The organism is Pseudoalteromonas sp. BDTF-M6 (assembly GCF_018334135.1).
GTDB lineage: Bacteria > Pseudomonadota > Gammaproteobacteria > Enterobacterales > Alteromonadaceae > Pseudoalteromonas.
Genome location: NZ_JAGXTQ010000002.1, coordinates 346,028 through 401,790, shown reverse-complemented (window position 1 = coordinate 401,790; position 55,763 = coordinate 346,028). Strand labels below are relative to the sequence as shown.

Here is a 55,763-nt window from a genome sequence, read left to right as displayed (position 1 = left end):
GGTCTTTAGCAAAACGGTCGTTGGCAGAATTTACCTGGCTGTTTTGCGATGAATTAGTGCCTAGCTTGTTACGTAAATCCTGGATGGTATTGGAATTTGGTAAAGTTACTTTTTTACCTGACGAATGCTGCTCCATGATTTTATCCAAAGGCAGATACATCATGTTGTTGCCGCCTTCAACGTCAACCAAGACTTTAGAGCTGTTGCCTAGCACCTGCTCCATGGCATCAATATACAAACGCTGGCGTGTTACCTGCTTAGCGCTTTGATACTCAGGTAACAGCTTTTCAAAACGCGCTACCTCACCCTGAGCTTCCAGGGTTACACGCTCACGATAGGCTTCTGCTTCCTGGGTCATACGCGTAACGCGACCACGGGCACGAGGTTCAATCTCACGGGCATAAGCTTCCGCTTCACGAATAAAACGCTCTTCGTCTTCCTGCGCGGCAATGGCGTCATCGAAAGCATCTTTTACTTCCGCTGGCGGACGTGAATCCTTAAAGTTCACATCGGTAACCACTAAACCTAGGTTGTAAGGCTCGATAATACCGTTCAGCTCTTCCCAGGTGCTTTGACGCACCAGCTCACGCCCTGTGGTCAAGACCTGATCCATCTCCGCATGGCCGACTACATAACGCAGCGCACTATCCAACGCTTGCTGTAGGCTGTGATCGGCATCGGTAACACTGTACTTGTAAAGATACGGGTCAACGACGCGATACTGCACTTCGAATTCAACGCTTACCACGTTCTCGTCTTCGGTCAGCATAAAGCCAGACGCCGACAGCGAACGTACCGCTTCAATATCAACGGGGATCACGTTTTCGATAAAGGTTGCTTTCCAACGCAGGCCCGGCTCGGCGATACGGGCGAACTTACCAAATTGTAAGACCACGCCACGTTCCGCTTCTTTTACCGTGTAAAAGCCGCTCAAGGCCCAAATAATCAGTGCAATGATCACCACAATAAAGATGCCGGCGCCACCGACGCCACCACCTCGGTTACCGCCCTTGTTGCCGCCAAACAGACCGCCAAACTTATCGGAATACTTTTTCAGTACCTCGTCTAAATCCGGTGGGCCTTGGTCGCGACCACCTTTATTGTCCCAAGGGTCTTTGCCGTTGCCATTGTTACCCGGCTCGTTCCAGGCCATAGCTCTACTCCATAGTTGTCAATATTCGTTACTCGGGGTAATGCTAGCTCAGCATTACCTGCGTTGTCACATGCTGTAGCCGAGTTCGACCACGCATATGACACAAGAAAATCTTTACTGGTGCTACTTTAGCGTATTTTCCAATGCTAAGTAAGGTAGCTATCGATTTGTTCGCCGATTTCCTTTTTCAGCTTATTCCAATCGCTCATGGGTACATTCACCTGCAACAACCAATTGCCATGCTCATCATAGTCTTCTTTATTGATGCTATTGAGGTTGTACAGAGCCCCACGCAAACGTCCCTGGCTCGGCGGTACGCACAGCAGGGTATTGAGCATTTGCTTGGCCAGCAATTCACTGATCGCCTGTTTCAGCAGGTCAACCCCCTGACCTTGCTGCGCCGATAGCCAAACCCGTCGCGGTTTGCCTTCATCGTCTCTGTCGATACGCGGCTCAACATCTTCGAGTTGGTCAATTTTGTTGTACACCAACAGCTGAGGAATTTCGCTAGCGCCGATCTCCTCAAGCACTTCCTGCACCTGCTCAATGTTTTCCTTACGCCGCGAGTCGGCGGCATCGATCACATGCAGTTGCAGATCCGCTTCACGAGTCTCGGTCAGGGTCGCCTTAAAGGCCGCCACCAGGTCATGGGGAAGATGACGAATAAAGCCCACGGTATCGGCAAGGATCACGCTACCGATATCCGGCACTTCCAGCTTACGCAAAGTGGGGTCCAGAGTCGCGAACAGCTGATCCGCGGCATACACATCCGACTCGGTAAGGCGGTTGAACAGGGTCGATTTACCGGCGTTGGTATAACCAACCAGAGAAACACTTGGAATTTCATTGCGATTTCGCGCCCGACGCCCTTGTTCACGCTGTTTCGCTACTTTATCTAGACGTTTAAGGATGTTTTTAATACGCGCACGCAGCAATCGGCGGTCGGTCTCAAGCTGGGTTTCACCCGGGCCACGTAGACCTATACCACCCTTTTGTCGCTCCAAGTGCGTCCAGCCTCGGATCAAACGGGTAGAAATATGACGCAACTGCGCCAGCTCAACCTGGAGTTTACCTTCATGGGTTCTCGCCCGCTGGGCGAAAATATCTAAAATCAACGCGGTTCTATCGAGCACGCGGCATTTGCACACTCTCTCTAGATTGCGCTCTTGTGATGGGCTTAATTCGTGATTGAATATAATGACATCTGCGTTGTGGGATTGGACAATCTCAGCGATTTCTTCTGCTTTCCCCGTGCCGACGAATAGCTTGGGGTGTGGCGCCTGACGGCTGCCTTGCACAACCATCAGACTACTAACACCTGCAGAAGACACCAGCATTTCCAACTCTTGAAGGTCTTCTCTATCACCTTCATGGGGAAACTCTATGTGTACTAAGACTGCCTGTTCGCCGGCTTCATAACGGTCAAACAAGCACACTGCTCCTACTGATTAAAAGTTCCCTTCTTCTGACTCAGGCGCGTCTGTTCCTTGCGCACCGTGGAAATTCACTGAACGGGCCGGCACGACGGTCGAAATCGCGTGCTTATACACCATTTGGTTTACTGTGTTTTCAAGCAAGATCACAAATTGGTCAAATGACTGAATTTTACCTTGCAGTTTGATGCCGTTAACTAAAAAGATAGAAACAGGAACACGCTCACGACGTAACGCATTCAAAAATGGGTCTTGTAACGATTGGCCTTTTGCCATTGTTATTTTCCTTAGTTTTTAGGTGTTATTATGTAACTATATCTGGAACATACTTAAAAGAAAAATCGTCCCAATAATATTAGCTTAGCGAACTTACTATACGTTGCAAGTTTTCTCTATCCCCACTTTCAAGCCAGGTGAGGTCCGGCCAACCGCGCAACCAGGTTAGCTGACGTTTTGCTAACTGGCGGGTTGCCGCAATGCCGCGAAAGACCATCTCATCATAGTCAATTTCACCGGCGATGTAATCCCACATTTGTCTATAGCCGACACAACGTATCGAGGGCAAATCGGGGTGCAAATCATCCCTTTTATATAAGGACAAAACTTCATTTTCAAACCCCTGCTCCAGCATTATTTTGAATCTTTTCTCAATGCGCTGGTGCAGTACCTTGCGATCACTTGGCGCAATGGCGAACTGATAAACTGGAAAATCAAGAGCTTGTGCCTTAGTTTGCTGCAGCTCCGTCATCGTCTTGCCACTGATACGATAAACCTCTAAGGCGCGGTTAATGCGCTGCGAATCGTTGGCATTGATCTTGGCGGCGGCCTGCGGGTCTATTTCCAGCAACTGCTGGTGCAAAGCCGGCCAGCCTTGCTCTTTGGCCTCTTTGTCCAACTCGGCCCGCACCGCTTCATCCGCCTCGGGTAAGGGCGATAAGCCTTCAAGCAAGCCTTTGAAATACATCATGGTCCCACCCACCAATAGAGGCACCTTGCCTTGAGCGTGTAACTCCTTGATATGGGCCAGGGCATCGCTGCGAAAATCCGCCATGGAGTAACTGTCAGCCGGGTCGATGATATCGATCAGCCGATGAGGTGCCTTTGCCAGCTCTGCGGCTGTGGGCTTGGCCGTACCTATGTCCATACCCTTGTATACCAAGGCCGAGTCGACGCTGATCACTTCGGTATCAAAGTGCTGGCAAAGCTCGATGGCAAGATCGGTTTTTCCCGAGGCCGTCGGCCCCATTAAAAATATAACTGGCAGTGTACTCACAGGACTTTAAACGCTTATTTGATTGAGGTGCTCGGATACGTCTATTTTAACGGCTTTTTGCCTCAAGTGCTGCATTATCTCTGGGCATTTTTGCAACTCCAACTGCCAAGAAAGAAAATCCTGGCCATCAAAATAAATCGCCGGTACCTGGGTCGCCAGCCATTCTAACCAGGGCTGCTCACCATCTTCTTCACTTAGCGGCGCTGCTAACAGGCGCTCGACCACCTCTTTGGCATCCAAGCTGTACAAGCAACTGGGTAAACGTTTAACCATTACATGCTGCTTTGCCAGCTCCAGATCAAACCCCAGCACCGCCAACCAGGAGTGACTTTGCTCTAACTGGGCAAATTCATCGTTATTGATGGCCACCCGCACCGGCAATAACAACGCCCGTCCGGGTAACTGGGCATCTGCTTGCAGTTGTTGTTGCCAGGCCGGTTGTAACACACTGCGCCAATGCCCGAGGTACAGCTCGCCTTCCAGGCTAAGGGCGCAGCGCCCTTGATTTAAAGGCAGAAGCTCAACAGCTTGGCCTGTTAGCGACATACCCTCTGACGGCGCGGCCTGCTGGGCGGCTTGGGTAAAGTTGTGCGCCTGCACCTCACTAATGCCTTGGTAGAAGCGATTAGCCTGTTCAATTTGCGCCGCTTTGGGCGCGGAACGGGTATAGCTGCTATTCGCTGCGGCGCTGCCGGCAGAGCCGTTAGACGATGCCGCCCCCCTAGACTGACCGTCCAGGCTCGGCTGCATCAGTTGGGGCTGCAAATGGGACTTTGGATAATCGCCATATTCCATGGGTGTATGGGAGGCTTGTGTCTGAGCTGGCGTTTCTCGTTCGCCAAACAGGCTTTGCTCGGTGGCGATTAACTGCTGCACCGCCTGCAAAATAAAGTCGTGTACCAAGCGCGCCTGATGAAAACGCACCTCGTGTTTGGCCGGGTGCACATTAACATCCACTTGACGAGGATCTATATCCAAATACAGGACAAACGCTGGTACATGGGTGGCGCCCACATGCTCTTCAAAGGCCTGACGAATTGCATGTAAGATCAACTTATCGCGCATCATGCGGCCATTCACATAGGTGTATTGCGGCTCGGTTTGAGTTTCCTGCGGCATGATCCAGCCGTGCAAATACAACCCCTGTTCGCCACTTTGCAGGTGCATGCCCTGCTCGGCAAAGCCCTTACCGGCCACCTGCGCAATGCGCTTAACCGCCTGCTCTTCGCTGACCGGGCGATACTGACGCACCACCTTGCCATTGTGCGTTAAGGTCAGGGCAATATCGAGGCGGCTGAGGGCGATGCGCTTAAGCAACTCATCGATATGGCTAAACTCGGTCTTTTCGGTGCGTAGAAACTTGCGTCGTGCTGGCGTATTAAAAAATAGATCCTTTACTTCTATGCTGGTGCCATCCGGGTGCGCCGTTGGCTGCACCTGCACCGCCATATCCCGGCCCTCGGCAAAGGCCTGCCAGGCCTCGGCTTGCGCCGCTGGCTTGGACTTCAGCGTAAGCCGAGACACCGAACTGATGGACGCCAAGGCTTCGCCGCGAAAGCCCAGCGAACAAATATTTTCCAGATCATCGAGACTTTTTAGCTTACTGGTGGCATGGCGCGACAACGCCAGGGTCAATTCGTCCTTGGCTATGCCAGCACCGTTATCGCTAATTCGAATGAGCTTATGGCCGCCACGCTCAATATCGACCCGAATACGAGTTGCCCCGGCATCCAGGCTGTTTTCTACCAACTCTTTAACCACCGAGGCGGGACGCTCAACAACCTCACCGGCGGCGATTTGGTTAGCCAAACGCGCCGGTAATATCTCTATGCTCATAAGCTCTCTTAGGTGCTGGGGATGGTCAGTACCTGGCCGATATAGACCCGATCTGATTTAAGTTTGTTAGCCTGTTTCAGGGCATTGACCGAAACGCCATAGCGACTGGCGACCACACTTAACGACTCACCGCGAGAAATCTTATGACGGGTTGGACTCTGCGCCTTAATGGTAGCGAACAGGGAATCATCCGGTGGGTTCTGTTGATAATACCTGCGGATCGACTTAAACACCGCTTGCGCCAGTTTCTCCTGATGCCCCGCAGAAAGTAACAGTCGCTCTTCGTGGGGGTTGGAGATAAAGCCAGTTTCCACCAGGATTGACGGAATATCCGGAGACTTCAATACCCCCAGGCTTGCCGCCTGCGGGTAGCGTTTATGCATTTTGGCTACCTTGCTGAGCTCTTTAACCGCCTCCTCGGCAACCTTAAAGCCGGTCTTCATGGAGTGGTCCATGGACATATCAAGCAGCGTCTGCGCAAGGTATTTCTCGCTGGCGGTATCGCGAATGACATCCGCTGCACCACCGAGTAATTCCGAGTGTTTTTCCCTGTCCTCAATCCATTTACCAATTTCAGAGTTGGCGCGGCGTAGTGACAACACCCACACCGAGGCCCCTCTAGGCTGCGGGCTGGTAAAGGCATCGGCATGAATAGACACAAGAAAGTCGGCCTTACGCTCACGCGCCTTGGCGCTGCGCAAGTTCACCTTGATAAAGTAATCGCCACTGCGCACTAAATGGGCCTTCATACCACGCTCGGCATTGATCAGGCGTTCCAAGCGCTTAGCGATTTTCAAGGTGATGTCTTTTTCATAGGTGCCACTGGGGCCTATGGAGCCAGGGTCTTCTCCACCATGACCGGCATCAATGGCGATCACTATGTCACGATTCGTTTCAAGGAGACGGTTTTTTGGGGTTTTCTCGATGCTTTGGCCGTCGCTTTTATCGTATAAATCGATCACTAAACGGTCTTTATAGGGGCCGGTCGGCGCCAGCGCAAAGAGCACGGGTTTTGTTGGTTTAAGCAGCTCAAACACCACCCGGGTAGAACCGGCTTTTTTGGGCTTGCTGGCACGGATCACATCAACAAGCTGGTGTTTTTTTTCTATCTTTGGAAAATCATTATGTCGGGCGGTGTTATTGATATCCACCACCAGCCGGCGCGGATTACTCAGCATAAAAAAGCTGTAATCCGGCTTCTCGGCCATATCGAATACGATGCGGGTACTATCCGGCGACGGCCAAACCCGCACGCCTTCAATTTTATTTTGAGCCGAAACGGCCGCAGCCCACAACAGTAGTATGCAACTTAAGGTAATCTTGCTCGCGGTTGTAATTGTTTTAAGCATTGCCTTTTAACTTCGTTACTATGTCAGCGCCTCGCTCGGTATCGGCAAGGACGCTGATCTCACGCGCTTCACCGTTATATTCTAAGGTGATTTTTAAATCGGCGCGGGGGATCACCCCGGCCCCCTTACTGGGCCACTCTAGAATACATACGGCACTGTCATCAAAATAATCCCTGATACCCATAAATTCCAGCTCTTCGGGATCAGCTAATCGATATAAATCAAAATGATATATATTGACCTCGGGGAGCTCATAAGGTTCCACCAAGGTATAGGTGGGACTCTTAACCTTGCCTTTATGGCCCAGCCCTTGCACTAAGCCCCGACTTAGGGTGGTTTTACCGGCCCCCAGATCGCCATAGAGATAAATCACCACACCACCTGCCACTAATTTGGCGAGGCTGTTGCCAAAGGCCACGGTGGCCGCTTCATCGGCTAAATACTGGTGATATACATGACTCATCTATTGCTTATCCTACTAATGCTCTTAAAACTGGGAATAAATCGCTGGCTAATAGCCCCTTGCCGCCTTGCGCCGCCGCCTGCTCGGCAGCGAAACCATGCAAGTAGGCACCAAGGCAAGTGGCATCCTGGGCACTGAGTCCCTGGGCTAACAAAGCAGCAATAATACCAGATAATACATCACCCATCCCAGCGCTTGCTAGTACCTCGCTGCCACTGCTGTTGATCCACAGCCTTTGCTCACAACCGATCAAGGTACCCGGCCCTTTTAACAATACGCTTGCTTGATGACGTTTTGCCACTTCTCTCAGGGCAGCAAAGCGATTGGCTTCGACCTCACTCACGCTAATATTGAGCAGCCTGGCCGCCTCTTTTGGATGCGGCGTCAGCACCGCCGCCCTGAGCTCCTGAGGATTTTTTGCCAGCAAGTTTAGGGCATCGGCATCAAGTATCTTAACTTTATCCCTGCCCTGCTCTAAGACCTGGCGGAGCATCTCCTGAGCCCATTGGCATTGACCCAGTCCTGGCCCCACCACCAGCACCGAGGCCTTATCGATAAGCGGCGTTAACTGCTCGCGGCTCTCGACCCCATGCACCATCAACTCATAGCGCCCCTGTAAGACCGCCATTACGTTCTCGGGATGGGTGGCCACACTGACCAGACCGGCGCCACAGCGCAGTGCGGCTTCACTGGCCAAACGCGCGGCTCCGGCCATGCCTAAGCCACCACCTATCACCAACACATGGCCGGCATTGTTCTTATGGGCGCAGGGCAGGCGCTGCGGGCGCTTTCTCATCATCTCATCATGGACGAGACGGCGCGCCTTGGGCATACAGATATGGGCAAACGCCTGATCCACCCCCAGGGGTGCGAACCAGAGAAGGCCACATTGCGTTTTAGCACGCCCGGTAAGCATGCCCTGTTTTAAACCGATGAAGGTCAGGGTGTGGTGCGCGGCAAACGCCCCCTGATAAACTTCACCAGTTTTAGCATTAACACCACTGGGCACATCGATGGCAACGCGCACTGCAGGCAGTTCATTGAGGTGAGTAAAGGTGTCTTGCAGCTGCTGACTTAAGGGGCGGTCCAAGCCAATACCGAACACAGCATCTATGATCAGTTCGAACTGATGCAGATTGGGTTTGGCCACACACTCGCCACCGCCGCGCTGATAGCGCTGCATCATTTCTTTGGCATCGCTACCCAAATGGGCCAAAGACAGCAGAGGCCACACCTGCACCGAATAACCGGCACGCCTTAACTGCTCGGCGACAACAAAGCCGTCACCACCATTATTGCCACTGCCAACCACCACCAGCACCCGCTGGTTGTTGGCATAATGCGCCTGCACCCAAGCCGCTACCGCACCACCGGCGGTTTCCATCAGCTCGGTCATGCTTATGCCGCAGTGCTTGGCTGCTTGCGCCTCGTTTTCTCTTAACTGTTGGGGGCTGTAAGCCTGCTGTGGTAAATTAGTACTGTAGCTAAGATCCATGGTTGTTTACTTTTGCCTCAAGACACTATCAATTATCCTGAACTAGCCCAACAAATTAAGCAATGGGCAAGCGAACTGGGTTTTGCCGATGCCGCAATCTGTGATATCGATTTGCGCCAGCATGAAGCCCAATTGCAACGTTGGCTCGACTTGGGGTATCACGGCGAAATGAACTTTATGGCCGAGCATGGCACCAAGCGCTCTCGCCCGGACGAACTGGTGCCGGGCACGCAGCGGGTGATCTCCCTAAAAATGCACTATCTGCCCCCCGATGCAGGCTTCGCAAAAACCTTAAAGGACCCAAACCTGGCCTATATCAGTCGCTATGCCCTGGGCCGCGATTACCACAAGCTTATGCGCAACCGCATTAAGAAGCTAGGTCAGCGCATTAGCGAACGGGTAGAGAACCTTGGCTTTCGTCCTTTTGTCGACTCAGCTCCGGTTCTGGAGCGTCAGCTGGCCGCCAAGGCCGGTCTTGGCTTTACCGGCAAACACAGCCTAATTATCGATAAGCAGGCCGGTTCCTGGTTTTTCCTCGGGGAGCTGTTTGTCGATATCCCCCTACCGGTAGACGACCCGGCCGAACGCCTGGCCAGCCAGGGCGAGTGTGGCAACTGCGTGGCCTGTATGACCATGTGTCCAACCGGCGCCATCGTTGAACCCTTTGTGGTCGATGCCCGCAAATGTATCTCCTACCTGACCATAGAGCTTAAAGGTGCCATTCCCGAGCAATACCGCCAGGCCATGGGCAACCGTATTTATGGCTGTGATGATTGCCAGCTGATCTGCCCCTGGAACCGCTATGGCCAAATTACCGCCGAGCAAGACTTTCATGCCCGGGCACAACTGCGCGACCAAAGCCTGCTTGCCCTCTTTAGCTGGGATGAAGCAACCTTCTTAAAGAACACCGAGGGCAGCCCTATCCGCCGCATTGGCCATCAGCGCTGGCTTCGTAATATTGCCGTAGCCTTGGGTAATGCCCCTTACGATAAAACCATAGTGCAGGCTCTTGAGGCGCGACTGAGCGAGGCAGATGAGCTGGTTAGCGAGCATATTCATTGGGCATTGGCACAACAGCAAAACAAAGCACAGACCATAAAGGTCAAGGTTATTAGCACCGAGAAGAAGACCCAGCGCCTTATTCGAGCCGTGGAAAAAGGCTTGGTTCGGGACGCGTAGTTCGGGACGCGTAGATAGAGGCGCTTTGCGTCATCCCCTAACTAAGGCCGCCGAGCTGATCACATAACTGGGATAACCGTTTATCGGTCACTGCCACTAGGGCACACAACTGCTCGCGGAGATTGGCGTGGCGTTGCGGCGCCTGCTCCGGCATGGTCAAAATAAGCAGACTGACTTTGTCATAATTAACCAATAAATGCTGAGAAAACTCCTGCAAGCGACCCCGCCCTTTCAACATATCAAATAGTTCGATAACTATGGGAGAGCAGGTCCCCGCATGGGCCAGGTGCAACACCGTTCCGCCCAAACGTAATTCGACATTACTTTGCAATCCCAACTCCTGCACGGCATCGATCAGGGCCGCACCTAATTGCGCCGGCTCACCAAACTGGTCGATATGCACAGCGTAATTAAGCGCCGAATTCGTTTCACCGTCCTTTGACACCCCTTGCCCCGCCATCTCTACACTCTCTTGCTTAAGCTTGTGTAACTATAGTCAATAAAAGTAAAGCAGCAGCTATGAGGAGTCAGTTTATCCGACCCCCGAATAAGGCAGTGCCTAAGCAGCTAGCAAAATAGTATTAGCACCAAATCCAGGTGGACAATTAACAGCAGAAAGTACCAAACACTAAATTGGGAATCGGTCAAAGAGAATTGGGGATCTATGTCTGAAAAATCTTTAGGAGGAAAATTGGAGCGGCACACGAGGTTCGAACTCGTGACCTCAACCTTGGCAAGGTTGCGCTCTACCAGCTGAGCTAGTGCCGCTTCATAGGTCGCTCTTTGTTTTATCGCTGGTCGCAACCTGAGGTTGCGGCTTTGCAATTTAGCAGCTGAGCTAGTGCCGCTTCATAAATGCTCTGAGTTAAGATTCAAACGTTGAGCTACACGAGTGAAAATTTGGAGCGGCACACGAGGTTCGAACTCGTGACCTCAACCTTGGCAAGGTTGCGCTCTACCAGCTGAGCTAGTGCCGCTTCATAGGTCGCTCTTTGTTTTATCGCTGGTCGCAACCTGAGGATGCGGCTTTGCAATTTAGCAGCTGAGCTAGTGCTGCTTCATAAATGCTCTGAATTAAGATTCAAACGTTGAGCTAAACGAATGAAAATTTGGAGCGGCACACGAGGTTCGAACTCGTGACCTCAACCTTGGCAAGGTTGCGCTCTACCAGCTGAGCTAGTGCCGCTTCATAACGCTTAAATAAAAAACAATGCCGTTCGTCTTAAGCGGGGCAGGATTCTACAATATTGCCCCTTGTTTGCAAGCCCTTTTTAAGGATTTTTTTAAATTTTGAAGATTTCTGTACGATAAACCTGCAATTCCATGATCGAGTCCTTAATATCGTCCAAAGCCAGGTGTGATCCCTGCTTGGTTACCTTATCAAGAACCTCGGGCTGCCAGCGTCGTGCTAATTCTTTAATGGTACTGACATCGATATTGCGATAGTGGAAGTAGTTATCGAGCTCGGGCATATAACGCACTAGAAAACGGCGATCCTGACCGATGGAGTTACCACACAAGGGTGAAGCCCCCTTGGGTACCCACTGCTCTAAAAATGCCAGGGTTTCAGCCATGGCTTCTTGCTCCGTTATCTCACTGGCTTTGCACCGTGCCGTTAATCCCGACTTACCGTGTTGGTTAGTACACCACTCATCCATACCATCGAGCAATTCATCACTTTGTTTAATGGCGATCACCGGGCCCTGAGCAAGAATATTGAGCTCGCTGTCGGTAATTATGGTCGCTATTTCTAGAATTCGGTCATGCTCCGGGTCTAACCCTGTCATTTCCAAATCTAACCACACTAAATTTTTATCGTTCACGGCCATCTCAACCCAACCCTGCTTTACTTTCGGTTTAACGCAATAAGATATATCATATTAGCTTAACTCATAGACCTAAAGCTTTTTTAAAAAGGTTTAGACCAGCTAAGTACAGAGACCGCGTGGCAAAAAAGAAAAAACTGTCCAAAGGCCAAGCTCGACGCATTCGGGCGAATCATCAAAAGCGCTTACAACGCGCCAAAGAAAGCTCAGCCGACACCCAAACAACCGAATTCGATAACGATAACCTAGGCGCTCAAGAGCCAGGGGTTGTAGTCAGTCGCTTTGGCCAGCATGCCGACATAGAAACGCCCGACGGCGAAGTGCTGCGCTGTAATATTCGCCGCACCGTAACCAGTTTGGTCTGTGGCGATGAGGTGCTGTTTCGTCGCGCCAACGTTAGCGATGGCGATATTGCCGGCGTGGTTGAGCTGGTTGAAGAGCGTCGCTCTCAGCTTACCCGCCCGGACTTTTATGATGGCGTTAAAGTTGTGGCGGCCAACATCGACCAGATCATGATGGTGTCGGCGGTGGTGCCCGAGTTCAGCACACAAATTATCGATCGTTATATCGTCGCCTGTGAAGACATGGGCATTGCCCCGGTATTGCTGTTAAACAAGGTCGACATGCTTGATGATGAAGACCGCGACATGTTTATGGAAATACTCGCCGAGTATCATGAGCTAGGCTACGACATTCACCTGGTAAGCAGTCACAGTGGCGAAGGCATGGATAATCTCAAGGCTGAGCTGGTCGATAAAAACAGTATTTTCGTGGGCCAAAGTGGCGTCGGTAAATCAAGCCTGGTAAACGCCCTGCTTCCAGATGCCGAGATCCTCACCCAGGAAGTGTCCTCAAACAGTGGCCTGGGGCAACACACCACCACGGTCTCACGCCTGCACCACCTGCCAAGCGGCGGTAATCTGATCGACTCGCCGGGAATTCGGGAATTCGGTTTGTGGCATTTAGAGCCAGAGCGTGTGGCCTGGTGCTTTAAAGAGTTTCGTCAGTATTTAGGCGGCTGCAAGTTCAGAGACTGCAAGCACCTGGACGACCCGGGTTGTTTAATACGCGAAGCCGTTGATAATGGCGATATCACCGAGTTTCGCTTCGAAAACTACCACCGTATTATCGAGTCCATGGCGGATGGCCGCGCTGGAGCCCGTAATCCAAGAGTGTAAAGCGGGCGCATAAGGCCGTGCTATCATGCCCAATCAAGGCGCTGCCCGATTAGTAGGCTATGGTTTTTACTCCTTGATTTAGCTAACATTCGTAAAAATATTTTGAGAATTACACAGTGAACTTAGATAAAGTAAAAATTGCTTTTCAATATGCATTGCCAAAACACGGCGTTTCCCGCCTGGTTGGTAAGCTTGCCGCCGCGAAAGCCGGCAAACTAACGACCGCACTTATCAAGTTGTTTATTAAACAATACAAAATTGATATGAGCGAAGCATTGCATGAAGCCCCCGAGCATTACCAAACCTTTAATGAGTTTTTCACTCGTCCACTCAAGCCAGGTATTCGCCCATTAGCCGAGGATGCGAACATTATCGCCCACCCGGTCGATGGCGCCATTAGCCAATTAGGTGAGATTCTCGACGGTCAATTAGTGCAGGCCAAGGGTCATTACTACAGCCTTGAAGCTCTGTTAGGCGGTAAGGCCGAGGATGCCCAGCCATTCTTAGGCGGTAAATTTGCCACCATCTACCTGGCTCCCAAAGATTACCACCGTATCCATATGCCCGTCGATGGCACCCTTAAACGCATGATCTACGTGCCTGGCGATCTATTTTCGGTTAACCCGTTAACGGCGCAAAACGTGCCTAACCTGTTCGCTCGCAACGAGCGTGTGGTAGCCATCTTCGACACCGAAATAGGTCCGCTTGCCATGGTCTTGGTCGGCGCCACCATAGTAGCCAGTATCGAAACCATTTGGGCCGGCACGGTAACGCCACCAGCGGGTAAAGACGTATTCAGTTGGGACTATCCCAGCACCGGCGACCGTGCAGTGCACCTGAAAAAGGGTGACGAAATGGGCCGCTTTAAGCTGGGCTCTACCGTGGTCCTGGCTTGGGGTGCCAACCAGGCCGACTTCCTTAGCACTCAAGTGCCCGAGGCTGTCACTCGCATGGGCACACCTTTTGCGAAATTAGTCGACTAAGCTCTTACCCAGGATGGTCAGGTTATAATGCTGACCATCCATAGTGGCCACCTTAGGCAACTCCCCCCAATGGCTAAACCCGGCCTGTTTAAATAAACGAATACTCGGTATGTTATGGCTGAATATAAAGGCCAGCAGATTAGTCACGCCCAAGCGTTTCGCCTGCTGCTCGGCAAATGCCAGGCTCTGTTTTCCTAAGCCGCGACCACGCACCGATTCACACAAATATATGGCGACCTCCACGGTTTGCTCGTAGGCGGGGCGACCATAGAAGGACTTAAAACTGACCCAGCCGACCACCCGCTCCCCGTCTTTGCACACGTAGATGGGGCGCTTATCGTTATGGGATAAAAACCACTCTTGGCGCGACTCCACAGTTACCAACTCCGTGTCGGCAGTGACCATACGACTGGGGATGGTTTGATTATAAATGGCGACTATACTGGGTAAGTCTTCAATCTGAGCGGGTACAAACATAATTCAGCCACAAGTCCGGGTGATCTAATGTGCCGATACTAACCTATAAATTAAAACTAACAATATTCCGAGAGCGAACATGTTTAAATTATTTCTTGCCACCCTGCTGTCTTTGGGCTCAGGCCTGGCGTATGCCAATGACAACCAAGAGTGTGGCGACTTTACCGATATCGACGTGCGCAAACTGCGCTCCGAGCAAAGTATCAACCTGTGCCAATTTAAGGACTCGCCCTTGCTGATAGTGAACACCGCCAGCAACTGCGGCTTTACGCCTCAATTTAAAGAGCTCGAGCAGCTACATCAGAAGTATAAGGAGCAGGGCCTGGTCATTCTCGGCTTCCCATCCGACGATTTCTTTCAGGAAGAAGATGAGGAAAAAGACACCGCCAAGGTGTGCTTTATCAACTATGGGGTCACCTTTACCATGATGGCGCCGGTGTCGGTGCGCGGCTCCGATGCTCACCCTGTTTTTCAGTTTCTGAATGAGCAAACCAGTTCACCGAATTGGAATTTTTACAAATACCTGGTGAGTAAGGACAGGCAACAGGTGCAACGCTTTAACAGCCGCACTAAGCCGCTGTCGAGCGAACTAACCGCAGCAATTGAGCAGGCGCTAGAATGACAAAGGCCAAACTTTAGCTACAATTACGGTGGCCAACTTAAGGTTGGCAGGCTAGTCTTGTCTCTTTGATTATAAAGAATATATGGAGTGTAAACATGGCATTGGCAAGTGCGCGTCACATACTGGTAGACAACGAGGCCCTGTGTCTCGATCTGAAGGAGCAAATTGAGCAAGGCGCTGACTTTGCGGAACTGGCAAAACGACATTCGATGTGCCCAAGTTCGCAAGACGGCGGTGCGCTCGGTGAGTTTGGACCCGGTATGATGGTGCCCGAGTTTGATAAAGTCGTATTTTCTGCGCCCCTTAATGTGGTCCAGGGCCCGGTACAAACCCAATTCGGCTACCACCTTCTTGAGGTCACCAGCCGAAGCGATTAATTCCTTTAAATTTCAGTTGCATTGACCGCCAAGCCTGCTATGTTGGAGCTCTCGAACACAGACTCACGCTTACGGCAGGTTTGGCAATGCAATTGTATGGCTCCAACACGTCTCCTTTCGCTCGTCGCTTACGCATCTGGTGTGAACAGCACAATTTAGCGGTTTCTTATCAACATCTTGATATTTTTTCGCCCGACGGCAGAAAATTCCTTTTGGCGCACAGCCCTGTGGCTAAGATCCCTTTTTTGGTCGATGGCGAGCAGGTTATTTACGACTCCAATGTCATTTATGAATACCTAACGGCACACTTTAAGCTACCCGGCATGAGCTGGGATGAACGTAATCAATTCACCATGATCAACGCCGCCAATGACTCGGCCATCGAGCTGCTATTGAGTCAGCGTTCGGGCTTTGATACCAACGAAGAGCGTTTGTTTTTCGACTTACAAAAACAGCGCATTACCCTGTGCCTAAAGGCCTTAGAACAACAAGCTGGTATCATTGAGCATGCCTATGTACGTGCCAGTCTCTTTTGCTTGCTCGATTGGCTACAATTCAGGGAACTGCATGATTTAACGCCCTACCCGGCACTCATCGCTTTTTGGCAAGCGCTGCAAGCCTCGCCACAAGCACAAGCAACCGATCCAAGACAGGGATAATAAAACATGGCACATGACGACATTGAAATTGAATCGCAGTGGGAGTTGTTCTGCGAGCAGGTGCAACAAAGCCAAGAGGTGTGGTTACTCGGTAGTGATGACGGCGGTATCGCCTCGGTCAGCTCTGCCTACGACGACAACCAGGATGTGTTGCTTATGTGGCACAGTGAAGAGCTGGCTCAGGCCCAATGCACCGGTGATTGGCAAGGATTTACCCCATTTTCCTTATCCCTAGATGAAGTCCTTAAGGACTTTGCCCCTCAGTTGATAGACGACAATGTCATGGTCGGTATCAATTGGGATAATCAGGTCTGCACCGAGCTGTCGGCCAAGTCCTTGGTGAGCGCATTAACCGATTAATACGTTGTGAAAACCCATTTAGGCCGGCGGCCATTTACCAGTATGGAGTTGCATACCCTGTTTTCCGGGTATGTCTATGGTGATGACAAGCAAGCGCGTGAGCAGCCCAAGCATTGGCATTTTTGGCTGCCGCTGCTGGCCTATTACAGCGGTGGTTTTAGCGACGAACTGGCTTCCTTAGAGTTGGGTGATGTCGATATCGACAGCACCATCCCAGTGTTACACCTGCATACCCATGGCAAGATAAAGGCCCGTAAAATTCCTATTCACCCGCATTTATTTGCCTGCGGCCTGAGCGAGTACATAGATTTCGTCAGGACCCAGCAGCACAGCCGCTTATTGTTCGACCTACCGGCTAAGTCGGGACGTTACAGCGAAAAGGCCCGCATTTGGTTTTCCGGTGAGGGCGAGCGCGCCGGTTATATGCAAAAATGTCACCTGCCGACCGTGGATCAACAAGGCCACAAAACAGCGCTCAGCAGCCTGCGCCTTAATTTTGAGCAAAGCATTCGCATCAGCGCCATGCAGCTTAACTGCAAACCGGGTTTTTACTACCTGATGGGGCTAAAAGATTACCCCCAGGATGATTTTGCCGATCTGCGCACCCTGCAAAAGATTGTTCGCGGGGTACGCATAGTGAACGCCCATAGCCATTGGCGACGCTTTTGCGCTCGGAGTTAATCCTCACACACAAACGCCAGCTTATCGCCCTCGGGTAAATAACTCAGTCGGGTAATATTACCCTTACAGTAGCCGCTTAAATCATGCCATAGGCTGGCCGCCTTGGGACTTTGCAGCTGCTTTTGATACACCCGCCCGCCGTAGGCATAGGCGATTGTGTCCTCCTTGACCCAGGTGTAGTCCTGCACCCCCTGCGGCAAACGAAATAGCTGGGTCACGGTTTTCGTGTCCGGCGCAAAGGTGCTGAACCAGTTTTGCTGTTTTAGCTGCTGAGTAAAGGTAAAGGCTCCCAGTGCAGGATTATAGCTAAAGCCACGACCCGGGTTATCGGCCACATGATGGATATTCTCCGGCTCGGCCAGAGTAAAGTACTGGGCGCTATGCGGTTCACCTAGGGCAAACACCAGCAAGTCCTGCCGCGCTCCCCAAGCGTGATAACCTATGGTCAGGCCGTTATCCAGGATGCGTGTGCTTGGCGCCGACTCACCCAGGGGGTAGTACCACAACTTTTGGCTGCCATCGGGTTCAACTACCACGGCTGACAAGGCGTTTAAACCGGGCACCACGACCGACAAGGCATTTAAACCTGGCACCAGGGTAGGCGAATATTCGCTGTAAGCAGGGGTATTACTGATATTGCGGCGACCCTGGGTGGCGAAGTCATAAAAGAAGATCTCCTTCTGTGCCTGCTTATCGGTGCCGATTTCATAACTGTAGTAGACGCCATCCTTACTTATCGCCGGCTGATTACTGTAAGTCCCGCGCTCGCTCACCGCCAGCACCTCGGGCTGTCCCTGTTCATCCTGTTGCAACAGCAGTATTTGGCTCTGGGCCAGGGCCAACGGGCTGCAGCACAGCAGGCTTAATGCCTTTAAAGTCGTTAATTTCATTAGTGTTTTCGTTCTTGTTTTTGCTCTTAAACTTACCGCCCTATACTAGCGTGAAATCCGCTTTGGGCAAACCGCGGCCTTGATTTAACAGGGAACCCCCTTTATAAAGGGTATTTGAGTTAACAAACGATTAATCTTATGTCGGCCAAACATCCCATTGTCGCGATTACCGGTTCTTCAGGTGCTGGCACTACCACCACCACCAATGCCATTAAGCATATTTTCCGCAGCCTAGACGTCAATGCCGCATTTATCGAAGGCGATAGCTTCCACCGCTATACCCGTCCCGAAATGGATAAAAAAATACGCGAAGCAGAACAACAGGGCCGGCATATCAGTTATTTCGGCCGCGAGGCCAATGATTTTGCCGCCCTTGAAAAGCTATTTACCAACTACGGTGAAACCGGCAGCGGCAAGGTCCGTCGTTATCTACACACCTTCGACGAAGCCGTACCCTACAACCAGCTACCGGGAACCTTCACGCCCTGGCAGGATTTAGAAAGCGGCACCGACCTTATGTTCTATGAGGGCTTACACGGCGGTGTGGTGGATGAAGAGCATGACGTGGCTAAACATGTTGACCTCTTGATTGGCATGGTGCCCATCATCAATCTAGAGTGGATACAAAAACTGATCCGCGATACCTCGGAGCGAGGCCATTCCCGAGAGGCGGTCATGGACTCCATACTGCGCAGCATGGATGATTATGTTAATCACATCACCCCGCAATTCTCGCGCACCCATATTAACTTTCAGCGCGTGCCCACGGTCGATACCTCCAACCCTTTTAGTGCCAAAGATATCCCCTCGCTGGATGAGAGCTTTGTGGTGATCCGTTTTCGCGGTATCGACAGCGTCGACTTCCCTTATTTTCTACAGATGATAGATGGCAGCTTTATGTCGCGAATGAACACACTGGTGGTGCCCGGTGGTAAGATGGGTTTGGCGATGGAGTTGTTGCTGACGCCACTGATCAAAGAATTATTAGTGAAGAAACGCGCCTTGGAACATTTAGCACCAGCCGATTTACCTATCTAGCCGGTGCTATCAATGACTTATGCGTCGGGAAGGTTGCGACCGTAGAAGATCTCTTGGATCTCGCGGTTTAAACGCTCACGGATTTCTTCCTGCTCGCTTTCTTCAAGCTCGTCGGTGGTAACACCGAACAGGTAGGTATTGAGATCCGTTTCCTTAAGCATCATCTTGGTGTGGAACAGGTTTTCCTGGTACACATTCACGTCCATCATCTGATACAACTCTTTGGTATCGTCGGTCATGTAATTCTGAATCGAATTAATGGCATGGTCGATATAATGCTTCACACCGTTCACGTCACGGGTAAAACCACGTACACGGTAGTCGATGGTTACCACGTCCGACTCCAACGAGTGGATCAGGAAGTTCAACGCTTTTAGCGGCGAAATAATGCCACAGGTCGACACTTCAATATCGGCACGGAAGGTACAAATACCATCGTGTGGGTGCGACTCCGGATAGGTGTGTACACAAATATGGCTTTTATCCAAGTGCGCAACCACAGACTCGGGCAAAGGCCCCGGCGTTTCTTCGCTGTCAAAGCTCTGTTCGTCTACCGGTTCTTCCGAGATCAGAATAGTTACACTGGCCCCTTGAGGGTCGTAATCCTGACGGGCAACATTAAGAATATTGGCGCCAATAATGTCAACGACTTCACCAAGAATGTCCGTAAGACGATCAGCACTGTATTGCTCATCAATATATTCGATGTATTCTTTACGCTGTTGCTCTGTTTTTGCATAGCAAATATCGTAAATACTAAAACTTAAGCTTTTGGTTAAGTTATTAAAACCATGGAGCTTAATTTTATCAAAGGGCTTGTTCACTATAAACCAACCTCAAACCTAGTCACAAAAGCCACTCAGGGACTCAAAAAAGAGCGCGGATTTTAGCCCAATTTGGTCCCCTTAAAAAGCACTTTTTAAACGATTTCTTGTACTTCAAAACTATGGGTTATTTGCACCGACTTTTCCAGCATAATTGCCACCGAGCAATATTTATCTGCGGACAGGGATACGGCACGCTCAACATGCTTCTCGCTCACCTCAGTTCCGGTCACAATAAAGTGCAAATTAATCTTGGTAAACACCCGTGGTGTAGTCTCAGCACGCTCTCCACTGAGCTGTACCTGCACACCCGTTACCTGCTGGCGTGCTTTTTTTAGAATGCTCACTACATCCACCGATGAACATGCGCCGGCCGACATTAATACCATTTCCATTGGCGATGGCGCCTTAGGATCACTGCCGGTATCAAACACCACGTTGTGGCCAGAATGTGAAGTACCGATAAAGGTGTCGCCCTCGACCCACTTTACGTTTGCTTGCATGTTAACCTCGTTGTTTAAATTAAAATCTCAGCGATTGTAAAGCAGCACGCCGATGATGCAAACCTGCATTTATCACTGCTGCGATGATTGCGCCAAAGCGCAGGACGAGCTGTTATCAAGCCCGGCAGCAATGGCATTATCGAAGAGGTTTTTAACCAAGCCGGCAAATTCATCGATAAAGGCACGCTGCTCTTTGGTCACCGGCTGATTCACCACTCGGCTCAACACCTCCTGCAGGTCATAGACGATGCCATCCACCTCACGAACTATCTGCCCGCGTTGCTCGGTATCTAGCCCACTGTGCTGCTGACACAGCAGCATCACATGCTCGGCTATCACGTCCTCTATTAAGGCCATAACGCTCGGCGCATTCGCTTCCACCACTCCGGGCTTTTCAAATAAGGCTAAATTTTGTGTTAGGTACATGATCAGTTCATCATACCCGGGTTGCTCGACTACCATTAAGCACCTAATTCTTATAAGAAATGTTCTAGATTTAACCAGAAAGCCCAGGCAAAAGCCAGCGTGCCCCAAAAAGACAAAAAGCAGCCTAAGCTGCTTTTTCATTCATTTAGAATGCGCTCTTAATCCAGGCTTAGGCCCGGACTTAGTTTTTCCGGCAGGGTAAGCTGCTCTAGCTCGACCGAGGCAACCGGGTAGGCGCAGTAATCGGCGGCATAGTAGGCACTCGCTCTGTGGTTGCCCGAGGCGCCGATACCACCGAAGGGTGCCGCACTTGAGGCGCCGGTGATAGGACGGTTCCAGTTGACGATACCGGCACGAATACGACGCAAGAAGTATTCATAATCCGCTTCGTTATCACCCAGTAGGCCGGCAGACAAACCATAGGCGGTATCGTTGGCTTTCTCGATGGCGCTATCGAAGTCGGTGTAACGGAAAACCTTAAGCAGTGGACCAAAGTGCTCGTCATCCGGGAAATTGCTTACCGAGGTACATTCAATAATCCCCGGAGTAACAAAGCCGGTGCCAGCGGTATGGGTAAGCTCTAGCAAGGGCTGAGCACCCAGCTCAATGAGCTGCTGCTGCGCCGCCACCATGCCCTTGGCCGCCGCCTCGGAGATCATCGAGCCCATAAACGGCTGCTCGGCGGCGTCATAGTCGCCAACCTTGATGTTTTTAGTGGCGCTAAGCAGCTGCGCCAAAATGGCATCACCCAACTCGCCTTCAGGCAAGAAGAGCTTGCGCGCACAGGTACAACGTTGGCCACTGGAAATAAACGCCGACTGGATAATATCGTGCACCGCCGCCTTGATATCGCTCACATCTTTAACGATAAGCGGGTTGTTGCCACCCATTTCCAAGGCCAGGATTTTGCCCGGCTGACCGGCAAACTGCTCATGCAGGATATGACCGGTGCGCGATGAGCCGGTAAAGAATAGACCATCGATACCTGGGTGTGAGGCCAAGGCCTTACCGGTTTCAACTTCACCCTGTACCAGGTTGATGACACCATCGGGCAGACCCGCTTGTTGCCATAGCTTCAAGGTAAACTCGGCTACTGCCGGAGTCAGCTCCGATGGCTTAAACACCACGGTATTACCCGCCAATAGCGCAGGTACAATGTGACCGTTAGGCAGGTGACCTGGGAAGTTATAAGGGCCAAATACCGCTACCACACCGTGGGCACGATGACGAATAACGGCTTTACCTACCGGCATGGCATTTTCTACCGTGCCGGTACGCTCCTGATACGCTTTTTCTGAAATCGCCACCTTACCCACCATGGCGGCGGCTTCGGTGCGCGTTTCCCATAGCGGCTTACCGGTTTCTTGGGCGATAATAACCGCCAGCTCTTCGCTGTTCGCCTTAAGCTGCTCGGCGAAGGCCTGTACTACGGCTAGGCGCTCGGCAAAGCTTTTATCCGACCAAGGGATAAAAGCGGCACGCGCCGCCACAACGGCGTCATTGACCTGCTCTGCGGTGGCGCTGTTGGCCTGCCAAAGCTGTTCGTTGTTAGCCGGGTTTACCGAGCTAACCGCATGGCCTTGGCCCGCAAGCCACTGACCATTAATAAATTGTGCTGGATGAGACATAAATATGACTCCTTATAATGCTGCCACGCACACCTGATCGCCGCTCTGTACTTTGAGCGCATCGGCGGTGCTTTGCGTTAAAATAATTTCGGCGTCATCGCCACCATCAAGATCTACCTCAATCACCAGGGCTCGGTAGTCTTCGATGCTTTGATTGGCCACCATAACCGCGCTGTCGCCCTGACTTTCACCGATCACTACGGTGCGCAGGCCGCTATTGATAATGGTACGAATATTGTCGACCTTGGCTTCCACCGTGGGACCGGCATCGAAAATATCGACATAGCCGTTAAAGGTGAACCCTTCGCTTTTCAGTAATTCAATGGCCGGACGCGTATTGGTATGCACTTGACCTACAACCTGCTGCGCTTCTTTACTCAACAAGTTGACGTAGATTGGGTATTTCGGCATCAGCTCGGCGATAAACACCTTCTGGCCGATACCGGTTAGGTAATCTGCGGTCGGGAAATCCATGCAGAAGAAATGCTCTTCAAGCCACTGCCAGAACGGGCTGCTGCCCTGCTCGTCCGATACCCCACGCATTTCGGCGATCACCGTGTCGGCAAAACGCTCACGATGTTGGTTAATGAACAAGAAACGTGACTTCGACAGTAGCTTGCCATTAAATTTTTGCCGATATTTTTCCTTCAGGAACAGCGTACACAGTTCGGTGGCGCCGGTGTAATCGTTACACAGGGTAAGGATATCAACCGCCTTATACACCCCTAGGGTGCGTGACGAGTGGATCACCTTGGAGAGATGGTAGTGATAAAAGGCATCATCCAAGCCCACCGCAGCTTCAATGCCACAGGTGCCGGCAATTTCGCCGGTTTCGCTATCTTCTAGAACAAACAAGTAGCCCTCATCACCGGCTTTTGCGGTCGGCTTAGCGAAGGATTCAATAGAACGGGTGATCTTATTCTGCAACAACTCTTCATTCAGTGGCAGCGAAGTAAAACCATGCCCCGACTCCTCGGCAATAACGAGCAGCTCTTGATAATCTTGTTGTCGGATTGGGCGAAGAACCATCATAGATCCGCTTACTCCCTAAAGGTTAAAACCATAACAAGCCAGGCACCGCCCACGCGGCACCGGGCTTCTAATTGACCGGCGTAATCATTACGCCGCAGTGAAGTGCTTAAACTAAGCTGGCAACCGCTTTTTCAAAGCGCGCCATACCTTCGCGAATGTCTTCTTCGCTGATCACCAATGACGGGGTAAAACGCACCACGTCGGCACCGGCAACCAGTGACATCAAACCTTGCTCCATGCTGGCAACAAGGAATTCACGGGCACGACCCTTGAACTTATCGTTCACTACCGCACCGATAAGCAGGCCTTGGCCACGTACTTCACTGAAAACATCGTACTTAGCATTGATGTCATTTAGAAGTTGCTTAAATAATGCTTCTTTTTCTTTTACGCCATCAAGAACAGCACGGTCGTTAATGGTGTCGAAAGCGGCTTCAGCTACTGCACACGCCAGCGGGTTACCGCCATAGGTTGAGCCATGGGTACCCGGCTTAAGGTGTTTAGCAATCTCTTTGGTCGTTAGCATGGCACCGATTGGGAAACCACCGCCCAAGGCTTTCGCCGAGCTCATGATGTCTGGAGTGATACCCAGACCCTGATAAGCATAAAGCTCACCGGTACGGCCAACGCCCGTTTGTACTTCATCGAAAATAAGGAGTGCATTGTGCTTATCACACAGCTCTCGAACGCCCTTCACAAAGTCGGCTTCAGGAGCGATGATACCGCCCTCGCCCTGCAGGGGCTCCATCATAACCGCACAGGTATTGTCGTCGATCAGCGACTTGAATGTTTCTAAGTCGTTGTAATCACAGTGCACGATGTCGCCCGGCTTAGGACCAAAACCGTCCGAATAAGCAGCCTGACCACCCACGGTTACGGTAAAGAAGGTACGACCGTGGAAGCCCTTGTTAAAGGCGATAATTTTTGATTTCTGTGCGCCGAAGTTTTCAAGCGCCCAGCGGCGGGCTAGTTTTAATGCAGCTTCGTTAGCCTCGGCACCCGAGTTAGCAAAATAAACTTGCTCGGCAAAGGTGGCGTCGGTCATTTTTTTGGCTAAACGCAGCGCCGGCTCATTGGTCCAGATATTCGACAGGTGCCAGATCTTCTCGCCCTGCTCTTTTAATGCAGCAACCAGGGCCGGATGGCAATGGCCTAAACAGTTAACCGCAATACCACCGGCAAAGTCGATAAACTCACGACCTTCCTGGTCCCATACTCGGGCACCTTCGCCGCGTACCGGGATCACTTCCGATGGGTTGTAGTTAGGGACCATTACTTCATCAAATAAAGCGCGATTAACTGTCATCTTATTTCCTCATTGAGTCTGGCGTTAAGGGAGAGGCCGAGCGCGAGTCTGGGGACCTTAGAGCCGATGCGACACCCTTAACAAGGCTATGAAATCCGCCTTAGTGGCGACGGACAAAGCACTACATGAATACCCTCATTATTTCAGAAAAAGCCCATAAAGTCTCATGCAAAGCTTTCATGCAGACCGCGTAAACACAGGCATTGAGGGTAGATTTTCACCTTGAGTGAATAACTATTTTGGCGTGATTAAGGGAGAAGCCATATAGCGCGAGTAGCGGCCGTCAAAGGGCATGCTGAACGGTATTTGAATGAATATACGTAAAAAATTTACAAAATATTTTCAGCAACGACTTATTTTGCATCAATTTGCTGGGTCAAACCGCTAAAATTGATAGTTGCTAAGTGGGTGAGTTGCGAATGTTTGAGGCCCAGATAGCTGAACCATAACTGCCGCTCGTCGGCTGCAAGTAATTGATGTTGCTGTAACCAATGCGCCTGACAATAGCCGTCGGCCTGCACTAGAATTTTGGCCACACCACTAAGTTGATGCGGTTCGACCAGGGCCAGGTCATCGAACACGGCGTTCAGGTTGAGGTGCTCTAAGCCCATTTTTTCGATTAAGCGCCGAGTGACCTCCAGGGCCCGCTCGCTAAAAAGGTTACGCAAATAAAGGGGGTCCGGCTCTATGGCGAGCAGCGCATCATGCAGGGCTTTTTTGCCTTCACCGTGGGCCAGACTCACCTGATGTTGCCAAATCTGCTGAAATATACGCAGATAAAGCCGCGTCAGCGCCACCTTACCAAGCTCCATTAAGAGTGCCCCCACATAGGCGGCATAGCTGTTTTGCTGCTCCAGTTCGGCCAGTTCAAACGCGCAGGTAGCGCGGCTCAAGGCCGCATCGCCGAGCTTACGCTTCAGCAGGGGAAAGGGTTCACTGCTATGAGGAAGCCAATGGCGCAGGGCAAATTTGGGCAGGGTCCACTTCAGTTTTTCCAGGCCCAGATAACGCAAGGCCAATGCCGGAGTATCAATTTTTACCGCGCGCTCATTGGCGTCCTGACGCAGGTGTGATTGATTCACCAAGGTGACTAATTCCCGAGCCAACCAGCTCAGGTGCTTCACCAAGGGTTCTAAACGGTTAATGCTGGCACCCTTACTGGCAAGCAGATCAATCAGTGCCACCGCCGCATCTTCTATGCCTAACACCTGGGTGTAAAGGTGATCGAGCTCATCGAGTTGTGCCTCAATTTCTTCTTCAATTAAGGCATGTAAGTTAGTGTTCACCTTCGCTCGTAACACTTCTAACTTTGAGCTGGTCTTTTGCCTTTGCGCCAAGGCGACCTGCTCCACCGCCAGCAAGGTACGCTGTAACAGGGGCTCCCCAGGTTGACCATTCATGGCTGTACTCAAGCCCAGTTGCTGCTGGGCGAACCCATGCCCCAGCAATAGATCATTGCCGCGTCGCTCTAGGGCGCTAATCTGCTGACTGACTTGCTGTGCGTGAGTTTCCATGAGCGGGTCGTTAATGAGCGTCGATAAAGTGTTTTAACATGTCCAAGCCGTGCGCCGTTAAAATGGCTTCCGGGTGAAATTGAATCCCTTCTAAGGCCTTATCGCTATGCAATAGCCCCATGATTTCGTCCAGCTCTCCCTGCTCGTTCTCGGTCCAGGCGGTAATTTGCAATTCACTGGGCAAGGTCTCGGGCGCCACCACCAAGGAGTGATAACGGCATACCTCAATGCGTTCATCTAAGCCGCTAAAAACGCCCTGTTGCGTGGTACGTATCATTGAGGTTTTACCATGCATCACCTGTTTAGCGCGCACCACCTCAGCGCCCAGGGCCTGGGCTATAGTCTGATGGCCCAGACACACACCCAGGATGGGAATAGCGCCTTGAAAGCGGCGCACTACGTCAAGACAGATACCGGCTTCATTCGGACTGCACGGCCCGGGAGAAAGCACGATATGCTCGGGCTTGAGCGCTTGAATATCGGCCAGGGTGAGCTCGTCATTGCGTTTAACCAAAACTTCCTGGTCAATACGCTGGAAATACTGCACCAAGTTAAAGGTAAATGAGTCGTAATTGTCGATCATTAATAACATGGAATCTTCCACTAAAAAGCCAAGCATTATCGCGCTTGGCTTTGATTTACTCTCTCACAGCCCTAACGCTTAGGGACGTGGAATAAAGCCAAGGGCATCGTATACCGCCTTCAAGGTAGGCTCGGCTTTGGCTCTGGCTTTCTCGGCGCCACTGCGCATGATCTGATCTAAGAGCGTCTGATCAGCACGGATCTCTTTAAAGCGCTGTTGAATCGGCTCGATCATGGCCACCACCGCATCGGCGGTGTCCTTTTTCAGGTGACCATACATCTTGTCTTCGTACTCGGGTACTAGGTCATCGATAGAACGCTTGGTTGCTACCGATAGTAAGGTCAACAAGTTTGATACGCCCGGCTTTTCTTGACGGTCAAAGTAAATGCGTGCCTGCTCGTCAGAGTCGGTCACCGCTTTTTTCAGCTTTTTCTCGATCTTCTTCGGCTCGTCCAGAAGCATGATGTAACCGTTTGGATTTTCATCCGACTTGGACATCTTCTTCAACGGGTCCTGCAAGCTCATTACCCGGGCACCAAACTCAGGAATATACGGCTCTGGCAGCTTAAACACTTCACCGTAGAGGTTGTTAAAGCGCGTGGCGATATCTCGGGTCAGCTCCAGGTGTTGCTTTTGGTCTTCACCCACAGGCACCTGATCTGCTTGATACAGGAGGATATCGGCCGCCTGTAACACAGGATAGGCAAACAGGCCGACATTCACGTTATTGGCGTGCTTGGCCGACTTATCCTTAAACTGGGTCATGCGGTTAAGTTCGCCCATTTGCGCGTAACAGTTCAATACCCAGGCCAGTTGCGCGTGCTCCGGCACCTGAGATTGCACGAATAACGCTGCTTTTTCCGGGTCAATGCCGCAGGCTGCATAAAGGGCCACACCGTCTAGCACGCGCGAGCGCAACACTTCCGGCTCCTGGCGAATGGTGATGGCATGCAGGTCAACCAGCATAAAGTAACTTTCATGATGCTCTTGCAAGCTAAGCCACTGGTTAATGGCGCCAACATAATTGCCGATTGTCATACCACCTGTTGGCTGAATGCCGCTTAACACTACTGGTTTACTCATGATGTTCCTTTATTGCTTATCGATTAATGGCGGTGATTATATCTAAGAATTGGTCACAGAGGTACTGTGGATTGTACTGGCGCAGATCCTCACCTTGGTGATAACCACGGGTCAGTGCCAGAGCATCCATCGCCGCCGCTTGTGCTGCTAACAAGTCCGATTTCGAATCCCCTATCATTAGACACTGCGAAGGGTCTGCGCCTAGCTGTTGGCATGCCTTAAGCAGGGGCTGGGGCGATGGCTTTTTCTCACCATCATCGCCACAGACAACCACCTGAAAATGACTCGCAATACCTAGCTGTTGGAGTAACGCCTCGGTAAAACATCGGGCCTTATTAGTGACCAGGGCCTTGGGCGTTGTGGCAAAGGCCGCCAACACGGTTTCAACATGAGGATAAAGCTGCGAGTACTGCCCCAACACGGCAAGGTAGTGATTGCAGAACAGCTTGTTAGCACGGCTAATTTCCTGCTCCGTTAGCAGCGGATTTGGCTCCATATCGCCGCTGAGCGCGCGCACTACCAACTTATCTATGCCATTACCTACAAACTGGCTGACCATGGCATGGGTGATCACCGGACGGGCGAGGTCGGTGAGCATTAAGTTCACCGCCATATACATGTCTGGCACGCTGTCAACCAAGGTGCCATCAAGATCAAATATCAGCGCTTGGTATTTCACTGGGCTACCTTGGCTAATTCGGCACGCATTTGCTCGATCACAACCTGATAGTCGGGCTGGTTAAAAATAGCCGAGCCGGCTACAAACATATCCGCACCGGCGGCTGCCACTTCGGCAATGTTATCCACCTTTACGCCACCGTCGACCTCGAGGCGAATATCGCGACCACTGGCGTCTATGATGGCACGAACCTGCTTAAGCTTTTCCAACGTATGAGGAATAAAGCTCTGACCGCCAAATCCAGGGTTTACCGACATCAACAAGATAACATCAAGCTTATCAATCACATGCTCAATAATATGCAGGGGCGTTGCCGGGTTGAATACCAGACCTGCCTGACAACCATGCTCTTTGATCAGAGCCAGGGTACGATCCACATGCTCACTGGCCTCGGGATGGAAGGTAATAATGCTGGCACCGGCCTTGGCAAATTCGGGGATCAGGCTATCAACCGGTTTCACCATCAAATGCACATCAATTGGCGCGGTGATACCATAATCTCTCAGCGCCTTACATACCATGGGACCAAACGTCAAATTAGGTACATAGTGATTGTCCATCACATCAAAATGCACCACATCGGCACCGGATGAGATAACTCGCTCTACGTCTTCACCAAGACGGGCAAAATCGGCGGAAAGGATCGAGGGCGCGATCAGGTAGTCTTTCATAATACTGCTCCTTTGAACGGGGCCTATACTTTAACGAAAAATAGGCATTTTTGTTAGCGTATGTTTATCTTTGCGTAGGATTACTTCGATCTCTGTGAGTTATTAAGAAACAAAACGTTAACGGCATCCTGTTAACATAAAATAAACATTACACCCTTGTTTTTAAAGTAAAAAGTTTAATTATTTCTAAAAGTTCAGTTGTTTTTTTGTACAACTTTGAGTAAGCTCTAGGGACTACTTATGGATCGGAGAAGGATATGTTGTTAGGGCTGAAAAAACATACGTTGTTAGCAGGTGTTACTACTGCTGCTGTCATTGTTGGCACCTATGGCATCCAATCTGGCTCCTCACTTAACTCTGACACTTACAGCCAATGTATTTGTGATACAAATGGTTACGGCGAACGCACGCAAGATTGCGCTAACCCCGAAGGGGAGCAATCCTGGTATTCTTGGTTCGCAGGCGATAGTCGCAGTGCCCAGTTTCATTACTTAGACTTGTTGGAATTACTTAGTCGTAATGACAACAAGGAAAACGCACGGCAATTCTCCAGCCGCTCTTACTAAGCAGACAGGCTTATGTGGTCACAAATTCAAACTGTGGTCGCGGCTTTCTTTGGTGTACAAAGCAACGCCAAGCGTCAACAAGACTTTAGCAATCATAACCCCAAGGTCATCATCGCCCTTGCCATAGTGCTGTTTATTCTCTTTGTCTTAGCCGTGTTTGGCTTGGTTCAACTGGTATTGGCGGCCGGATAAATACATCGCCATCAGCTCGTTCACCTTATTACGGCCATTGCCTTTGGGACTAATGGTGCGTTTTACCCGCAACACATCAATATCCGCCTGCTCATAGATCTTTCGTGTCCACAGTGTATCGTGGTTGGAGATCAGCACCGAAGTTTGCTGGGTACCGGCGGCGTACTCCGCTAGGTTGGCCAGGTTAGCCTGATCGTCCAAGTTAAAACCGCCCTTGGCATAACTGGTAAAGGAGGCTGTTTTACTGAGCGGCACATAGGGAGGATCGCAATACACCACGGCATCTTGCGGTAATGAGGCAAAAACCTCGCGGTAGCTTAAGCAGGTAAAAGTGGCTTGCTGCGCCTTTTCGGCAAAAAAGTACATTTCCGCTTCGGGGAAATAGGGCTTCTTATATTTTCCAAAGGGCACATTAAAAATGCCTTTGAGGTTATAACGGCACAAACCGTTGTAACCATGGCGATTCATATAGAGGAATAAAATGGCGCGCTCATAAGCGTCACGGCTTTCGTTAAAACGTGCCCGTAAGCCGTAGTACACATCGGCGTCATTATTGAGATCGGTAAACAGCTTGCGCGCATCGCTAACAAACTCATCCGGAGCATGGGCCAATTCTTTATAGAGGTTGATAAGATCGGCATTAATATCATTAAGCACATAATGCTTAAAGTTGGTATTAAGAAATACCGAGCCGGCGCCCACAAAGGGCTCAACGAGCGTAGATGCAGAGCCACCGGTGAGCTCTTGAGCTTGATCTAAACGCTTGGCGATATCTTCGACCAAACTGTATTTGCCGCCCGCCCATTTCAGGAAAGCACGGGTTTTCTTTTGCATCTATTCTACTAGCTCATCTATCGAGGTTAATTATTATCTTACTCCCAGTGATAGCATATGCGTTTCCTCATGTGTTATCACATACGCCTGGGTCAACGCCAAATTCTACCGCAATTCTGGGGCTTGTGGCGAGTTTATCTCCGCTTTTATCTTTGCTATTTGTTTGCCGTAAGGCTGTGCGCCATCAATTTTTGCGCGTATCGCCCTTAACTGCTGATCAAGCTGTTCTTTGGGTACAGCCTGTGCCCAGGTAACAATATACCAGCCTTTATCGGCGCGATAATAATGGTGCACCTCATCTATAAGCTGGTGCTGGCGAATATAGGCCTCGATTTGTTGCGGTTGCGACATAATGGTCAACTGCCACACCCAAAGCTGTTCGTCCTGAGCTAGATACCATTGATGATCGAATGGCAGCTCTGTCTCTGTCGCCTGAGGCTCTGCATCCAGGTCTTCGCTCTTCGGCGTGTTAAGTGCCTCTGGGCCCTCTAAGGCCAGGAGTACGGCGGCCGCATTCGTGGACTCGGTACTGTGTTTATCGCTGGGTGGCTCATCAACTTCTACCGGCGCTTCCGATTCGGGCTCTGCCGGGTCGGCTGACACTGTGTGGGGCAATGGCGTGGAAGCAAGGACCGCAGTGGAAACCCTGCTGTCGGCCAGTACCTCAGCGGGCTGCTCCCCCTCGTTTGCGGCACTGGGCCAATAACGATAGCCAAGCCCAAGGGCCAGTATCAGCACCACACCTATCGCCGGAGCCAGCCACCACCATAGGGAGGTTTTCGGCGTCTGCGTTGGCATTTGCTGCTCATTTTGCCATTGCAATAATAACGCTGGGTTGCCACCACATTGACGCAAAAACTCTGCAAAAACAGGGTCTTCTGGACGGGGTAACTGCCCATAAAAGTAACCTAACAGGCGCTCGCTCTCATGCCCGGATAAAGGCTCCAAGTGGATATCTATGGCCTCGCTGAGCAACCCAGCTTGCGATGACGCACAGAGAATATAGAGGGTTCCCGGTGCCGAGCGCGCCAGATAGTGCAACTCGGCGATAAACTCTTCCGACAGCTGTTTGGCGTTATCAAACACCCATAAAAGCGGCCGCTCGCCCTGCTCCTCGAGCAGACGCAAAAAGTTCTCGCGCAGTGGCAACGCCAAATCGATCAACGGCGACGCAAAGCTATGCTCTAGCACTTGGGTTTGCAGCTGGTCATCGCTGCTGTGTGCGGTAACTTGAATATACGCCTTATAGAAGGACTCATAGTGGTCGGTAACGAAATGTTCCAGCAGGTAGCTTTTTCCTAAGCCACTGCCGCCCACCAGGTGAATAAGGTTTTGTCCATAGCTGAACTGTAAGGCGATGCGCTTCGCCAGCGCCGCCCGTGATGGCAGAATTGGCGATTGCATTAGTGGGCGAGCAAGGTCTCTAGCTCGGCGTCGCTGACATCGTCGACCAGCTCACAACGTCCGAACTGACTTGGAAGAATAAAGCGGATACGACCAGCTTTGTTTTTCTTGTCCTTGCGCATATGAGTAATAAACTGCGCAGAGGTCATATCATCGGGTATTTGCACTGGCAAATCATAAGCTTGCAGCAGAGCAATAATACGCTTAAGTTCGCCTTCAGTGAGCTTGCCACGGCTGTGCGCCAGCTTCGCCGCCAACACCATGCCGACCGCGACCGCTTCACCATGAAGCCAGGCGCCATAACCCATTTGTGCCTCAATGGCATGCCCAAAGGTGTGGCCTAAATTAAGCAAGGCCCTTAGCCCGGCTTCCTTTTCGTCTGCCGCCACTATCTCCGCCTTAATGGCACAACAACGTTGAATCACCCGAGGTAAGAGCTGTGCATCCAGCGCTTTGATTTCTTCGACATTGCGCTCAAGCAACTCGAACAACTCGAGATCGTGGATCAAGCCGTATTTAATGACCTCGGCCATACCGGCGGCGAATTCTTTGGCAGGTAAACTTGCCAGCGCAGCGGTATCGATAAACACCGCCTGCGGCTGATAGAAGGCGCCGATCATATTCTTGCCCAGCGGGTGATTAACAGCGGTTTTTCCGCCCACGGATGAATCAACCTGGGATAACAAGGTTGTGGGGATTTGCACAAAAGGCACGCCACGTTGATAACAAGCGGCCACAAAACCGGTAAGATCGCCAATCACCCCGCCGCCCAGGGCGACTAAAGTGGTGTCGCGACCACAATTATGCTCAAGTAAAAAGGCATTAATACGCTCAAACCACTCCAATGTTTTGTATTGCTCACCGTCGGGCATTACGAACACAAGAGGATCATTATCTGCCAGGCTGGCAATCAGGGTGTCGAGGTATAAAGGGGCAATGGTTTCATTGGTAACGATAACTGCGCGACGTTCGCCCACATATTGCTGAAGGCGCGCACCGTCGCACATTAACTCGTTACCAATAAAGATGGGATAACTGCGCTCACCGAGTTCAACATTGAGTTCCAGCATGCGCAATTCTCCTTGGATATTTAGAAGTTAAGCTTCTCGATGATTTGGTTAGCCACGACTTTCGCGCTCTGCTCATCGGTACGCACAACAAAGTCGGCGATTTCTTGATACAGCGGATTACGCTCTTCGGCTAGACGCTCCAACACGTGTTGCGGCGCTTCTTCTGTTTGCAGTAGCGGGCGTCGTTTATCACGCTGGGTACGAGCGACTTGTTTTTCAATTGGGGTCTCAAGGTATACCACGATACCGCGTGCAGACAGTTTGTTGCGTACTTCTTTACTGACTACTGAGCCACCACCTGTTGCTAATACGATACCCTGAAGCTCGGTTAGATCTGTGATCACCGCTTCTTCGCGACGACGGAAACCGTCTTCGCCTTCGATATCAAACACCCACGCGATGTCGGCACCGGTACGGCGCTCAATTTCGTTATCCGAGTCATAAAACTCAAGGTGTAGTTGGTCTGCAATGTGGCGACCAATTGTGCTCTTTCCGGCCCCCATAGGACCCACTAGAAATATATTACGTTTCTCAGCCATATCTTTTAGTACAAACGAACTCTAAAATTTGAAATAAAACCCCGCCTCGCGACTGGCCCCAAAATTCAAGGGGGAGATTATCTCAGTAATTTATGCCTGTTTTCAAGCATAATACTGCAAATAATCACAGTGGGCGGTCGGTCAGTTAAATAGCAATCCATAGTCTTAGGCGGTGTGCCGGGCTGACCATGGATCGTTATTTTTGCCGCTGATGATCAGGCTACTTAATCACTTTTAAGTGATTCGCTTTTTTGCCTTTGCCGTCTTCCTGACTGTTATCACGGCTTGCGTGTGGGTTTGGATTGTCAATTGCCTCGAGCCCGGCCTGCGGTTGCTGCGGCTCAGACTCGGCAGTTGATTGTACTGCCTCATCAGAACGATCCTGCTCCTCGTATAACTCTTCTTGAGTAAATACGGTGCCTTCGCCATTTTCACGGGCATAGATGGCCAACACTGCTCCCATGGGCACATAGACCTGCATGGGCTGACCACCAAAGCGAGCGTTGAAGGTCAAGGCTCGGTTATCCATGGAAAATTGCGTTACGGCGCTCGGGCTAATGTTCAACACAATTTGCCCATCTTGAACAAATTGGGTCGGCACTTGCACCTGAGCGAACTCGGCATCAACAACCAGGTGCGGTGTGCACTGGTTGTCGACTATCCAATCGTAAAAGGCACGTAGCAGATAAGGTCTGTTAGGTGTCATTAGAGACGAATCTCACGTTCTGCTTCAGTCAATGATGCTTGGAACGATTCACGCTCGAACAAGCGAATCATGTACTCTTTCAGCTCTTTACTGCCGGCACCACCGAGCTCAATACCCAGCTCAGGTAAACGCCATAATAGTGGCGCCAGGTAGCAGTCTACTAGACTGAACTCTTCGCTCATAAAGTATGGTGCTTCATTGAAAATAGGTGCTACCGCTAATAATGCTTCGGTCAACTCTTTGCGCGCTTGCTCGGCATCGCTACCACCGGCCATGATCTTCGCGGCTAGCGAATACCAGTCGGTTTCAATGCGGTGCATCATTAAGCGGCTGCGACCACGCATAACAGGGTATACAGGCATTAATGGAGGGTGCGGGAAGCGCTCATCCAAATATTCCATGATGATGTTAGCCTGGTATAGACCTAGCTCACGATCGATCAAAGTAGGAACTGTACCGTATGGGTTAATTTCGTGTAATGCTTCTGGCAGGTTATCTTTCTCCGCCAAATGGATATCCACGCTCACCCCTTTTTCAGCCAAAACAATACGAACTTGATGGCTGTACATACAATTCGCGCCGGAAAACAGCGTCATTACAGGGCGTTTATTGGCAGCAACGGCCATGCCTACCTCCATTAAAAAATCACAAAGTACAACATACTTTTTGCGTCATCTTTGTGCCTAGCCTGGCTAAATTCACAGCAATGACTTTAAACGGCAATAGGGGCATGCGCCCCTATTGAGTTAACTGGTTGATTATTCTAATTAATGAACATCACGCCAGTATTCTTTCTTCAGTAAGAAAGCAAAGATAAAGAGGATGATTAGGAAACCAATTACCTTGATACCTAATGACTCTGAATCTAATCGCGAAGGCTCACCCACGTAGGCCATGAAATTAGCAAGGTCACGAGCAGCTTGGTCGTACTCGTCAACGCTCATTTCACCGCTACCATCGGTTTCGGTCGCAACCACTTTCGTTACTGTTTTACCATGTTCTTCTACTTCTTCAACAACCGGCGTTGGTAGGCCCTGAAGCTCTTGCAGAACGTGTGGCATACCTACTGAAGGGAACACGATGTTGTTTACGCCAAATGGACGTGACTCATCTTTATAGAACGACTTTAAGTACGTGTAGATGTAGTCAGGTGATTTAACACGTGAAATCAGTGTTAAATCCGGTGGCGCAGCACCAAACCATTTGGCTGCGTCATCTTTATCCATCGCGTTCTTGATATGGCTACCTACTTTCGAACCATCGAAAATAAGCGATTCCTGGCCGATATCGGTAGGAATACCGATATCGCGGAAAGTACGCTCATAACGCTGGTACTGCATCTGGTGACAACCAAGGCAGTAGTTCATAAATAGCTTAGCACCGCGTTGTAATGATGCTTGGTCCGTTAGGTCGATGTTTGCTTCTTGCAAAGGCATCGCAGGACCCGCTGCCATTGATAGTGTTGGCAGCAATGCGAATAAACCGATAACTAGTTTTTTCATCACTTCGTCAACCTCTCTGGCAATGGCTTAGTCTTCTCGTTCTTAGAGTAGAAGAACAGTAGCACGAAGAACATAAAGTAAGTAACTGTACAAATCTGCGACAAAATCGTTTTGAAGTCAGTTTGTGGTGTCGCACCTACCCAACCAAGGATAACGAAGGTTACAACGAACTGAGCGATGTTCAGCTTGTGGAAACCACAACGGTAACGAATAGAGCGAACCTTACCACGGTCAATCCAAGGTAGAAGCGCTAGCACTACAATTGACGCACCCATGGCGATTACACCCATCAGCTTGTCTGGAATCGCACGCAGAATCGCATAGAAAGGCGTGAAGTACCAAACCGGGAAGATGTGCTCAGGCGTCTTCAGTGGGTTAGCCGCTTCGAAGTTAGGCGCTTCAAGGAAGAAACCACCCATCGCCGGCGCGAAGAACACCACGTAACAAAACAGGATTAAGAAGCCAACCACACCAACGATATCTTTCACCGTGTAATAAGGGTGGAAAGGAATCGCATCAACAATGTCTTTCTTGTTGGTGTAATATTCGTGGAACTTGAATTTAGGCTTGTCTTCTTCGGCAACCGTACCTTTCTTACGCTTGATTTCAACACCGTCTGGGTTGTTTGAACCCACTTCGTGCAGCGCAACAATGTGTAAGAACACTAGGATAACAAGTACAAGTGGTAGCGCGATTACGTGTAGGGCGAAGAAGCGGTTAAGCGTCGCACCCGAGATTACGTAGTCACCACGGATCCACAGTGTTAGGTCATCACCGATCACCGGAATCGCACCAAATAGTGAGATAATTACCTGTGCACCCCAGAATGACATCTGACCCCAAGGAAGTAGATAACCCATGAAGGCTTCGGCCATTAGTGCAAGGAAGATAAACATACCGAATAGCCACAGTAACTCACGCGGCTTCTGGTATGAACCGTAGATCATGCCACGGAACATGTGCAAATAAACCACTACGAAGAACGCCGAGGCGCCAGTAGAGTGGAGATAACGCAGCAACCAACCGTATTCTACGTCACGCATGATGTATTCAACGGAAGCAAACGCACCTTCGGCTGAAGGAACGAAGTTCATGGTTAGCCAGATACCAGTAACGATCTGGTTTACTAGTACTAGCATGGCTAGCGAGCCAAAGAAGTACCAGAAGTTAAAGTTTTTCGGTGCGGGATATTGTGCGATGTGCATATTCCAGACGCGCGTCATGGGAATACGTTCATCAATCCAGTTGATAATATTGCCAAACATTATGCTGCCCCTTCGCCTTTCTCACCACCAACTAGAATAGTAGTGTCATCAATGAAGTAATAAGGAGGGATCTCTAGGTTTAGCGGAGCTGGAACCGACTGGAATACACGACCGGCCATATCAAATTTAGAACCATGACATGGACAGAAGAAACCATCGTCTGTGCCTTCCACTTTCTCACCAAAGCCACCTTGTAGGAAGCTAGGAGAACAACCCAGGTGAGTACAAATACCCACTGCCACAAAGATAGTTTCTTTGATGGAACGGAATTCGTTCTTAGCAAACTCAGGCTGTTGCGGTTCTACAGACTGAGGATCACGAAGTTTGTCTTCGTGTGCTTTTAGTTGTTCTAGCATTTCCGGCGTACGCGAGATAACCCAAACAGGTTTTCCTCGCCATTCAACACGGATTAGTTGTCCTGGCTCTAGCTTAGAAATATCCACTTCTACGGGGGCACCCGCAGATTTAGCTCTTTCACTAGGGTTCCAAGACGCAATAAAAGGAACAGCAGCTCCAACCGCACCCACACCACCTACAACAGAGGTAGCAATGGTCAAAAAGCGGCGTCGGCTGTTGTCTACAGGCGCATTGCTCATCCACTTATCTCCACTATGATTCTCAACACTTGCTATATTGAGAACATCAGTTACAGCAGGTTAATTTTTGAAGTTACAAAATAGAAGCGATCATAAATAAAAGCCTTGATTAAAACAAGGTTATTCACTGTTTCACAGTCGAATAAGCACCCACTCAGCGACTGAGTCAGGGTTAAAAAGCGTATTCGATTATCAAGCAGTGCCGTTTATGTTATCGCAAACACTCGCCACCGACGCTGATAAAGATCAAGGTCCAGCCAGCAAAGTAGTTTAAAATCACTTCATTAGTTTATTTGCCCGGCAATTGTAGCAAAATTTTCTCAAGATTATCGGCTAGATTTGCATTAAATCGGGGAATTTATGAAATATTCGCGGGGGACGCGAATGAAGTTGTCCCTTAGCCTACCACAGGCAATAAAAAACCCGGTTTGCCAAAGGCAAAGCCGGGTTTTGTAATTCTGGATACGTAATAAATTAACGCTTCGAGAACTGTGTTTTCTTACGTGCTTTCTTAAGACCCACTTTCTTACGCTCAACTTTACGAGCGTCGCGAGTAACAAAGCCAGCTTTACGTAGAGTAGGACGAAGTGACTCATCGAACTCCATAAGCGCACGAGTGATACCGTGACGGATAGCACCAGCTTGACCAGTAGTACCACCACCTTCAACAGTGATGTAAAGGTCAAACTTTTCAATCATTTCAACTAGCTCTAGAGGCTGACGAACAACCATGCGAGAAGTTTCACGACCGAAATATTCTTCGATAGAACGTTGATTGATTACGATGTTGCCAGTGCCTGGGCGTAAGAAAACGCGAGCACTTGAACTTTTACGACGACCTGTACCGTAGTATTGATTTGCCATGAGTTAGTGCTCCTTAAATGTCTAGAACCTGAGGCTGTTGTGCAGCGTGGTTATGCTCGGTACCTGCGTAAACTTTAAGCTTACGGTACATTGCACGGCCAAGAGGACCGCGTGGAAGCATGCCTTTAACAGCTTTTTCGATGATCATTTCAGGCTTTTTAGCTTGAAGTTTCTCGAAGTTGATAGACTTAAGGCCACCTGGGAAGCCAGTGTGTGCGTAGTACATTTTGTCTTGAGTCTTGTTACCAGTTACGGTTACTTTTTCCGCGTTGATAACGATGATGTAATCACCAGTATCGACGTGAGGAGTATACTCAGCTTTATGCTTACCGCGCAGGCGACGAGCGATCTCAGTAGCGATACGACCTAAAGTTTTACCTTCAGCGTCAACTACGTACCAGTCACGTTTTACTGATTCTGGCTTAGCAACAAACGTTTTCATTTATAAAAATCCAATGTTTACAATTATAAAACCACAAGCAGAAATCTTTCTGCTGCTCTATTAAATGTGCTTCAACCCCTTCGAGTTTAAGACTTAACCCTCAGTAGTGGCTAAACATACCGAGGTAGAACGGCAAGTGGTAGGCGCGGGAGTATACCAGAGCACCTTAAGGATTACCACTGCTTCGCTGTTTTTTTGTGCGCTTTCTAGGCGAAAGGTAGCGGCGACATAACACGCCGCCGAGATCAGGCCAAATGAGGGCGTTTTAGGTATTCGTGCGACTGCATTTCCTGCAAGCGGCTAATGCAACGTTTGAACTCAAAGTTCAGTCGCCCATCGCTGTATAGCTGCTCGATGGGCGCCTCTGCGGAGATGATCAAGGTGACGTTGCGCTCATAAAATTCATCGACCAGGGCGATAAAGCGGCGCGCCGCATCGTCATTATGCTGGCCCATCTGCTTCACATTAGCCAATAGCACCGTGTTATACAAGCGCGAGATCTCCATGTAATCGACTTGTGAACGTGCGCTCTCGCACAACTGTTCAAAATCAAACATCACGATACAGTCACTGACCATGCGGGTGCGTATCATCCGCCCTTCGATTTCGATTTCTTCATCGGCGCGTCCGGGTTCCGGCGACAGCTGCTCAAAATAAGCAAAGAGGTTTTTATCCGCCTGTTCGTCCAAGGGGCTGTGAAAAATCTCCGCCTGTTCCAGGGTACGCAAACGGTAATCGACCCCAGAATCAACGTTTACCACCTCGGTATTGGCTTTTACCAACTCAATGGCGGGCAGGAAACGCGCTCGTTGTAGACCGTTTTTATACAAGTCGTCGGGGACAATATTCGATGTCGCCACCAAGATGATACCGCGCTCGAATAAGGCCTCCATTAAGCCCCCCAAAAGCATGGCATCGGTAATATCCTGGACGAAAAATTCATCAAAACAAATGATATCCGTTTCGCTTTTAAGCTTATCGGCCACCACCAAAAGAGGATTCTTAACCTCTTGTAATTGTTTTAATTCATGATGAACCCTGTGCATAAAGCGGTGAAAGTGCACGCGCATTTTGCGTTCCGTGGGCAAGGCTTCATAAAAGGTATCTACCAGGTAGGTCTTACCACGGCCAACGCCACCCCAAAAATAAAGCCCTTTAATGGTCTTCGTGCTATCCTTGGAGAAGAGTCTTGCGAATAAACCGGCCGGCTTTGACGGTTGCGCGACCATATCATCGAACAGCCTTTGCAGGTGCCTTACGGCATTTTCCTGAGCGGCATCATAGAGAAAGTCGTCACGCTGTAAGTCTTGTTGGTATTTTTGCCAAGGTGTCATGATAGTAACGGCGTACAAAGAGGTAAATTTTCGCGCTATCTTAACACGGCTCATAACAAAGCGTATATTTGGCTAGGAAAGTTTTCATAAGGGGAAATCTATGTCCACAATCACTTGGATAGGGGTGGTAATCATTATCGCCGCAGGCAGCTTCTTTGTTGGCGGCTGGTTTACAAAAAAACGCTTTAAACAGGAAGAATTGGAACAACAAGCTGAAAAAGCACAAAGTGAGCTGGAGCAATATCGCCAGGATGTTGCCGATCACCTAGACAGCACCAACAAACTGATCAATAAGCTTAAAGACAACTATGAGCAGTTAGCTCACCATGTACAGCAAAGCGATCATTTATTGCTGAGCAAAAAAGACCTGGATGATAGTCAGCCGTTTTTCTCCAAAGAAACCACGGAGCAGTTGCAGGCGTCCTTGAGTCAACGCCCCGAGCGCCATTCAAGCAACATAGTTCACGACAGTCAACCAACCGACTATGCCGCCGGTGAATCCGGACTGTTTCGAGACGAGAAAAAAGACACTGAACAAAGACAATCTGCTTGATAATTAAGCAGTCGTTCTACCCTTGAGGAACTAAATCAGCGTCCCCATAGTCAGTATAGAAAATAGCTTTATAGGTACCGGGCTGCCCCGCAGCCCTCTCTTTTGGAGTTTGTCTATACTATGAAAATGAAGTTATCCGTTCTTAGCGCCGCAATTTTATCGGCCACCCTCTTTATGCAGCCCGGTCTTGCCGAGGCAAAATTACCCGTCGCCGTTGATGGCCAACAACTCCCCACCCTAGCACCCATGCTGGAGCGTGTCACACCGGGTGTTGTCAGTATTCGTGTCTCCGGCTCCAAGGAAGTTCGTGGTCGTGTCGACCCATTCGACTTTTTCTTTGGCCGCCCGCAGCCCCGCTCACAAAAGCGCCCCTTTAGTGGCTTAGGCTCGGGCGTAATTATCGATGCCGACGACGGTTATATCGTCACCAACAACCATGTTATTGACGATGCCGAAGAAATGCTGGTGACCTTAGAAGATGGTCGCGAGTTTGCCGCCAAATTGATCGGGGCCGATAAGGAGTCGGATATTGCCCTCTTGCAAATTGAGGGCAAAGACCTGACCGAAATTAAACTGGCCGACTCAGACAAATTACGCGTCGGCGACTTCTCCGTGGCCATAGGTAACCCATTTGGTTTGAGCCATACGGTCACCTCGGGTATCGTCAGCGCCCTGGGCCGCAGTGGTCTTAATATCGAAGGGTACGAAGACTTTATTCAAACCGATGCCGCCATCAACCAGGGTAACTCAGGTGGTGCCCTAGTGAACCTTAAGGGTGAGCTGATCGGCATCAACACCGCCATCCTCGGTGCCTCAGGCGGCAACGTGGGCATCGGCTTTGCCATTCCCTCGAACATGATGAAAAATCTGGTCGATCAAATTATTGAGTTTGGCCAGGTACGCCGTGGCTCACTGGGGATCTCCGGACGCACGCTGGATGCCGGTTACGCCGAAGCACTGGACCTGGATGTGAAGCGCGGTGCCATGGTGGAACGCGTGGTCGAAGACTCGGCAGCAGAAAAAGCAGGCATTAAGGCCGGCGACGTGATCATCAGCGTAAACGGCAATGATATTCGCAGCTTCCAGGAGTTACAGGGCAAGATTGCAACCCTGGGTGAAGGTAAAGAAGTGGAAATCGGCCTCTATCGTGATGGCGATGAAATCGAGGTGGAGGTCACCCTGGCCGCCGCCGGTGATATTGCCAAAGAAGCGGCGGAAGTGCACCCGGCCCTGGCCGGTGCCGAGCTCGAGTCCGGCAAACGTAACGGCGTTAAAGGCGTGATAGTCAACAGCGTCGACCCCCGCTCGGTAGCCGCCCGTATCGGCTTAGAGGAAGGGGATGTCATCACCCAGGTGAATCGTCAGCGCGTGGAAACGGTGCGCGAGTTAAGCAGTACCATTGCCGAGATCCGCGGCAATATCGTCCTCGTGGTGCGGCGCGGTAACAGCACCTTCTTCGCACCAATACAATAAGTGCGGTCTCTACATATCACAATTCAACAGCGGCGCCCTTGCCGCTGTTGTTACTTCTGTGCCATCATTGTTAATTCAACTAACTAATAATAATTATTAATTACGTGCTAAAACAAATCAGATTTGTGCTCGTGCCGCTGCTAAGCGGTTTGGGGCTCGCCTTTATTATGGTGTTGGCTACCCCCTCGCTACGGGATGCCCTACTGCCGCTGTTGGCAAGCGACGGCTTTAGCGGCTCGCATATGAGCTATGCCACCGCCGTAAAGCGCGCGGCTCCCGCCGTGGTCACTGTGTATTCCGAACGTATTTCCACCCAGCCACGCTATATGCAACAGCAAAGCACGGTGTCGGAAATTGGTTCTGGTGTATTGATGAGCACCGATGGCTATATTCTTACCAACTATCACGTTATCAACAGCGCCGATGTGATCATGGTGATGCTAAGCGATGGCCGCCACTTTAGTGATGTACAACTGGTGGGTTTCGATACCGTCACCGATCTGGCCTTATTAAAAATAAAAGCACAAAACCTGCCCACCATTCCCATTGATGAAGCCTTTTCACCCCAGGTAGGCGATGTGGTCCTGGCCATAGGTAATCCACTAAACCTAGGGCAGACCATTACCCAGGGCATCATCAGTGCCACGGGTAAGCAACGCCTCACCGACAGCTCGCACTCCAGTCTCTTGCAGATGGACGCCGCCATTAATGTCGGCAACTCCGGCGGCGCCTTGGTTAACTCCCATGGCGATCTGGTCGGTATTACCTCGGCCCAGTTTAAGACCCGCAGTAACCTGGATATTCAAGGTATCTTTTTTGCGGTGCCCTATTCCTTGGCCAAGGATGTAATGGACAAGCTGATCCGCTATGGCCGCGTGGTGCGCGGTTATATGGGCATGGATGTGACCGCCGTCGATAAACAAGGGCGCGACGTTACCAATAATAAAATGGCCATCGCCGGTATGCGCATTAATAAGCTCGACCCCTTAGGGCCGGCTTGGCAGGCGGGTATAAAGGAAGGCGATATCGTGATTCGTATGGGCGGTCACTCGGTCAGTAATATTCAGCAAAGCCTGGAGCGTATCGCCAATACCAACCCGGGCACCGAGCTTGAGGTTGAGCTCTACCGCGATGGCGAGCTACATAAGCTTACGGTTACCGTGGCCGAGCTCGAAACGCGCATGTAATAGCCACGCATCTAATGCTATTGATATAAAAAAAGCTGCCATCTGGCAGCTTTTTTTATTGTCTTACTGTTACTCGCTTACGCGCTTGATGTTGGCGCCTAACGCAGTAAGCTTGTCTTCGATATGCTCATAGCCTCTATCAACGTGATAGATGCGGTCGACTCGGGTTTCCCCTTCGGCAATGATGCCGGTCAGGATCAAACTGGCCGAGGCGCGTAGATCCGTGGCCATCACCCGTGCACCACTCAACTTAGGGGTATCGCCACAAATAGCGGTATTGCCCTCAAGACGAATGTCAGCGCCCATACGCTGTAACTCAGGCACATGCATAAAGCGGTTTTCAAAGATAGTTTCCGTGATGGTAGCGCTGCCCTTAGCAACCACGTTCAAAGCGGTGAACTGGGCCTGCATATCGGTCGGGAAACCTGGGTGCGGCAAGGTTTTAATGTTTACCGCTTTCAATTCGCGATCGCGCATATCCAGATAAATTGTATTCTCTGTGACCTCTATATGAGCATTGGCTTCGCGTAGCTTTTCAATGACCGGCTCTAGGCTCATGTAATCCGTGTTCTTACACAGGATATCGCCTTTAGCCATGGCCGCAGCCACCAAGAAGGTGCCGGTTTCGATGCGATCGGGCAAGATGGCATGTTCACAACCGCCTAGACGCTCAACCCCTTCAATCTCGATGCGGCTGGTGCCGGCACCGCTGATCTTAGCACCCATGTTGTTAAGGTATTTTGCCAAGTCGCTGATTTCGGGTTCGCGGGCGGCATTTTCCAATACCGTTTTACCTTCCGCCAGAGTTGCCGCCATCAGCAGGTTTTCCGTAGCTCCAACGCTCACGGTGTCCATAAAGATTTCCGCCCCTTTTAGGCGACCGTCTACCTGGGCGTGAATATAGCCATTTTCCACCTCAATCTGCGCACCCATGCGGCGCATGCCTTGAATATGGATATCGACGGGGCGGGCACCGATGGCACAACCGCCGGGCAAAGACACTTGAGCTTTGCCAAAACGGGCCAATAAGGGGCCTAGCGCCAATACCGAAGCTCGCATCTGTTTTACCAGTTCATACGGCGCCAAGATGTTGTCAACGGTGCCACCGTCGACAATCAGATTATCGTCTTGCCAATACACCTCGGCACCCAGCTCTTTAAGCAGGGCTTCGGTGGTATTGATATCGCGTAATTTAGGGACATTGCTAAAACAGCTTTTGGAGTCCGCTAACAGGGCCGCAAAAAGAATCGGCAGGGCGGCATTCTTCGCCCCGGAAATGGTCACCTCACCGCTTAACGGCGTGCCACCTTGAATAATAAAATGGTCCATTGCTAAGCCCGTTATTGCGGTAGGATAAATTTGCGTTCGCGCTGCCATTGATCCGGCGTAAAGGCACGAATAGAAACAGCGTGGATGGTACCGTCTGAGATTTGTTCCATCAGCGGCTTATACACTAACTGCTGTTTTTTGACCGGGGTTAACCCGTCAAAGCAGTCACCCACGGCAATCACCTGATAGTGGGTACCTTCAACTTTAACGATTACTTCTTCGAGCCCTAGCTCTTCTTTCAATAAAGCTTCAACTTGACTGCTTTGCATTACTCTCACTCAAATATATTGTCGACCTGACCCAACTGCATCAACTTTTGCAATTGTTCAGGGATATGCTGCAATCGCAACTCTTTACCTTGCTTATGAAGTTGCGACAAGCTGTCTAACAACCAGGCCAACCCAGCGGTATCAACGTGACTCACGTCGTTTAAATCCAGTGCCACCGTTGCACTGCTACTGGTGAGCAGTTGCTGTACCAAGGTTTTATCGGCAACACTATAACGGGTTAATTCACCGCTGAGTGTAAATTGGTCATCACTTTGTTGTAATAAGGTCAGGCTACTCATCGCCACCTTCACCACGAAACTGAACTGGCAGTTTACTTTTCTTCTCTAGTAAATCAATGACATGTTCAATGCCTTCCTGACGCAAAATGCCATGTAGCTCACTTTGTTTAGCATCAAGCAAGCTAATGCCTTCGGCTATCATGTCATAAGCGCGCCATTGATTGCTATTATCCTTACGCACTTTGAAGCCAATATCAATGTCTGGCTTACCTGGGTCTTTAATCGTGGTTTTCACCACCACCACCGAATTGTCGCCAAACTCCTTAGCCGTATCGAATTCCACGGTTTGGTTGGTGTATTGAGTAAACACACCGGCATAGGTGGTCACCAGGTAATCCCTGAACACGTCCATAAAGCGCTTAATATTTTCGATGGCCTGCTTTTTCTCTTGCGGATCTTCGATATTACGGGCTTTTTGGATATAGCTTGCCAACACACGGTAAGAAGCATACTTATAGTCGATGTAAGGAAGCAGCTCTTCCTCCACGATCACCTTAAGGTATTCTTTATCGGCGGCAATCTTGCTTTGGTCATGCTCAATACGCTTAAAGGTTTTATCCGCAACCTGGCGCACCATGATATAAGGGTCGCTTAAATCGATTTCCATCGCCTGCACCTGGGGCGCAAGCAGTAAAAACAACCCTGCTAAGAAACTAAAAACCTTATCCATAACTACTACTCGCTACCTTGATTGAATAGAAATTGGCCGATTAGTTCTTCCAATACCAAGGCCGACTTGGTATCGGTGATCATATCGCCGTCCTTTAACGCTTTTGACTGCACTCCAAAGATGGCATCAATCGATAACTCATCATCTTGTTGGGACTCAGCCACGGCATTACCCAAACAGGTTTGTTGCGCCTGATTGCTGGCAATCACCGGGTTAAGACCCAAATATTGCTCACCTAAAATTCCCGATGTAAGAATCGATACCGAAGTGGCATCAGAGAACTTACATTCATAGGCTTTGTCTATGGCCATATAGACCACGGGTACAAACTCACTCGGATGTACCTGGATTGTTTCAACACGGCCAATGACTACCCCACCCACCTTGATCGGTGCACGGGTTTTTAGTGATCCTATATTTTCAAACTTAGCCTGCAATGAATAAGTGCCATTACTGCCGGTTAGACCTGCATTGGCCACTTTCAGTGCCAACATAACCAACGCGGCAACGCCCAGAGAGACAAATAAGCCGACCAAAATTTCAATTTTTCTCGAATTCATGGTGTTAATCCTTTAGCCGCCAAACATCACGGCGGTCAAAATAAAATCGAAGCCAAGCACGGCCAGTGAAGAATGGACAACGGTTTCCGTTGTCGCTTTGCTGATCCCTTCCGAAGTAGGTACGCAGTCATAACCCTTGTACAAGGCTATCCAGGTAACCAACAAGGCAAATACACAGCTTTTAATGATGCCGTTGAGTATGTCTTTCTCAAACGAAACCTGGGCTTGCATGATTGACCAGAAACTACCGCGGTCAACACCAAGCCAATCAACGCCGACCAGGTGCGCGCCAAGGATGGCCACCGCAGAGAAGATGAGTGCCAGCGCGGGCATGCTGATCATGCCTGCCCAAAAGCGCGGCGCAATAATCCGCTTTAATGGGTCCACTGCCATCATTTCCAAACTGGTAAGCTGTTCGGTGGCCTTCATTAAGCCAATTTCTGCGGTCAGCGCGCTGCCTGCGCGCCCGGCAAATAATAAGGCCGTTACCACAGGACCCAATTCACGCAGTAAGCTCAGTGCCACTAGCGGCCCCAAACTGTCCTCGGCACCATAATCGACCAGCACGTTATGGCCCTGTAGCGCCAGCACCATGCCGATAAACAAACCGGATACAACAATAATAATCAGGGATAAAAAACCCACCATGTAAAGCTGGCGGATCAACAGCGGTGTGCCCTTGCGAAAATTGGGCATACTCAACAAGGCGCCCAACAGCATATAAGTAGCGCGACCCATGGAGGCGAAGCGGCTTAGCGTTTTATGCCCCAGGCGCTGCCAAAATTCGAGCAAAGCAGACATTATGACAATAACTCCTGCTCATAAGGCTGAGCATCAAAATGAAATGGCACAGGGCCATCGGACAAGCCCTGTAAAAACTGTTGTACCAAGGGCGATTCATGCTTGCGTAGCTCGTCCGGACTGCCCTCACCGATCACGCCTTTTTCGGCGATGATAATCACGTGATCGGCGATGCTCATCACCTCGGGCACATCATGGGTTACGATCAAAGAAGACAGGCCCAGCACGTTATTGAGCGACTTAATCAATTTCACCAAGACCCCCATGGAGATAGGGTCTTGCCCGGCAAAGGGCTCGTCGTACATGATAAATTCCGGGTCCAGGGCGATGGCACGCGCCAGTGCGGCACGACGAGCCATACCACCCGAAAGCTCGGCCGGCATCAAGTCTTTAGCACCACGCAAACCCACGGCTTGCAGCTTCATCAGGACGATAAGACGGATTAATTCTTCACTTAGTTGGGTATGCTCGCGCAGCGGAAAAGCGATGTTGTCGTACACCGACATATCGGTAAATAAGGCGCCACTTTGGAACAGCATACTCATTTTTGTGCGCGCCTTGTAGAGAGCCGCACGATTCATGCTGGGAATGCTTTGACCTTGAAAGAGAATATCGCCACTATTTGGCTTGAGCTGACCGCCGATCAGTCGCAGCAAGGTGGTTTTACCTATGCCGCTGGGCCCCATGATGGCGGTGATTTTCCCCTTGGGGATGTTTAGGCTCATATTCTGATAGATAACGCGCTCCGCGCGTTTGAAGGTAACATCCTTGATTTCAACGATTGGTTGCGACAAGTCGCTCTCCCACTATTTTTCTATCATGTGACCCGACATTTTAAAGTTTTTTTGCGCCGAGGGAAAAAAGAATCTGTAAAAATTTGTAAGATCATTCAACAAAGCTGTAATAGCGACAATTTACGTGCGTTTTTTTACACAATTACAACGGCTTTTGTTACTATTTGCGCCAGTATTTTTTCTAACTCATTGGCTTTGCACTCATGCTCACTTCTTTTGCCATTCTCGTCGCCGGTTTTGTCGCCCTCGTTTGGAGTGCCGACCGCTTTGTCTTTGGCGCCGCGGCCTTGGCGCGTAACCTTGGCGTACCCGCTTTAATCATAGGTTTAACCGTAGTCGCCATGGGCTCATCGGCCCCGGAAATGATGGTGTCAGCATCGGCAGCGATGGCCGATAAAACCGATACCGCGGTCGGCAATGCAGTGGGCTCAAACATTACCAATATTCTCCTGGTGCTGGGTATTACCGCCTTATTGCGACCCCTTTCCGTGTCCTCGGTGACCCTTAAACGTGAAATGCCCCTGGTGTTGGTGGTGTCCCTCGTCGCTTGGTTCATGTTTACCGACAATTATTTTTCTGGGCTCGAAGGTTGGTTGTTATTGGTGGGTTTTGTCGCCTTTATCGCCTTTCTTATCGTCATTTCACGCCAGCAAAAAAACGCTCAGGAAGACCCCTTTGTCAGCGAAGCCTGCGATGAAATCCCGAAAGGCGTAAGCACCAAAAACGCCGCCCTATGGCTGGTCGTCGGCATAATCTTACTGCCGCTCAGCTCCCATTTTATCGTTTCATCGGCGGTGGAAATTGCCCAATATTTTGGCCTGAGTGACCTGGTAATCGGCCTCACCATTATCGCCATTGGCACCAGCTTGCCCGAACTGGCCGCCTGCGTGGCCGGGGTGTTGAAAAACGAAGACGACCTGGCGCTGGGTAATATCGTCGGTTCAAACCTATTCAATATCCTTGCCGTGCTTTCCATCGCCGGTATTCTCAACCCTGCGGTCATTGACCCTGCTGCGGCCAACCGCGACGCCCTGGTAATGATCGCCGCGACCCTAGTGTTAATCGCTATGAGTTTGAACTTTCGTGGTGCCCGACGCATCAACAGGTTAGAAGGAGGCATGTTGCTGGTCGCATTTTTTGCCTACCAAGGATATATTTTTAGTCAGATAGCATAGAGTAAGCGTATATGACACAAAGCTACATCGCTTCCGCCCAACGGGTGATAGAGACCGAAGTTCTTGGTCTTAAAGAGCAGCTACAGCATTTAGACGAGCAGTTTATTCAGGCCTGTGAACTGATGAAAGCCTGCGCCGGACGCATTATCGTTGTCGGCATGGGTAAATCCGGTCATATAGGAAACAAGATTGCCGCGACCCTGGCCAGCACCGGCACCCCGGCCTTTTTTGTGCACCCGGGAGAGGCCAGTCATGGCGATTTGGGCATGATCACGGCACAGGATGTGGTCTTGTTGATCTCGAATTCCGGCGAGACCCATGAAATTGTCAGTATTATCCCGGTGATTAAACGCATTGGCGCCGCCCTGGTGGCAATGACCGGCAATCCCCAGTCCAGTATGGCCACTTTAGCGGATCTGCATATCTGTATCGGCGTTTCTCAGGAAGCCTGTCCCTTGGGCCTGGCCCCTACCGCTAGTACCACGGCAACCTTGGCCATGGGCGATGCCATCGCCGTCGCCCTGCTCGAAGCCAAAGGCTTTACCGCCGATGATTTTGCCCTGTCTCATCCCGGCGGCAGTCTAGGCAAACGTTTATTGCTGACGCTCAACGACGTGATGCACAGCGGCGATAGCGTGCCTCGCTCGCACCAATCACAAAGCATAAGAGAAGCCTTATTGGAAATTTCCAGTAAAGGTCTGGGTATGACCGCGGTGATCAATGACGACCAACAACTGGTTGGATTGTTTACCGATGGCGACCTGCGCCGCGTGCTGGAGCAACGCATCGACATTCATAACACCGCCCTGCTTGAGGTGATGACACCGAACTGCACCACGGCCAACGCCAATATGCTGGCCGCCGAGGCGCTTAATATCATGGAACAAAAGCGTATCAACGGCCTTATCGTCATCGATCAGGCCCGTCGCCCGGTAGGCGCCCTGAATATGCAAGACCTACTACGAGCGGGAGTGATCTAATGCAATTTTCCGATTTGTATCAGCCCATCGACCAGGATGCCTGGCAACGAGCGCAAGCGGTCAAGTTACTGATCTGTGATATCGACGGGGTGTTTTCCGACGGTCGCATCTATCTCGGCAATCAGGGTGAAGAGCTCAAAGCCTTCAACACCAAAGACGGCTTTGGCATTAAGGCCTTGTTGAATAGCGGCACCCAAGTCGCGGTGATCACCGGGCGCCAGTCTCAGATAGTGCAAACCCGTATGGAAAGCCTGGGCGTCCCTTATATCTATCAGGGCCGTGAACATAAACTCGACGCCTACGCCGAACTCAAGCAAACCCTCAATCTGAATGACGAACAGGTCGCTTATATCGGCGATGATGGTCCGGATTTGCCGGTAATGGAAAAGGTGGGTTTTGCCGTGGCCGTGAATGACGCGCACCCTTTGGTGAAACGTGTTGCCCATTACACCACTATGCTGCCAGGCGGCTTTGGTGCGGTACGCGAACTCACCGACCTGCTGATACTGGCCAAGGGCGGTAGCCTGGGCACCGAGGGCACCAGCTCATGAACATGGCGCGGGTGCTGATATCCATCGTTTTTATTGCGCTCATGGCCTGGCTGTGGGCGCCCTATTATATGCAATCGGAAAAAACGGTAAAAAGCACCAGCGACACCATTGCCATCCCGGATTACATTGCTACCGGGCTGCGACAAAGCAGCTACAACGATCAGGGCGCGTTAAGCCACACCGTATATGCTGAACATATGGAGCTCTTCGACGAACTGGGTTTTACCCACTTCAAAAAACCTGTGTTTACCCTGTATAACGACGGTGAACGCTGGCGTGTCACCGCCGACGAGGCAACGCTCTACAATAACAATATTTTGATCTTGGAAAACAACGTCATCGCCACCAACTTAATACCAGGGGCAATGATCGAAAAGGTCCAAGCAGCAGCTATCCAAATAGACATTGATGCCCAACGTATGGAGTCGGAACAAAGTGTTGAGCTCAGGGGACCGGATCTACTGATCACCGGTCAGGGCTTGAAAGCAGATATCAATACAGAGATAGTGGAACTAATAAAACATACGCGAACGGTATATTATGACCAGTAAATTCAAAGCATTAATCATAGGTTTGGGATTCGGACTAGGCGCTGTAAATGCCTGGGCAGAGCAACCAAGCGCGGTGACGGAAGTACAGATCGACGCCGATAAACAACAAGCGCTGATCAAAGAAAACATCACTATTTTTGATAAAAATGTGCACATTGTTCATGGTCAACGAGAGATCAAGGCGGATCGCCTTGAGGCCCACCGTCGCCCGGAGCTAGGTGATAACAAGCAGCTGCTTATCGCCACCGGCAACCCAGCTATTTACAGTGAAACCATGGCCGATGGCACCCAGATCACCGCCTCTGCCAAGGAAATTCGCTACGACGTGGCCACGCAAATGCTGCAAATCTCGGGTACCGCCAAAATCGCCATGGCCGATCAACAGATCGTTGCCGAGACGATCAGCTATGATATAAACAAGCAGCTAATCAGTGCCGAAAAAGATAAAGATTCGAGCACCCGAGTGCGAACCACACTAACGCCACAAACCGACGAAAAGAAAGAGAAGGAACAACCATGACCACGCTGAAGGCGCGCAAACTGGCGAAAAGCTATAAGGGCCGTGAAGTGGTCAAGGACGTGGGTCTGGAAGTCAAAGCCGGCAGCATAGTCGGTCTGCTTGGCCCTAACGGTGCCGGTAAAACCACCACCTTCTACATGATTGTGGGCCTGGTGCCGAGCGACAAGGGCATGATCAGTATCGACGAGCAGGACATCACCCTGCTGCCAATGCATTCGCGCGCTCGCTTGGGAATAGGCTATTTGCCACAGGAGTCGTCGATTTTCCGTAAATTAACCGTCTATCAAAACCTGATGGCGATTTTGGAAACGCGCAAGGAGCTTGATAAAAGCGCCCGTGAAAGCGAGCTGGAAGGCTTGCTGGACGAATTTAACATCCAGCATATTCGCGACTCATTAGGCATGGCCCTGTCCGGCGGCGAACGCCGACGCGTGGAAATTGCTCGCGCCTTGGCCGCTAACCCGAAATTTATCCTGCTCGACGAACCTTTTGCTGGTGTTGACCCCATTTCGGTGCTAGATATAAAGAAAATCATTGAACACCTCCGCAACCGTGGCATCGGCGTCCTTATCACCGACCACAATGTGCGCGAAACATTAGACGTATGTGAAACTGCCTATATCGTCTCCCATGGCGAATTGATCGCATCAGGAACTCCCCAGCAGGTATTAGCAGACCAAACCGTACGCGATGTGTATTTAGGTGAGCAGTTTAGGCTTTAATCACAAAAGGATTGTTAGAGTACATGAGGCAATCATTACAGCTGCGCTTAGGCCAGCAATTAACAATGACCCCACAATTGCAGCAGGCCATTCGCCTGTTGCAGCTCAGTACTTTGGATCTCCAACAAGAAATTCAAGAAGCACTTGATGCGAACCCCTTGCTCGAAATCGAAGAAGAGCATTACGGCGACAGCGACCTGCCGCGCGATAAAAACTCGGCGGCCGACGGCGACAGCCAAAGCGAACACAGCGCAACCAATCAAGACGAAGTTGAAAGTTCCGACGCACTAAATAATGACTCGATCAGCGACGAACTGCCCATGGACGTATCCTGGGACGAGTACATCAGCGCCGCCCCGGTCGCTTCATCGGCGCCTATGCCGGATGATGAGTCCATCTATCAGGGGGAGACCACGGAAACCCTGCACGACTATCTGATGTGGCAATTGCGACTGACGCCCTTTAGCGCCACCGATGAAGCCATTGCCACCGCAATTATCGAAGCCATCGACGACAACGGCTTACTTACCCTTAGCACCGAAGAACTGCTCGAAAGTATCAGCCATGATGAGCAGGAAGAAGAGATCGAGCTAGACGAAATCGAAGCCGTGCTAAAGCGCATCCAAATGTTTGATCCCATTGGGATTGGCGCCCGTTCACTACAAGAATGCTTGTTGATCCAGCTCAATCAATTTTCACCTCAAACCCCTTGGCTTAACGAGACGAAAGAGGTAGTTTGTAATTATATTGATTTGCTTGGTAACCGTGACTATCGCACCTTAATGAAAAAGACTAAGCTTAAAGAAGCGCAGTTGAAAGAGGTGATGACACTGATACACAGCCTGAATCCAAAGCCCGCCGCGACCATAGTGCGTGAAGAGTCGGAATATGTGATCCCGGATGTATCGGTGAAGAAGGTCAAGGGGCGCTGGAAGGTGGAGTTAAATCCCGACAGCATGCCAAAGATACGTGTGAACGATCACTACGCATCTCTAGGTCGCAACTGCAAATCACAAAGTGACAGCCAATTTATTCGCTCTCACTTGCAAGAGGCAAAATGGTTTATTAAGAGCCTGGAACAACGCAATGACACCTTACTTAAAGTAACTAATTGCATTGTTCAGCAACAACAGGCATTCTTTGAACATGGCGAAGAAGCAATGAAACCTATGGTCCTCAATGACGTTGCAGAAATGGTGGAAATGCATGAGTCAACAATCTCTCGCGTTACCACACAAAAATACATGCACACGCCACGTGGGATCTTTGAGTTAAAGTACTTTTTCTCCAGCCATGTGAATACCGAGAATGGAGGTGAATGCTCATCCACCGCGATTCGAGCATTGATCAAAAAGCTAGTAGCCGCGGAAAATCCTGCCAAGCCGTTAAGCGATAGCAAGATTGCCGACATACTAGCAGAGCAAGGAATCAAAGTGGCTCGACGAACGATTGCAAAATATCGTGAATCGTTGGCCATTCCACCGTCAAATCAACGTAAAAGCTTGATATAGACGTTAGACAAGAAGGAAAATGCTTATGCAATTAAATCTTACCGGTCGTCATGTAGAAATCACAGACTCTCTTCGCAACTATGTGAATAGTAAATTTGCTAAACTAGAGCGTCACTTTGACCATATTAATAATGTGCATGTCATTCTTGATATTGAGAAACTCACACAAAAAGCAGAAGCAACACTTCATGTAAACGGCGGCGAATTGTTTGCCACCGCAGAGCACCAGGATATGTATGCGGCGATCGATGGCTTAATTGATAAATTAGACCGCCAGGTAATCAAACATAAAGAGAAATTGTCTCGTCATTAAAATGAGCTTAGATTTACTTTTTTCCAAGGACTGCAGCAAAGCTGCGGTCCTTTTTAATAGCAAAAAAAGAATGTTGGAATACCTCTCTCAGGTAGCCCACCAGCATATCCCCCACCTTAGCGAACAAGCCATACTGGATTCGCTCCTGGCCCGTGAAAAGCTTGGCAGCACAGGCATAGGGAAAGGGGTTGCCATTCCTCATGGTCGTCTTGATGGCATAGAGCAAACCGTGGCCATTATTGTTACCAACCGTGAAGCGATCAATTTTGATGCCATCGACAACCGCCCCGTAGATATCTTTGTGGCACTGCTCGTACCAGGCAATCAATGTGAACAACATCTCAAGACCTTAGCGAAAATTGCTGATAAACTTAAAGATAAACAGCTATGTAAGCAGTTAAGAGCGGTCACCAGTGATCAAGAGCTTTACCAGTTAATGGTCGCCTAAGGCGCAGTTACCCAAAGCTCGACGGAACAGCTCGGCAGTTCAACCAGGATGATAGGCTCAAATAGCTCAGGTGTTTAACTTGATGCCGGCGTAAAGGCTCGGCAAGGGGTGTGGATAAATGGATTTGATTATTGTCAGTGGGCGCTCTGGTTCCGGTAAATCCGTCGCCCTGCATGTGTTAGAAGATCTCGGCTACTATTGTGTCGATAACATCCCAGTCAA

66 protein-coding genes and 3 tRNA genes (2 of these 69 running past the window's edge) are annotated in these 55,763 nt (G+C 50.3%); 24 read left to right on the top strand and 45 right to left on the bottom strand.

The window, feature by feature from the left end:
• From hflK to KD147_RS06165, 8 genes are all read right to left on the bottom strand, one after another.
• Window positions 1–1,153, bottom strand: partial view of an FtsH protease activity modulator HflK gene (gene hflK / locus KD147_RS06200; protein WP_105187954.1) — the 5' portion only. Its footprint begins 20 nt before the window's first position; the window shows 1,153 of its 1,173 coding nt (coding positions 1–1,153); the start codon lies at window positions 1,151–1,153; its stop codon lies off the left edge, out of view.
• Window positions 1,154–1,299: 146 nt separating this feature from the next.
• The gene (hflX, locus tag KD147_RS06195) at window positions 1,300–2,583 is read right to left on the bottom strand and encodes a ribosome rescue GTPase HflX (protein ID WP_105187955.1); all 1,284 of its coding nucleotides are present in this window, start codon (window positions 2,581–2,583) and stop codon (window positions 1,300–1,302) included.
• An 18-nt stretch (window positions 2,584–2,601) separates the two neighbouring features.
• Window positions 2,602–2,862 (bottom strand): RNA chaperone Hfq, encoded by a 261-nt coding sequence (hfq, locus tag KD147_RS06190; RefSeq protein ID WP_105253687.1) that lies wholly within the window; start codon window positions 2,860–2,862, stop codon window positions 2,602–2,604.
• Between the two features lie 79 nt (window positions 2,863–2,941).
• Window positions 2,942–3,859, bottom strand: a complete 918-nt coding sequence (gene miaA, locus KD147_RS06185) for a tRNA (adenosine(37)-N6)-dimethylallyltransferase MiaA (RefSeq protein ID WP_212547239.1) — start codon at window positions 3,857–3,859, stop codon at window positions 2,942–2,944.
• Between the two features lie 6 nt (window positions 3,860–3,865).
• Window positions 3,866–5,695, bottom strand: coding sequence for a DNA mismatch repair endonuclease MutL (gene mutL / locus KD147_RS06180; protein ID WP_212547238.1), 1,830 nt, complete (start codon window positions 5,693–5,695; stop codon window positions 3,866–3,868).
• An 8-nt stretch (window positions 5,696–5,703) separates the two neighbouring features.
• Window positions 5,704–7,044 (bottom strand): N-acetylmuramoyl-L-alanine amidase, encoded by a 1,341-nt coding sequence (locus KD147_RS06175; RefSeq protein WP_212547237.1) that lies wholly within the window; start codon window positions 7,042–7,044, stop codon window positions 5,704–5,706.
• Window positions 7,037–7,507, bottom strand: coding sequence for a tRNA (adenosine(37)-N6)-threonylcarbamoyltransferase complex ATPase subunit type 1 TsaE (gene tsaE, locus KD147_RS06170; protein WP_105253683.1), 471 nt, complete (start codon window positions 7,505–7,507; stop codon window positions 7,037–7,039). The genes KD147_RS06175 and tsaE overlap by 8 nt, the downstream gene beginning before the upstream one ends.
• Before the next feature lie 7 nt (window positions 7,508–7,514).
• Window positions 7,515–9,002 carry an NAD(P)H-hydrate dehydratase gene (locus KD147_RS06165; RefSeq protein ID WP_212547236.1) on the bottom strand — a complete coding sequence of 496 codons (1,488 nt, stop codon included), beginning with the start codon at window positions 9,000–9,002 and terminating at the stop codon, window positions 7,515–7,517.
• A 12-nt stretch (window positions 9,003–9,014) separates the two neighbouring features.
• Between KD147_RS06165 and queG the strand changes: the two genes are divergently transcribed.
• Window positions 9,015–10,181 carry a tRNA epoxyqueuosine(34) reductase QueG gene (queG, locus tag KD147_RS06160; RefSeq protein ID WP_105253682.1) on the top strand — a complete coding sequence of 389 codons (1,167 nt, stop codon included), beginning with the start codon at window positions 9,015–9,017 and terminating at the stop codon, window positions 10,179–10,181.
• Window positions 10,182–10,218: 37 nt separating this feature from the next.
• Here the strand turns inward: queG and KD147_RS06155 are convergent, their stop codons facing one another.
• From KD147_RS06155 to orn, 5 genes are all read right to left on the bottom strand, one after another.
• Window positions 10,219–10,641, bottom strand: coding sequence for a hypothetical protein (locus tag KD147_RS06155; RefSeq protein WP_105253681.1), 423 nt, complete (start codon window positions 10,639–10,641; stop codon window positions 10,219–10,221).
• A gap of 232 nt (window positions 10,642–10,873) precedes the next feature.
• Window positions 10,874–10,949, bottom strand: a tRNA-Gly gene (locus KD147_RS06150).
• Between the two features lie 133 nt (window positions 10,950–11,082).
• Window positions 11,083–11,158, bottom strand: a tRNA-Gly gene (locus KD147_RS06145).
• A gap of 133 nt (window positions 11,159–11,291) precedes the next feature.
• Window positions 11,292–11,367: transfer RNA gene (locus KD147_RS06140), tRNA-Gly, on the bottom strand.
• Window positions 11,368–11,464: 97 nt separating this feature from the next.
• Window positions 11,465–12,010 (bottom strand): oligoribonuclease, encoded by a 546-nt coding sequence (gene orn / locus KD147_RS06135; protein ID WP_105253680.1) that lies wholly within the window; start codon window positions 12,008–12,010, stop codon window positions 11,465–11,467.
• A 116-nt stretch (window positions 12,011–12,126) separates the two neighbouring features.
• Here orn and rsgA point away from each other — a divergent pair, with 116 nt between their 5' ends.
• Together rsgA and asd are read left to right on the top strand one after the other, a co-directional pair.
• On the top strand, window positions 12,127–13,185 hold the full coding sequence (rsgA, locus tag KD147_RS06130; protein WP_212547235.1) for a small ribosomal subunit biogenesis GTPase RsgA: 1,059 nt from the start codon (window positions 12,127–12,129) through the stop codon (window positions 13,183–13,185).
• A gap of 116 nt (window positions 13,186–13,301) precedes the next feature.
• Complete coding sequence (gene asd / locus KD147_RS06125; protein WP_212547234.1) at window positions 13,302–14,168, top strand: archaetidylserine decarboxylase; 867 nt, start codon at window positions 13,302–13,304, stop codon at window positions 14,166–14,168.
• Here the strand turns inward: asd and KD147_RS06120 are convergent.
• The gene (locus KD147_RS06120) at window positions 14,157–14,645 is read right to left on the bottom strand and encodes a GNAT family N-acetyltransferase (RefSeq protein WP_212547233.1); all 489 of its coding nucleotides are present in this window, start codon (window positions 14,643–14,645) and stop codon (window positions 14,157–14,159) included. The two genes, asd and KD147_RS06120, sit on opposite strands and share 12 nt — an antisense overlap.
• Before the next feature lie 79 nt (window positions 14,646–14,724).
• Here KD147_RS06120 and KD147_RS06115 point away from each other — a divergent pair, with 79 nt between their 5' ends.
• The 5 genes from KD147_RS06115 to KD147_RS06095 all read left to right on the top strand — a co-directional run bounded on the left by KD147_RS06115 (window position 14,725) and on the right by KD147_RS06095 (window position 17,344).
• Complete coding sequence (locus KD147_RS06115; RefSeq protein ID WP_105253676.1) at window positions 14,725–15,267, top strand: glutathione peroxidase; 543 nt, start codon at window positions 14,725–14,727, stop codon at window positions 15,265–15,267.
• Window positions 15,268–15,362: 95 nt separating this feature from the next.
• Complete coding sequence (locus KD147_RS06110; protein WP_105187967.1) at window positions 15,363–15,644, top strand: peptidylprolyl isomerase; 282 nt, start codon at window positions 15,363–15,365, stop codon at window positions 15,642–15,644.
• Between the two features lie 86 nt (window positions 15,645–15,730).
• Window positions 15,731–16,303: a glutathione S-transferase family protein gene (locus KD147_RS06105; RefSeq protein ID WP_212547232.1), complete on the top strand. Its 573-nt coding sequence runs from the start codon at window positions 15,731–15,733 to the stop codon at window positions 16,301–16,303.
• Between the two features lie 6 nt (window positions 16,304–16,309).
• Window positions 16,310–16,663, top strand: a complete 354-nt coding sequence (locus KD147_RS06100; RefSeq protein WP_212547231.1) for a DUF2750 domain-containing protein — start codon at window positions 16,310–16,312, stop codon at window positions 16,661–16,663.
• Window positions 16,664–16,669: 6 nt separating this feature from the next.
• The gene (locus tag KD147_RS06095) at window positions 16,670–17,344 is read left to right on the top strand and encodes a site-specific integrase (protein WP_212547230.1); all 675 of its coding nucleotides are present in this window, start codon (window positions 16,670–16,672) and stop codon (window positions 17,342–17,344) included.
• On the opposite strand, the gene KD147_RS06090 is transcribed toward KD147_RS06095, so the two are convergent.
• A complete protein-coding gene (locus tag KD147_RS06090; protein WP_212547229.1) occupies window positions 17,341–18,234 on the bottom strand; it encodes a hypothetical protein in 894 nt (297 codons plus the stop codon). The genes KD147_RS06095 and KD147_RS06090 overlap by 4 nt on opposite strands.
• A gap of 138 nt (window positions 18,235–18,372) precedes the next feature.
• Here KD147_RS06090 and KD147_RS06085 point away from each other — a divergent pair, with 138 nt between their 5' ends.
• Window positions 18,373–19,272 carry a phosphoribulokinase gene (locus tag KD147_RS06085; protein ID WP_105187972.1) on the top strand — a complete coding sequence of 300 codons (900 nt, stop codon included), beginning with the start codon at window positions 18,373–18,375 and terminating at the stop codon, window positions 19,270–19,272.
• A 17-nt stretch (window positions 19,273–19,289) separates the two neighbouring features.
• Here the strand turns inward: KD147_RS06085 and speD are convergent, their stop codons facing one another.
• The 11 genes from speD to rpe form a co-directional block, all read right to left on the bottom strand.
• The gene (gene speD / locus KD147_RS06080; RefSeq protein ID WP_105253672.1) at window positions 19,290–20,096 is read right to left on the bottom strand and encodes an adenosylmethionine decarboxylase; all 807 of its coding nucleotides are present in this window, start codon (window positions 20,094–20,096) and stop codon (window positions 19,290–19,292) included.
• 95 nt (window positions 20,097–20,191) lie between these two features.
• Window positions 20,192–20,599 carry an OsmC family protein gene (locus KD147_RS06075; protein WP_105253671.1) on the bottom strand — a complete coding sequence of 136 codons (408 nt, stop codon included), beginning with the start codon at window positions 20,597–20,599 and terminating at the stop codon, window positions 20,192–20,194.
• 72 nt (window positions 20,600–20,671) lie between these two features.
• Window positions 20,672–21,061: a DUF3802 family protein gene (locus tag KD147_RS06070; RefSeq protein ID WP_212547228.1), complete on the bottom strand. Its 390-nt coding sequence runs from the start codon at window positions 21,059–21,061 to the stop codon at window positions 20,672–20,674.
• 122 nt (window positions 21,062–21,183) lie between these two features.
• Entirely contained in the window at window positions 21,184–22,653 is a 1,470-nt protein-coding gene (astD, locus tag KD147_RS06065) for a succinylglutamate-semialdehyde dehydrogenase (protein WP_105253669.1), read from the bottom strand.
• A gap of 12 nt (window positions 22,654–22,665) precedes the next feature.
• The gene (astA, locus tag KD147_RS06060; protein ID WP_105253668.1) at window positions 22,666–23,685 is read right to left on the bottom strand and encodes an arginine N-succinyltransferase; all 1,020 of its coding nucleotides are present in this window, start codon (window positions 23,683–23,685) and stop codon (window positions 22,666–22,668) included.
• 106 nt (window positions 23,686–23,791) lie between these two features.
• Window positions 23,792–24,991: an aspartate aminotransferase family protein gene (locus tag KD147_RS06055; RefSeq protein ID WP_212547227.1), complete on the bottom strand. Its 1,200-nt coding sequence runs from the start codon at window positions 24,989–24,991 to the stop codon at window positions 23,792–23,794.
• Between the two features lie 353 nt (window positions 24,992–25,344).
• The gene (locus KD147_RS06050) at window positions 25,345–26,505 is read right to left on the bottom strand and encodes an HDOD domain-containing protein (protein ID WP_105253666.1); all 1,161 of its coding nucleotides are present in this window, start codon (window positions 26,503–26,505) and stop codon (window positions 25,345–25,347) included.
• 10 nt (window positions 26,506–26,515) lie between these two features.
• Complete coding sequence (locus tag KD147_RS06045) at window positions 26,516–27,097, bottom strand: anthranilate synthase component II (RefSeq protein ID WP_105253855.1); 582 nt, start codon at window positions 27,095–27,097, stop codon at window positions 26,516–26,518.
• A 69-nt stretch (window positions 27,098–27,166) separates the two neighbouring features.
• Window positions 27,167–28,171 (bottom strand): tryptophan--tRNA ligase, encoded by a 1,005-nt coding sequence (trpS, locus tag KD147_RS06040; protein ID WP_212547226.1) that lies wholly within the window; start codon window positions 28,169–28,171, stop codon window positions 27,167–27,169.
• Window positions 28,172–28,187: 16 nt separating this feature from the next.
• Window positions 28,188–28,850 carry a phosphoglycolate phosphatase gene (gene gph, locus KD147_RS06035; RefSeq protein ID WP_212547225.1) on the bottom strand — a complete coding sequence of 221 codons (663 nt, stop codon included), beginning with the start codon at window positions 28,848–28,850 and terminating at the stop codon, window positions 28,188–28,190.
• The gene (gene rpe, locus KD147_RS06030) at window positions 28,847–29,521 is read right to left on the bottom strand and encodes a ribulose-phosphate 3-epimerase (protein WP_105253663.1); all 675 of its coding nucleotides are present in this window, start codon (window positions 29,519–29,521) and stop codon (window positions 28,847–28,849) included. Before rpe ends, gph begins: the two co-directional genes overlap by 4 nt.
• A gap of 257 nt (window positions 29,522–29,778) precedes the next feature.
• Here rpe and KD147_RS06025 point away from each other — a divergent pair, with 257 nt between their 5' ends.
• Together KD147_RS06025 and KD147_RS06020 are read left to right on the top strand one after the other, a co-directional pair.
• Window positions 29,779–30,087, top strand: a complete 309-nt coding sequence (locus KD147_RS06025) for a hypothetical protein (protein WP_105253662.1) — start codon at window positions 29,779–29,781, stop codon at window positions 30,085–30,087.
• 12 nt (window positions 30,088–30,099) lie between these two features.
• Complete coding sequence (locus tag KD147_RS06020) at window positions 30,100–30,279, top strand: DUF2970 domain-containing protein (protein WP_105253661.1); 180 nt, start codon at window positions 30,100–30,102, stop codon at window positions 30,277–30,279.
• Here the strand turns inward: KD147_RS06020 and KD147_RS06015 are convergent.
• The 12 genes from KD147_RS06015 to zapE form a co-directional block, all read right to left on the bottom strand.
• Window positions 30,235–31,113, bottom strand: a complete 879-nt coding sequence (locus tag KD147_RS06015) for a Dam family site-specific DNA-(adenine-N6)-methyltransferase (RefSeq protein ID WP_105253660.1) — start codon at window positions 31,111–31,113, stop codon at window positions 30,235–30,237. The genes KD147_RS06020 and KD147_RS06015 overlap by 45 nt on opposite strands.
• Before the next feature lie 105 nt (window positions 31,114–31,218).
• Window positions 31,219–32,517: an SPOR domain-containing protein gene (locus KD147_RS06010; RefSeq protein ID WP_212547224.1), complete on the bottom strand. Its 1,299-nt coding sequence runs from the start codon at window positions 32,515–32,517 to the stop codon at window positions 31,219–31,221.
• Window positions 32,517–33,587 (bottom strand): 3-dehydroquinate synthase, encoded by a 1,071-nt coding sequence (gene aroB / locus KD147_RS06005; RefSeq protein WP_212547223.1) that lies wholly within the window; start codon window positions 33,585–33,587, stop codon window positions 32,517–32,519. Before aroB ends, KD147_RS06010 begins: the two co-directional genes overlap by 1 nt.
• A 20-nt stretch (window positions 33,588–33,607) precedes the next feature.
• Window positions 33,608–34,126 (bottom strand): shikimate kinase AroK, encoded by a 519-nt coding sequence (gene aroK / locus KD147_RS06000; RefSeq protein ID WP_105187988.1) that lies wholly within the window; start codon window positions 34,124–34,126, stop codon window positions 33,608–33,610.
• A gap of 220 nt (window positions 34,127–34,346) precedes the next feature.
• On the bottom strand, window positions 34,347–34,832 hold the full coding sequence (locus tag KD147_RS05995; RefSeq protein ID WP_105253657.1) for a ClpXP protease specificity-enhancing factor: 486 nt from the start codon (window positions 34,830–34,832) through the stop codon (window positions 34,347–34,349).
• Entirely contained in the window at window positions 34,832–35,458 is a 627-nt protein-coding gene (gene sspA / locus KD147_RS05990) for a stringent starvation protein SspA (RefSeq protein WP_105253656.1), read from the bottom strand. The genes KD147_RS05995 and sspA overlap by 1 nt, the downstream gene beginning before the upstream one ends.
• A 141-nt stretch (window positions 35,459–35,599) precedes the next feature.
• On the bottom strand, window positions 35,600–36,337 hold the full coding sequence (locus KD147_RS05985; RefSeq protein ID WP_105253655.1) for a cytochrome c1: 738 nt from the start codon (window positions 36,335–36,337) through the stop codon (window positions 35,600–35,602).
• A complete protein-coding gene (locus KD147_RS05980; protein WP_105187992.1) occupies window positions 36,334–37,599 on the bottom strand; it encodes a cytochrome b in 1,266 nt (421 codons plus the stop codon). The genes KD147_RS05985 and KD147_RS05980 overlap by 4 nt, the downstream gene beginning before the upstream one ends.
• Complete coding sequence (gene petA / locus KD147_RS05975; RefSeq protein ID WP_105253654.1) at window positions 37,599–38,195, bottom strand: ubiquinol-cytochrome c reductase iron-sulfur subunit; 597 nt, start codon at window positions 38,193–38,195, stop codon at window positions 37,599–37,601. Before petA ends, KD147_RS05980 begins: the two co-directional genes overlap by 1 nt.
• Window positions 38,196–38,669: 474 nt before the next feature.
• Window positions 38,670–39,059 (bottom strand): 30S ribosomal protein S9, encoded by a 390-nt coding sequence (rpsI, locus tag KD147_RS05970; protein ID WP_105187994.1) that lies wholly within the window; start codon window positions 39,057–39,059, stop codon window positions 38,670–38,672.
• Between the two features lie 13 nt (window positions 39,060–39,072).
• Window positions 39,073–39,501 (bottom strand): 50S ribosomal protein L13, encoded by a 429-nt coding sequence (gene rplM, locus KD147_RS05965; RefSeq protein WP_105187995.1) that lies wholly within the window; start codon window positions 39,499–39,501, stop codon window positions 39,073–39,075.
• A gap of 245 nt (window positions 39,502–39,746) precedes the next feature.
• Window positions 39,747–40,835 carry a cell division protein ZapE gene (gene zapE / locus KD147_RS05960; protein ID WP_212547350.1) on the bottom strand — a complete coding sequence of 363 codons (1,089 nt, stop codon included), beginning with the start codon at window positions 40,833–40,835 and terminating at the stop codon, window positions 39,747–39,749.
• 100 nt (window positions 40,836–40,935) lie between these two features.
• Here zapE and KD147_RS05955 point away from each other — a divergent pair, with 100 nt between their 5' ends.
• From KD147_RS05955 to KD147_RS05945, 3 genes are all read left to right on the top strand, one after another.
• Window positions 40,936–41,388, top strand: a complete 453-nt coding sequence (locus tag KD147_RS05955) for a Z-ring associated ZapG family protein (protein WP_212547222.1) — start codon at window positions 40,936–40,938, stop codon at window positions 41,386–41,388.
• Between the two features lie 120 nt (window positions 41,389–41,508).
• Window positions 41,509–42,861 carry a DegQ family serine endoprotease gene (locus KD147_RS05950; RefSeq protein ID WP_105253652.1) on the top strand — a complete coding sequence of 451 codons (1,353 nt, stop codon included), beginning with the start codon at window positions 41,509–41,511 and terminating at the stop codon, window positions 42,859–42,861.
• A gap of 104 nt (window positions 42,862–42,965) precedes the next feature.
• Complete coding sequence (locus KD147_RS05945; protein WP_212547221.1) at window positions 42,966–44,048, top strand: trypsin-like peptidase domain-containing protein; 1,083 nt, start codon at window positions 42,966–42,968, stop codon at window positions 44,046–44,048.
• Between the two features lie 69 nt (window positions 44,049–44,117).
• Here KD147_RS05945 and murA read toward each other — a convergent pair whose 3' ends face one another.
• The 7 genes from murA to KD147_RS05910 are packed head-to-tail and all read right to left on the bottom strand — an operon-like array spanning window position 44,118 to window position 48,770.
• The gene (murA, locus tag KD147_RS05940; RefSeq protein ID WP_105253650.1) at window positions 44,118–45,377 is read right to left on the bottom strand and encodes a UDP-N-acetylglucosamine 1-carboxyvinyltransferase; all 1,260 of its coding nucleotides are present in this window, start codon (window positions 45,375–45,377) and stop codon (window positions 44,118–44,120) included.
• 11 nt (window positions 45,378–45,388) lie between these two features.
• A complete protein-coding gene (locus KD147_RS05935; RefSeq protein ID WP_105253649.1) occupies window positions 45,389–45,646 on the bottom strand; it encodes a BolA family protein in 258 nt (85 codons plus the stop codon).
• A 5-nt stretch (window positions 45,647–45,651) separates the two neighbouring features.
• Window positions 45,652–45,945, bottom strand: a complete 294-nt coding sequence (locus KD147_RS05930; protein WP_212547220.1) for an STAS domain-containing protein — start codon at window positions 45,943–45,945, stop codon at window positions 45,652–45,654.
• Complete coding sequence (locus KD147_RS05925) at window positions 45,938–46,615, bottom strand: MlaC/ttg2D family ABC transporter substrate-binding protein (protein ID WP_105253647.1); 678 nt, start codon at window positions 46,613–46,615, stop codon at window positions 45,938–45,940. The genes KD147_RS05930 and KD147_RS05925 overlap by 8 nt, the downstream gene beginning before the upstream one ends.
• Before the next feature lie 5 nt (window positions 46,616–46,620).
• Window positions 46,621–47,175 carry an outer membrane lipid asymmetry maintenance protein MlaD gene (mlaD, locus tag KD147_RS05920; protein ID WP_105253646.1) on the bottom strand — a complete coding sequence of 185 codons (555 nt, stop codon included), beginning with the start codon at window positions 47,173–47,175 and terminating at the stop codon, window positions 46,621–46,623.
• A 12-nt stretch (window positions 47,176–47,187) separates the two neighbouring features.
• Complete coding sequence (mlaE, locus tag KD147_RS05915) at window positions 47,188–47,976, bottom strand: lipid asymmetry maintenance ABC transporter permease subunit MlaE (RefSeq protein WP_442792636.1); 789 nt, start codon at window positions 47,974–47,976, stop codon at window positions 47,188–47,190.
• Window positions 47,976–48,770, bottom strand: a complete 795-nt coding sequence (locus tag KD147_RS05910) for an ATP-binding cassette domain-containing protein (protein ID WP_105253645.1) — start codon at window positions 48,768–48,770, stop codon at window positions 47,976–47,978. The genes mlaE and KD147_RS05910 overlap by 1 nt, the downstream gene beginning before the upstream one ends.
• Before the next feature lie 203 nt (window positions 48,771–48,973).
• Here KD147_RS05910 and KD147_RS05905 point away from each other — a divergent pair, with 203 nt between their 5' ends.
• From KD147_RS05905 to rapZ, 10 genes are all read left to right on the top strand, one after another.
• Entirely contained in the window at window positions 48,974–49,945 is a 972-nt protein-coding gene (locus tag KD147_RS05905) for a calcium/sodium antiporter (protein ID WP_212547219.1), read from the top strand.
• A gap of 11 nt (window positions 49,946–49,956) precedes the next feature.
• On the top strand, window positions 49,957–50,925 hold the full coding sequence (locus KD147_RS05900) for a KpsF/GutQ family sugar-phosphate isomerase (RefSeq protein WP_212547218.1): 969 nt from the start codon (window positions 49,957–49,959) through the stop codon (window positions 50,923–50,925).
• Window positions 50,925–51,476, top strand: a complete 552-nt coding sequence (gene kdsC, locus KD147_RS05895) for a 3-deoxy-manno-octulosonate-8-phosphatase KdsC (protein ID WP_105253642.1) — start codon at window positions 50,925–50,927, stop codon at window positions 51,474–51,476. The genes KD147_RS05900 and kdsC overlap by 1 nt, the downstream gene beginning before the upstream one ends.
• Window positions 51,473–52,027, top strand: a complete 555-nt coding sequence (gene lptC, locus KD147_RS05890) for an LPS export ABC transporter periplasmic protein LptC (protein ID WP_105253641.1) — start codon at window positions 51,473–51,475, stop codon at window positions 52,025–52,027. Before kdsC ends, lptC begins: the two co-directional genes overlap by 4 nt.
• Entirely contained in the window at window positions 52,017–52,547 is a 531-nt protein-coding gene (gene lptA / locus KD147_RS05885; protein WP_105253640.1) for a lipopolysaccharide transport periplasmic protein LptA, read from the top strand. Before lptC ends, lptA begins: the two co-directional genes overlap by 11 nt.
• Window positions 52,544–53,269 carry an LPS export ABC transporter ATP-binding protein gene (gene lptB, locus KD147_RS05880; protein WP_105253639.1) on the top strand — a complete coding sequence of 242 codons (726 nt, stop codon included), beginning with the start codon at window positions 52,544–52,546 and terminating at the stop codon, window positions 53,267–53,269. Before lptA ends, lptB begins: the two co-directional genes overlap by 4 nt.
• 23 nt (window positions 53,270–53,292) lie before the next feature.
• The gene (locus KD147_RS05875; protein ID WP_212547217.1) at window positions 53,293–54,780 is read left to right on the top strand and encodes an RNA polymerase factor sigma-54; all 1,488 of its coding nucleotides are present in this window, start codon (window positions 53,293–53,295) and stop codon (window positions 54,778–54,780) included.
• Window positions 54,781–54,805: 25 nt separating this feature from the next.
• Complete coding sequence (hpf, locus tag KD147_RS05870) at window positions 54,806–55,093, top strand: ribosome hibernation promoting factor (protein ID WP_022945550.1); 288 nt, start codon at window positions 54,806–54,808, stop codon at window positions 55,091–55,093.
• Between the two features lies 1 nt (window position 55,094).
• A complete protein-coding gene (ptsN, locus tag KD147_RS05865; RefSeq protein ID WP_105253637.1) occupies window positions 55,095–55,541 on the top strand; it encodes a PTS IIA-like nitrogen regulatory protein PtsN in 447 nt (148 codons plus the stop codon).
• A gap of 118 nt (window positions 55,542–55,659) precedes the next feature.
• Window positions 55,660–55,763 carry the beginning of an RNase adapter RapZ gene (gene rapZ, locus KD147_RS05860; RefSeq protein ID WP_105188012.1) on the top strand. The gene runs 742 nt beyond the window's last position, so 104 of the gene's 846 nt are visible here — the first part of the coding sequence; it begins with the start codon at window positions 55,660–55,662; the stop codon falls past the right edge of the window.

Coding starts and splice junctions, on each gene's coding strand:
- hfq (WP_105253687.1), bottom strand. CDS start 2,862: ATGGCAAAAGGCCAATCGTTACAAGACCCATTTTTGAATGCGTTACGT.
- mutL (WP_212547238.1), bottom strand. CDS start 5,695: ATGAGCATAGAGATATTACCGGCGCGTTTGGCTAACCAAATCGCCGCC.
- KD147_RS06175 (WP_212547237.1), bottom strand. CDS start 7,044: ATGCTTAAAACAATTACAACCGCGAGCAAGATTACCTTAAGTTGCATA.
- tsaE (WP_105253683.1), bottom strand. CDS start 7,507: ATGAGTCATGTATATCACCAGTATTTAGCCGATGAAGCGGCCACCGTG.
- KD147_RS06165 (WP_212547236.1), bottom strand. CDS start 9,002: ATGGATCTTAGCTACAGTACTAATTTACCACAGCAGGCTTACAGCCCC.
- KD147_RS06155 (WP_105253681.1), bottom strand. CDS start 10,641: ATGGCGGGGCAAGGGGTGTCAAAGGACGGTGAAACGAATTCGGCGCTT.
- orn (WP_105253680.1), bottom strand. CDS start 12,010: ATGGCCGTGAACGATAAAAATTTAGTGTGGTTAGATTTGGAAATGACA.
- KD147_RS06120 (WP_212547233.1), bottom strand. CDS start 14,645: ATGTTTGTACCCGCTCAGATTGAAGACTTACCCAGTATAGTCGCCATT.
- KD147_RS06115 (WP_105253676.1), top strand. CDS start 14,725: ATGTTTAAATTATTTCTTGCCACCCTGCTGTCTTTGGGCTCAGGCCTG.
- KD147_RS06110 (WP_105187967.1), top strand. CDS start 15,363: ATGGCATTGGCAAGTGCGCGTCACATACTGGTAGACAACGAGGCCCTG.
- KD147_RS06105 (WP_212547232.1), top strand. CDS start 15,731: ATGCAATTGTATGGCTCCAACACGTCTCCTTTCGCTCGTCGCTTACGC.
- KD147_RS06100 (WP_212547231.1), top strand. CDS start 16,310: ATGGCACATGACGACATTGAAATTGAATCGCAGTGGGAGTTGTTCTGC.
- KD147_RS06090 (WP_212547229.1), bottom strand. CDS start 18,234: ATGAAATTAACGACTTTAAAGGCATTAAGCCTGCTGTGCTGCAGCCCG.
- KD147_RS06085 (WP_105187972.1), top strand. CDS start 18,373: ATGTCGGCCAAACATCCCATTGTCGCGATTACCGGTTCTTCAGGTGCT.
- KD147_RS06075 (WP_105253671.1), bottom strand. CDS start 20,599: ATGCAAGCAAACGTAAAGTGGGTCGAGGGCGACACCTTTATCGGTACT.
- KD147_RS06070 (WP_212547228.1), bottom strand. CDS start 21,061: ATGGTAGTCGAGCAACCCGGGTATGATGAACTGATCATGTACCTAACA.
- astD (WP_105253669.1), bottom strand. CDS start 22,653: ATGTCTCATCCAGCACAATTTATTAATGGTCAGTGGCTTGCGGGCCAA.
- astA (WP_105253668.1), bottom strand. CDS start 23,685: ATGATGGTTCTTCGCCCAATCCGACAACAAGATTATCAAGAGCTGCTC.
- KD147_RS06055 (WP_212547227.1), bottom strand. CDS start 24,991: ATGACAGTTAATCGCGCTTTATTTGATGAAGTAATGGTCCCTAACTAC.
- KD147_RS06050 (WP_105253666.1), bottom strand. CDS start 26,505: ATGGAAACTCACGCACAGCAAGTCAGTCAGCAGATTAGCGCCCTAGAG.
- KD147_RS06045 (WP_105253855.1), bottom strand. CDS start 27,097: ATGTTATTAATGATCGACAATTACGACTCATTTACCTTTAACTTGGTG.
- trpS (WP_212547226.1), bottom strand. CDS start 28,171: ATGAGTAAACCAGTAGTGTTAAGCGGCATTCAGCCAACAGGTGGTATG.
- rpe (WP_105253663.1), bottom strand. CDS start 29,521: ATGAAAGACTACCTGATCGCGCCCTCGATCCTTTCCGCCGATTTTGCC.
- KD147_RS06025 (WP_105253662.1), top strand. CDS start 29,779: ATGTTGTTAGGGCTGAAAAAACATACGTTGTTAGCAGGTGTTACTACT.
- KD147_RS06020 (WP_105253661.1), top strand. CDS start 30,100: ATGTGGTCACAAATTCAAACTGTGGTCGCGGCTTTCTTTGGTGTACAA.
- KD147_RS06015 (WP_105253660.1), bottom strand. CDS start 31,113: ATGCAAAAGAAAACCCGTGCTTTCCTGAAATGGGCGGGCGGCAAATAC.
- KD147_RS06010 (WP_212547224.1), bottom strand. CDS start 32,517: ATGCAATCGCCAATTCTGCCATCACGGGCGGCGCTGGCGAAGCGCATC.
- aroB (WP_212547223.1), bottom strand. CDS start 33,587: ATGCTGGAACTCAATGTTGAACTCGGTGAGCGCAGTTATCCCATCTTT.
- aroK (WP_105187988.1), bottom strand. CDS start 34,126: ATGGCTGAGAAACGTAATATATTTCTAGTGGGTCCTATGGGGGCCGGA.
- KD147_RS05995 (WP_105253657.1), bottom strand. CDS start 34,832: ATGACACCTAACAGACCTTATCTGCTACGTGCCTTTTACGATTGGATA.
- sspA (WP_105253656.1), bottom strand. CDS start 35,458: ATGGCCGTTGCTGCCAATAAACGCCCTGTAATGACGCTGTTTTCCGGC.
- KD147_RS05980 (WP_105187992.1), bottom strand. CDS start 37,599: ATGTTTGGCAATATTATCAACTGGATTGATGAACGTATTCCCATGACG.
- petA (WP_105253654.1), bottom strand. CDS start 38,195: ATGAGCAATGCGCCTGTAGACAACAGCCGACGCCGCTTTTTGACCATT.
- rpsI (WP_105187994.1), bottom strand. CDS start 39,059: ATGGCAAATCAATACTACGGTACAGGTCGTCGTAAAAGTTCAAGTGCT.
- rplM (WP_105187995.1), bottom strand. CDS start 39,501: ATGAAAACGTTTGTTGCTAAGCCAGAATCAGTAAAACGTGACTGGTAC.
- zapE (WP_212547350.1), bottom strand. CDS start 40,835: ATGACACCTTGGCAAAAATACCAACAAGACTTACAGCGTGACGACTTT.
- KD147_RS05955 (WP_212547222.1), top strand. CDS start 40,936: ATGTCCACAATCACTTGGATAGGGGTGGTAATCATTATCGCCGCAGGC.
- KD147_RS05950 (WP_105253652.1), top strand. CDS start 41,509: ATGAAAATGAAGTTATCCGTTCTTAGCGCCGCAATTTTATCGGCCACC.
- murA (WP_105253650.1), bottom strand. CDS start 45,377: ATGGACCATTTTATTATTCAAGGTGGCACGCCGTTAAGCGGTGAGGTG.
- KD147_RS05935 (WP_105253649.1), bottom strand. CDS start 45,646: ATGCAAAGCAGTCAAGTTGAAGCTTTATTGAAAGAAGAGCTAGGGCTC.
- KD147_RS05930 (WP_212547220.1), bottom strand. CDS start 45,945: ATGAGTAGCCTGACCTTATTACAACAAAGTGATGACCAATTTACACTC.
- KD147_RS05925 (WP_105253647.1), bottom strand. CDS start 46,615: ATGGATAAGGTTTTTAGTTTCTTAGCAGGGTTGTTTTTACTGCTTGCG.
- mlaD (WP_105253646.1), bottom strand. CDS start 47,175: ATGAATTCGAGAAAAATTGAAATTTTGGTCGGCTTATTTGTCTCTCTG.
- mlaE (WP_442792636.1), bottom strand. CDS start 47,976: ATGTCTGCTTTGCTCGAATTTTGGCAGCGCCTGGGGCATAAAACGCTA.
- KD147_RS05905 (WP_212547219.1), top strand. CDS start 48,974: ATGCTCACTTCTTTTGCCATTCTCGTCGCCGGTTTTGTCGCCCTCGTT.
- KD147_RS05900 (WP_212547218.1), top strand. CDS start 49,957: ATGACACAAAGCTACATCGCTTCCGCCCAACGGGTGATAGAGACCGAA.
- kdsC (WP_105253642.1), top strand. CDS start 50,925: ATGCAATTTTCCGATTTGTATCAGCCCATCGACCAGGATGCCTGGCAA.
- lptC (WP_105253641.1), top strand. CDS start 51,473: ATGAACATGGCGCGGGTGCTGATATCCATCGTTTTTATTGCGCTCATG.
- lptA (WP_105253640.1), top strand. CDS start 52,017: ATGACCAGTAAATTCAAAGCATTAATCATAGGTTTGGGATTCGGACTA.
- lptB (WP_105253639.1), top strand. CDS start 52,544: ATGACCACGCTGAAGGCGCGCAAACTGGCGAAAAGCTATAAGGGCCGT.
- KD147_RS05875 (WP_212547217.1), top strand. CDS start 53,293: ATGAGGCAATCATTACAGCTGCGCTTAGGCCAGCAATTAACAATGACC.
- hpf (WP_022945550.1), top strand. CDS start 54,806: ATGCAATTAAATCTTACCGGTCGTCATGTAGAAATCACAGACTCTCTT.
- ptsN (WP_105253637.1), top strand. CDS start 55,095: ATGAGCTTAGATTTACTTTTTTCCAAGGACTGCAGCAAAGCTGCGGTC.